At 60.6% G+C, this 54,974-nt stretch carries 58 protein-coding genes, 1 tRNA gene and 2 pseudogenes (2 of these 61 running past the window's edge); 30 read left to right on the forward strand and 31 right to left on the reverse strand.

The genetic code is table 11. The features are described 5' to 3' along the window. Positions 1–322, reverse strand: partial view of a tyrosine-type recombinase/integrase gene (locus MHH62_RS08775; protein ID WP_046784946.1) — the 5' portion only. It extends 1,121 nt beyond the left edge of the window; only the first 322 of its 1,443 coding nucleotides appear in the window; its start codon is at positions 320–322; its stop codon lies off the left edge, out of view. Between the two features lie 43 nt (positions 323–365). Here MHH62_RS08775 and MHH62_RS08780 point away from each other — a divergent pair. Continuing rightward, positions 366–557, forward strand: a pseudogene (locus tag MHH62_RS08780) (L-aspartate oxidase); the annotation flags it as partial. Here MHH62_RS08780 and MHH62_RS08785 read toward each other — a convergent pair. Then, the gene (locus MHH62_RS08785) at positions 526–972 is read right to left on the reverse strand and encodes a protein YgfX (RefSeq protein ID WP_003189446.1); all 447 of its coding nucleotides are present in this window, start codon (positions 970–972) and stop codon (positions 526–528) included. The pseudogene MHH62_RS08780 and the gene MHH62_RS08785 sit on opposite strands and share 32 nt — an antisense overlap. After that, on the reverse strand, positions 956–1,210 hold the full coding sequence (locus MHH62_RS08790) for a succinate dehydrogenase assembly factor 2 (RefSeq protein ID WP_014717362.1): 255 nt from the start codon (positions 1,208–1,210) through the stop codon (positions 956–958). Before MHH62_RS08790 ends, MHH62_RS08785 begins: the two co-directional genes overlap by 17 nt. 139 nt (positions 1,211–1,349) lie before the next feature. Here MHH62_RS08790 and MHH62_RS08795 point away from each other — a divergent pair, with 139 nt between their 5' ends. After that, a complete protein-coding gene (locus tag MHH62_RS08795) occupies positions 1,350–2,291 on the forward strand; it encodes a folate-binding protein YgfZ (RefSeq protein WP_014717361.1) in 942 nt (313 codons plus the stop codon). A 36-nt stretch (positions 2,292–2,327) separates the two neighbouring features. Further along, the gene (locus tag MHH62_RS08800) at positions 2,328–3,149 is read left to right on the forward strand and encodes an HDOD domain-containing protein (RefSeq protein ID WP_014717360.1); all 822 of its coding nucleotides are present in this window, start codon (positions 2,328–2,330) and stop codon (positions 3,147–3,149) included. Here the strand turns inward: MHH62_RS08800 and MHH62_RS08805 are convergent, their stop codons facing one another. Both MHH62_RS08805 and MHH62_RS08810 read right to left on the reverse strand, forming a co-directional pair. After that, positions 3,150–4,535, reverse strand: coding sequence for a sensor histidine kinase (locus tag MHH62_RS08805; RefSeq protein WP_014717359.1), 1,386 nt, complete (start codon positions 4,533–4,535; stop codon positions 3,150–3,152). It lies immediately after the preceding gene. Next, positions 4,528–5,199: a response regulator gene (locus MHH62_RS08810; RefSeq protein ID WP_014717358.1), complete on the reverse strand. Its 672-nt coding sequence runs from the start codon at positions 5,197–5,199 to the stop codon at positions 4,528–4,530. The genes MHH62_RS08805 and MHH62_RS08810 overlap by 8 nt, the downstream gene beginning before the upstream one ends. 235 nt (positions 5,200–5,434) lie before the next feature. Here MHH62_RS08810 and MHH62_RS08815 point away from each other — a divergent pair, with 235 nt between their 5' ends. The 5 genes from MHH62_RS08815 (at position 5,435) to MHH62_RS08835 (ending at position 10,820) form a co-directional block, all read left to right on the forward strand. Then, positions 5,435–6,727, forward strand: coding sequence for an OprD family porin (locus MHH62_RS08815; protein WP_014717357.1), 1,293 nt, complete (start codon positions 5,435–5,437; stop codon positions 6,725–6,727). 32 nt (positions 6,728–6,759) lie between these two features. Further along, positions 6,760–7,743, forward strand: a complete 984-nt coding sequence (locus MHH62_RS08820; RefSeq protein WP_014717356.1) for a tripartite tricarboxylate transporter substrate binding protein — start codon at positions 6,760–6,762, stop codon at positions 7,741–7,743. 72 nt (positions 7,744–7,815) lie between these two features. After that, positions 7,816–8,274, forward strand: coding sequence for a tripartite tricarboxylate transporter TctB family protein (locus MHH62_RS08825; RefSeq protein ID WP_019818488.1), 459 nt, complete (start codon positions 7,816–7,818; stop codon positions 8,272–8,274). Between the two features lies 1 nt (position 8,275). Continuing rightward, entirely contained in the window at positions 8,276–9,790 is a 1,515-nt protein-coding gene (locus MHH62_RS08830; RefSeq protein ID WP_014717355.1) for a tripartite tricarboxylate transporter permease, read from the forward strand. Beyond that, a complete protein-coding gene (locus MHH62_RS08835) occupies positions 9,783–10,820 on the forward strand; it encodes an AbrB family transcriptional regulator (protein WP_019818491.1) in 1,038 nt (345 codons plus the stop codon). Before MHH62_RS08830 ends, MHH62_RS08835 begins: the two co-directional genes overlap by 8 nt. A gap of 29 nt (positions 10,821–10,849) precedes the next feature. On the opposite strand, the gene ung is transcribed toward MHH62_RS08835, so the two are convergent. Then, the gene (gene ung, locus MHH62_RS08840; protein ID WP_020301023.1) at positions 10,850–11,542 is read right to left on the reverse strand and encodes a uracil-DNA glycosylase; all 693 of its coding nucleotides are present in this window, start codon (positions 11,540–11,542) and stop codon (positions 10,850–10,852) included. 136 nt (positions 11,543–11,678) lie between these two features. On the opposite strand from ung, the gene MHH62_RS08845 reads away from it, so the two are divergent. Continuing rightward, positions 11,679–12,791: an enoyl-CoA hydratase/isomerase family protein gene (locus tag MHH62_RS08845; protein ID WP_019818493.1), complete on the forward strand. Its 1,113-nt coding sequence runs from the start codon at positions 11,679–11,681 to the stop codon at positions 12,789–12,791. Here the strand turns inward: MHH62_RS08845 and MHH62_RS08850 are convergent. Together MHH62_RS08850 and MHH62_RS08855 are read right to left on the reverse strand one after the other, a co-directional pair. Then, positions 12,777–13,232: a DUF3757 domain-containing protein gene (locus tag MHH62_RS08850; RefSeq protein WP_339232832.1), complete on the reverse strand. Its 456-nt coding sequence runs from the start codon at positions 13,230–13,232 to the stop codon at positions 12,777–12,779. The two genes, MHH62_RS08845 and MHH62_RS08850, sit on opposite strands and share 15 nt — an antisense overlap. Positions 13,233–13,389: 157 nt before the next feature. After that, positions 13,390–13,749, reverse strand: coding sequence for a hypothetical protein (locus MHH62_RS08855; RefSeq protein ID WP_019818497.1), 360 nt, complete (start codon positions 13,747–13,749; stop codon positions 13,390–13,392). A gap of 244 nt (positions 13,750–13,993) precedes the next feature. Here MHH62_RS08855 and MHH62_RS08860 point away from each other — a divergent pair, with 244 nt between their 5' ends. From MHH62_RS08860 to MHH62_RS08885, 6 genes are all read left to right on the forward strand, one after another. Further along, positions 13,994–14,206, forward strand: coding sequence for a cysteine-rich CWC family protein (locus MHH62_RS08860; protein ID WP_019818502.1), 213 nt, complete (start codon positions 13,994–13,996; stop codon positions 14,204–14,206). Beyond that, on the forward strand, positions 14,196–14,888 hold the full coding sequence (locus MHH62_RS08865) for a pseudouridine synthase (protein WP_014717350.1): 693 nt from the start codon (positions 14,196–14,198) through the stop codon (positions 14,886–14,888). The genes MHH62_RS08860 and MHH62_RS08865 overlap by 11 nt, the downstream gene beginning before the upstream one ends. Positions 14,889–15,192: 304 nt before the next feature. Then, positions 15,193–16,077: an alpha/beta hydrolase gene (locus tag MHH62_RS08870; protein WP_032903200.1), complete on the forward strand. Its 885-nt coding sequence runs from the start codon at positions 15,193–15,195 to the stop codon at positions 16,075–16,077. Between the two features lie 113 nt (positions 16,078–16,190). Further along, a tRNA-Gly gene (locus tag MHH62_RS08875) sits at positions 16,191–16,264 on the forward strand. A gap of 315 nt (positions 16,265–16,579) precedes the next feature. After that, complete coding sequence (locus MHH62_RS08880; RefSeq protein WP_014717348.1) at positions 16,580–16,918, forward strand: hypothetical protein; 339 nt, start codon at positions 16,580–16,582, stop codon at positions 16,916–16,918. A 99-nt stretch (positions 16,919–17,017) separates the two neighbouring features. Beyond that, on the forward strand, positions 17,018–17,518 hold the full coding sequence (locus tag MHH62_RS08885; RefSeq protein ID WP_014717347.1) for a methylated-DNA--[protein]-cysteine S-methyltransferase: 501 nt from the start codon (positions 17,018–17,020) through the stop codon (positions 17,516–17,518). Here MHH62_RS08885 and MHH62_RS08890 read toward each other — a convergent pair whose 3' ends face one another. From MHH62_RS08890 to MHH62_RS08910, 5 genes are all read right to left on the reverse strand, one after another. Then, a complete protein-coding gene (locus MHH62_RS08890; protein WP_032903388.1) occupies positions 17,519–18,301 on the reverse strand; it encodes a GNAT family N-acetyltransferase in 783 nt (260 codons plus the stop codon). 157 nt (positions 18,302–18,458) lie between these two features. Further along, complete coding sequence (locus MHH62_RS08895) at positions 18,459–18,986, reverse strand: DUF4142 domain-containing protein (protein ID WP_014717345.1); 528 nt, start codon at positions 18,984–18,986, stop codon at positions 18,459–18,461. Between the two features lie 119 nt (positions 18,987–19,105). Next, positions 19,106–19,747, reverse strand: coding sequence for a LysE family translocator (locus MHH62_RS08900; RefSeq protein WP_014717344.1), 642 nt, complete (start codon positions 19,745–19,747; stop codon positions 19,106–19,108). Positions 19,748–19,794: 47 nt separating this feature from the next. Next, positions 19,795–20,211: a fosfomycin resistance glutathione transferase gene (gene fos, locus MHH62_RS08905; protein WP_019818507.1), complete on the reverse strand. Its 417-nt coding sequence runs from the start codon at positions 20,209–20,211 to the stop codon at positions 19,795–19,797. A gap of 15 nt (positions 20,212–20,226) precedes the next feature. Then, a complete protein-coding gene (locus MHH62_RS08910; RefSeq protein ID WP_014717342.1) occupies positions 20,227–21,153 on the reverse strand; it encodes a LysR family transcriptional regulator in 927 nt (308 codons plus the stop codon). Between the two features lie 68 nt (positions 21,154–21,221). Between MHH62_RS08910 and MHH62_RS08915 the strand changes: the two genes are divergently transcribed. Continuing rightward, positions 21,222–21,698 carry a DMT family transporter gene (locus MHH62_RS08915; RefSeq protein WP_014717341.1) on the forward strand — a complete coding sequence of 159 codons (477 nt, stop codon included), beginning with the start codon at positions 21,222–21,224 and terminating at the stop codon, positions 21,696–21,698. On the opposite strand, the gene MHH62_RS08920 is transcribed toward MHH62_RS08915, so the two are convergent. Then, on the reverse strand, positions 21,670–22,344 hold the full coding sequence (locus tag MHH62_RS08920) for an NAD(P)H-binding protein (protein WP_019818511.1): 675 nt from the start codon (positions 22,342–22,344) through the stop codon (positions 21,670–21,672). The genes MHH62_RS08915 and MHH62_RS08920 overlap by 29 nt on opposite strands. 327 nt (positions 22,345–22,671) lie before the next feature. Here MHH62_RS08920 and MHH62_RS08925 point away from each other — a divergent pair. Together MHH62_RS08925 and MHH62_RS08930 are read left to right on the forward strand one after the other, a co-directional pair. Continuing rightward, a pseudogene (locus MHH62_RS08925) lies at positions 22,672–23,584 on the forward strand (aminotransferase class I/II-fold pyridoxal phosphate-dependent enzyme). Positions 23,585–23,689: 105 nt separating this feature from the next. Beyond that, a complete protein-coding gene (locus MHH62_RS08930) occupies positions 23,690–24,874 on the forward strand; it encodes an MFS transporter (protein WP_020301016.1) in 1,185 nt (394 codons plus the stop codon). Here MHH62_RS08930 and yiaY read toward each other — a convergent pair. After that, complete coding sequence (yiaY, locus tag MHH62_RS08935) at positions 24,841–25,989, reverse strand: L-threonine dehydrogenase (RefSeq protein ID WP_339232834.1); 1,149 nt, start codon at positions 25,987–25,989, stop codon at positions 24,841–24,843. The two genes, MHH62_RS08930 and yiaY, sit on opposite strands and share 34 nt — an antisense overlap. 123 nt (positions 25,990–26,112) lie before the next feature. On the opposite strand from yiaY, the gene MHH62_RS08940 reads away from it, so the two are divergent. Then, on the forward strand, positions 26,113–27,129 hold the full coding sequence (locus MHH62_RS08940; RefSeq protein ID WP_014717337.1) for a DUF4917 family protein: 1,017 nt from the start codon (positions 26,113–26,115) through the stop codon (positions 27,127–27,129). A gap of 122 nt (positions 27,130–27,251) precedes the next feature. Here the strand turns inward: MHH62_RS08940 and MHH62_RS08945 are convergent, their stop codons facing one another. Next, entirely contained in the window at positions 27,252–27,779 is a 528-nt protein-coding gene (locus MHH62_RS08945; RefSeq protein ID WP_014717336.1) for an XRE family transcriptional regulator, read from the reverse strand. Between the two features lie 160 nt (positions 27,780–27,939). Here MHH62_RS08945 and MHH62_RS08950 point away from each other — a divergent pair, with 160 nt between their 5' ends. Further along, the gene (locus MHH62_RS08950) at positions 27,940–28,722 is read left to right on the forward strand and encodes an aldolase (RefSeq protein WP_014717335.1); all 783 of its coding nucleotides are present in this window, start codon (positions 27,940–27,942) and stop codon (positions 28,720–28,722) included. Positions 28,723–28,752: 30 nt separating this feature from the next. Next, on the forward strand, positions 28,753–29,631 hold the full coding sequence (locus MHH62_RS08955) for a dihydrodipicolinate synthase family protein (RefSeq protein ID WP_019817812.1): 879 nt from the start codon (positions 28,753–28,755) through the stop codon (positions 29,629–29,631). A 48-nt stretch (positions 29,632–29,679) separates the two neighbouring features. On the opposite strand, the gene MHH62_RS08960 is transcribed toward MHH62_RS08955, so the two are convergent. After that, positions 29,680–30,012 (reverse strand): YegP family protein, encoded by a 333-nt coding sequence (locus tag MHH62_RS08960; protein ID WP_014717333.1) that lies wholly within the window; start codon positions 30,010–30,012, stop codon positions 29,680–29,682. 168 nt (positions 30,013–30,180) lie between these two features. On the opposite strand from MHH62_RS08960, the gene MHH62_RS08965 reads away from it, so the two are divergent. From MHH62_RS08965 to MHH62_RS08975, 3 genes are all read left to right on the forward strand, one after another. Continuing rightward, a complete protein-coding gene (locus MHH62_RS08965) occupies positions 30,181–30,720 on the forward strand; it encodes an RNA polymerase sigma factor (RefSeq protein ID WP_014717332.1) in 540 nt (179 codons plus the stop codon). Continuing rightward, complete coding sequence (locus tag MHH62_RS08970; protein ID WP_038449400.1) at positions 30,717–31,685, forward strand: FecR domain-containing protein; 969 nt, start codon at positions 30,717–30,719, stop codon at positions 31,683–31,685. Before MHH62_RS08965 ends, MHH62_RS08970 begins: the two co-directional genes overlap by 4 nt. A 126-nt stretch (positions 31,686–31,811) precedes the next feature. Beyond that, entirely contained in the window at positions 31,812–34,373 is a 2,562-nt protein-coding gene (locus MHH62_RS08975) for a TonB-dependent receptor (RefSeq protein WP_032903205.1), read from the forward strand. Positions 34,374–34,994: 621 nt separating this feature from the next. Here the strand turns inward: MHH62_RS08975 and MHH62_RS08980 are convergent. The 4 genes from MHH62_RS08980 to MHH62_RS08995 all read right to left on the reverse strand — a co-directional run bounded on the left by MHH62_RS08980 (position 34,995) and on the right by MHH62_RS08995 (position 38,427). Further along, on the reverse strand, positions 34,995–36,212 hold the full coding sequence (locus tag MHH62_RS08980) for an SAM-dependent methyltransferase (RefSeq protein ID WP_339232835.1): 1,218 nt from the start codon (positions 36,210–36,212) through the stop codon (positions 34,995–34,997). A gap of 207 nt (positions 36,213–36,419) precedes the next feature. After that, complete coding sequence (locus MHH62_RS08985) at positions 36,420–37,037, reverse strand: TPM domain-containing protein (RefSeq protein ID WP_014717328.1); 618 nt, start codon at positions 37,035–37,037, stop codon at positions 36,420–36,422. A 31-nt stretch (positions 37,038–37,068) separates the two neighbouring features. Next, complete coding sequence (locus tag MHH62_RS08990; RefSeq protein WP_198833391.1) at positions 37,069–37,797, reverse strand: TPM domain-containing protein; 729 nt, start codon at positions 37,795–37,797, stop codon at positions 37,069–37,071. Positions 37,798–37,815: 18 nt separating this feature from the next. Next, positions 37,816–38,427 (reverse strand): LemA family protein, encoded by a 612-nt coding sequence (locus MHH62_RS08995; protein WP_014717327.1) that lies wholly within the window; start codon positions 38,425–38,427, stop codon positions 37,816–37,818. A gap of 241 nt (positions 38,428–38,668) precedes the next feature. On the opposite strand from MHH62_RS08995, the gene bglX reads away from it, so the two are divergent. Then, a complete protein-coding gene (gene bglX, locus MHH62_RS09000; RefSeq protein ID WP_339232837.1) occupies positions 38,669–40,960 on the forward strand; it encodes a beta-glucosidase BglX in 2,292 nt (763 codons plus the stop codon). 145 nt (positions 40,961–41,105) lie between these two features. Here the strand turns inward: bglX and MHH62_RS09005 are convergent, their stop codons facing one another. From MHH62_RS09005 to MHH62_RS09040, 8 genes are all read right to left on the reverse strand, one after another. Then, on the reverse strand, positions 41,106–42,263 hold the full coding sequence (locus MHH62_RS09005) for a phosphatidylserine/phosphatidylglycerophosphate/cardiolipin synthase family protein (protein ID WP_003189367.1): 1,158 nt from the start codon (positions 42,261–42,263) through the stop codon (positions 41,106–41,108). 1 nt (position 42,264) lies between these two features. After that, entirely contained in the window at positions 42,265–42,846 is a 582-nt protein-coding gene (locus tag MHH62_RS09010; RefSeq protein ID WP_003189365.1) for a YceI family protein, read from the reverse strand. Positions 42,847–43,056: 210 nt separating this feature from the next. Beyond that, positions 43,057–43,815, reverse strand: coding sequence for a helix-turn-helix domain-containing protein (locus MHH62_RS09015; RefSeq protein WP_014717323.1), 759 nt, complete (start codon positions 43,813–43,815; stop codon positions 43,057–43,059). A gap of 64 nt (positions 43,816–43,879) precedes the next feature. Further along, on the reverse strand, positions 43,880–45,322 hold the full coding sequence (locus tag MHH62_RS09020) for an amidase (RefSeq protein WP_339232839.1): 1,443 nt from the start codon (positions 45,320–45,322) through the stop codon (positions 43,880–43,882). Further along, positions 45,319–46,629 carry a citrate-proton symporter gene (locus MHH62_RS09025; RefSeq protein ID WP_014717321.1) on the reverse strand — a complete coding sequence of 437 codons (1,311 nt, stop codon included), beginning with the start codon at positions 46,627–46,629 and terminating at the stop codon, positions 45,319–45,321. Before MHH62_RS09025 ends, MHH62_RS09020 begins: the two co-directional genes overlap by 4 nt. 58 nt (positions 46,630–46,687) lie before the next feature. Beyond that, entirely contained in the window at positions 46,688–47,863 is a 1,176-nt protein-coding gene (locus tag MHH62_RS09030; RefSeq protein WP_020301004.1) for a M20 aminoacylase family protein, read from the reverse strand. A gap of 258 nt (positions 47,864–48,121) precedes the next feature. Beyond that, complete coding sequence (locus MHH62_RS09035; RefSeq protein ID WP_032903216.1) at positions 48,122–48,436, reverse strand: hypothetical protein; 315 nt, start codon at positions 48,434–48,436, stop codon at positions 48,122–48,124. Further along, a complete protein-coding gene (locus MHH62_RS09040; RefSeq protein ID WP_339232842.1) occupies positions 48,433–49,506 on the reverse strand; it encodes a serine hydrolase in 1,074 nt (357 codons plus the stop codon). The genes MHH62_RS09035 and MHH62_RS09040 overlap by 4 nt, the downstream gene beginning before the upstream one ends. Positions 49,507–49,690: 184 nt before the next feature. Here MHH62_RS09040 and olsB point away from each other — a divergent pair, with 184 nt between their 5' ends. Beyond that, positions 49,691–50,446 carry an L-ornithine N(alpha)-acyltransferase gene (olsB, locus tag MHH62_RS09045; RefSeq protein ID WP_003189352.1) on the forward strand — a complete coding sequence of 252 codons (756 nt, stop codon included), beginning with the start codon at positions 49,691–49,693 and terminating at the stop codon, positions 50,444–50,446. Then, positions 50,446–51,237 carry a lysophospholipid acyltransferase family protein gene (locus tag MHH62_RS09050; RefSeq protein WP_014717317.1) on the forward strand — a complete coding sequence of 264 codons (792 nt, stop codon included), beginning with the start codon at positions 50,446–50,448 and terminating at the stop codon, positions 51,235–51,237. Before olsB ends, MHH62_RS09050 begins: the two co-directional genes overlap by 1 nt. A 58-nt stretch (positions 51,238–51,295) precedes the next feature. On the opposite strand, the gene MHH62_RS09055 is transcribed toward MHH62_RS09050, so the two are convergent. Beyond that, a complete protein-coding gene (locus MHH62_RS09055; RefSeq protein ID WP_014717316.1) occupies positions 51,296–51,874 on the reverse strand; it encodes an ACP phosphodiesterase in 579 nt (192 codons plus the stop codon). 155 nt (positions 51,875–52,029) lie between these two features. Here MHH62_RS09055 and MHH62_RS09060 point away from each other — a divergent pair, with 155 nt between their 5' ends. From MHH62_RS09060 to MHH62_RS09070, 3 genes are read left to right on the forward strand one after another with little or no spacing between them, the layout of a single operon-like run. Next, on the forward strand, positions 52,030–52,341 hold the full coding sequence (locus MHH62_RS09060) for a helix-turn-helix transcriptional regulator (RefSeq protein WP_003189349.1): 312 nt from the start codon (positions 52,030–52,032) through the stop codon (positions 52,339–52,341). Positions 52,342–52,358: 17 nt separating this feature from the next. After that, positions 52,359–53,525, forward strand: coding sequence for an MFS transporter (locus MHH62_RS09065; RefSeq protein ID WP_020300999.1), 1,167 nt, complete (start codon positions 52,359–52,361; stop codon positions 53,523–53,525). A 28-nt stretch (positions 53,526–53,553) separates the two neighbouring features. After that, positions 53,554–54,609 carry an alkene reductase gene (locus MHH62_RS09070; RefSeq protein ID WP_014717314.1) on the forward strand — a complete coding sequence of 352 codons (1,056 nt, stop codon included), beginning with the start codon at positions 53,554–53,556 and terminating at the stop codon, positions 54,607–54,609. Positions 54,610–54,714: 105 nt separating this feature from the next. On the opposite strand, the gene MHH62_RS09075 is transcribed toward MHH62_RS09070, so the two are convergent. Beyond that, on the reverse strand, positions 54,715–54,974 hold the 3' end of the coding sequence (locus MHH62_RS09075) for an autoinducer binding domain-containing protein (protein ID WP_019817822.1). Its footprint extends 508 nt past the window's final position; only the last 260 of its 768 coding nucleotides appear in the window; its start codon lies off the right edge, out of view — the gene reads right to left on this strand; the stop codon is at positions 54,715–54,717.

Here is a 54,974-nt window from a genome sequence, read left to right on the forward strand (position 1 = left end):
TCTCGTAAGCGACCAGTGAGCTGTCACCGTGTGCCATCGTCAAGTTGTACTCAGCGAAGTCAGTCAGGCGCGCGCGCAGTTCATCCCATGACGCCTCTGGGTTGTCCAAGTGGTAGGCCTTGAGGGTCGAAAGGATGTCGTCTGAGATGGTCATTGCGGTGGCCTTGTCGGTGGTCCTGAGTGACAGCGTGAAGAAGCCCTTAACGGTTCCTTGCGGGCGAAGGCGAAGGTAATAGCGACCAGACCGGCGATAGTGGTATGGCTTGGCGAGCGCAGTTTGTAACAGGTTTGTCCCACTTTGGGAGCGGTGGTTGACGGTCATCGGCTGAAACCCCTGTATCCATTGGGTTTAGCCTCACAGGGTCGAGTTCTACAGCAACTACAAGGTCAGCCGCGACCTGATCGAATTGCGCAACCTGGCCCAAGTGGCCGAGCTGATGATCCGGTCGGCCATGGAGCGCAAGGAAAGCCGCGGCTTGCATTACACCCTCGACTATCCACAGATGCTGCCCGAAGCCCGGGACACTATCCTGGTGCCAACCACCTACGCCGGCTGAACTTCAGGCGTACCCGCAGGCGCCGGTGCACATCGGCGGCCTGTGCATCCCTTGGCACGCAGATGGACCGCACTCGCCGTTCACCCTGCGCCCGGTAACGCAACACCACGATCAGCGGCAACGCCAGGCTGTCGGGCCGCAGTTGCACAGGGTGCCACCCGCGTGCGGCGCTCCATAATTGCCAGCCATCGTCGTCACGGCGCAGGCCACGAATCGACGAACGGTGAGTGAGCAGAATTTGCCGCGGTAACACCCAGGCACAATGAGCCAGGCATAACAGGATGCCCAGGCTTGAGTAAGGCAGGTTTAGAACCAGCAGGCTGCCCAGCGCGATCAGTTGGGCAAGCACATAGGCCGCCAGCAACAGCCGCGAGGCCTGCCAGCGGCATTCGAAACGATTACTTGGGCTGGACACGGTCCAGGATCATCCGAACCATGCGCTGCAGCTCCGGGTCTTCGGATTCGGCGCGCTCCATGAACCAGCCAAACATGTCCTGGTCTTCGCACGTAAGCAACCTGACGTAGAGGTCGCGGTCCACCTGATTGAGCGTCGCGTACACCTCTTTGGTGAAAGGCACCAGCAACACATCCAGCTCCAGCATGCCGCGACGGCTGTGCCAGTAGAGGCGATTGATTTCTACATCTTCGACCATGGAGCCCTCCTAAAATAGAGCGCAAGTATACAGCCCAGGCGACACCGGAACAGTCGGCTTTGGTCGACCGCGACGAAACTATGCATTTGCCGGACGCCCCTCTATGATGCACCCATGACTTTTTGACCTGCGATGACCCATGGCTGACTCCGCTTTTTTCTGCTCCCTGTCCCACGAAGGCGTTCTCGCCGTCCGCGGCTCTGATGCTGCCAAGTTCCTGCAGGGCCAACTGACCTGCAACCTCAATTACCTGAGTGAAACCCAGGCCAGCCTGGGCGCGCGCTGCACGCAAAAAGGCCGGATGCAGTCGAGCTTCCGCATCCTGCTGCAGGGTGATGGCGTACTCCTGGCCATGGCCACCGAGTTGCTTGAACCGCAGCTGGCAGATTTGAAAAAGTACGCGGTGTTCTCCAAATCCAAGCTCACCGACGAAAGCGCTGCCTGGGCGCGCTTCGGCCTGGCGAACGCAGACGCGGCCCTGAGCGCCCTGGGCCTCGCGCTGCCGGTCGAGACCGATAGCGTGGCGCGCAACGAAGCATTGATCGCCGTCCGCGTTTCCCCGGGCCGTGCCGAACTCTGGGTACCTGCCGAACACGCCGACGCCGTGCGCAGCCAATTGGCCGCGCAGTTGCAACAAGCTCAATTGAATGCCTGGCTGCTTGGTCAGATCCGTGCCGGTATCGGCCAGGTGATGCCCCAGACGCGCGAGTTGTTCATCCCGCAGATGCTCAACCTGCAGGCCGTGGGTGGCGTCAGCTTCAAGAAAGGCTGCTACACCGGCCAGGAAATCGTCGCGCGCATGCAGTACCTGGGCAAACTCAAGCGGCGCCTGTATCGCCTGAGCCTGGAGGCCGACGAACTTCCCGAGCCAGGCACGCCGCTGTTTTCCCCCAGCCATAACAGCGCAATCGGCGAAGTGGTCATCGCGGCAAAAGCTGACCAGTCGATTGAACTTCTCGCTGTGCTGCAAGCCGAAGCTGCCGACAGTGGCGACGTGCGCTTGGGCACCTTGGAGGGCCCGGGCTTGCACCTGCTTGACCTGCCCTACCAACTGGACCGTGATCGCGAGATCCAGCGTTAATCGCCGTACTTTTTTGCAGCACCCTAGAGAGCATGAATGAACAAGCTGGCGGAAAAAGTCCAACAAGCGTTGGTAACGGCCATCGACAACGATGACCTGGTTCTGCCGACATTGCCGGAGGTGGCCCTGAAAATTCGCCAGGCCGCCGAAGACCCGGACATCAGCATCAGCCACCTGAGCAAAGTGATCAGTCGTGACACGGCCCTGTCGGCGCGCCTGATCAAAGTGGTCAACAGCCCGTTGCTACGGGCCAGCCAGGAAGTCACCGACCTGCACACCGCCATCACCCGGCTTGGTACCAACTACAGCAGCAACCTGGCCATCGGCCTGGTGATGGAGCAGATCTTTCACGCCCGCTCCGAGGTGGTCGAACAGAAAATGCGCGACGTATGGCGCCGCAGCCTGGAGGTGGCGGGCGTGAGCTACGCCTTGTGCCGTCGCCACAGCCACCTCAAGCCAGACCAGGCGGCCCTGGGTGGCCTGGTGCATCAGATCGGCGTGCTGCCGATCCTCACCTATGCCGAGGATCACTATGAGCTGCTGGCCGACCCCGTCAGCCTCAACCACGTCATCGACAGCATCCACCCGGTGCTGGGCGACAAGCTGCTGCGGGTCTGGGACTTTCCCGAGATGCTGGTGAACGTTCCAGGCCAATACCTGGACCTGACACGCGACTCTGCAAGCCTGGACTACGTCGACCTGGTGCAGGTCGCCGCGCTGTACTGCCACCGCGGCACCGACCATCCCCTGGGGACTGCGCCGATTGCCACATTGCCGGCCATCACGAAGTTACGCATAGACCTGCACAGCGACGCCCTGCGCAGCGAACTGGACGAAGCGCGCTCGATGTTTTACTGATCAACCCGCGATAAAACTCACGCGCACCTTAAGCCCCGCCAGCTCGCCATCATGCAGGCTGATCTGCGCCAGGTGCGCACGGCAAATCTCCCCGACAATCGCCAGCCCCAAGCCCGACCCCATGCCCTGCTGGCTGCGTCGATAAAAGCGCTCGAATACCCGGTCCCGCTCATCCAGCGGGATGCCGGGGCCGTCATCCTCCACCTCCAGCACCGCCGGGGCCGTCACGCGCAGAATCACATTGCCGCCAGGCGGGGTATGGGCCAAGGCGTTATCCACCAGGTTACTCAGCAGCTCATTCAACAGCGTCGGTTCGCCGCGCAGCCATACCGGCTCGTCGGCCTCCAGCGCCAGGGCCACGCCCCGCGCGTGGGCCAGCGGCGCCATGGCCATACCGAGCTCACGGGCCAATTGGCTCAAATCGAGCAGTTGCGCACCGCCTTCGGCAATGGCCCGGGCACCGTTTTCGATGCGGGCCAGGGACAACAATTGATTGGCCAGGTGCGTCAGCCGGTCGGTGCCCTGGGCGGCCGTTTCCAGGGTGTTGCGCCAGGTGGCGGGTTCTTCGGCACGCAAGCCCAGTTCCAGCCTGGCCTTGAGCGCCGCCAGGGGGGTGCGCAGCTCGTGGGCAGCGTCGGCAATAAACTGCGCCTGGCGCTCGAACTGCCCGCGCAGACGTTCGGTGAAATGGTTGAGTGAGCGTACCAGTGGGCCGAACTCGTCCTGAACTTCCACCAAGGGCAGGGGCCGCAGATCATCAGGCTGGCGCTCTTCCACCGCTGTACGCAGGCGTTCCAGCGGGCGCAGCGCGGCGCTCACCGCGAACCACACCAGCAATAACGCACCGATGGCGAGCATGCCCAGGCGCAACAAGGTGTCGGCCATCAGGCTGCGGGCCATGGCCACCCGGGCTTCGTCGGTCTCCGCAACACGAATTTCGGCCATGCCGTTCATGTTCGGCTCCGAGACGGCCTTGAGCAGGCTCACCACGCGCACAGGCTGGCCCAAATACATGGCGTTGTAGAACCGCGCCAAGGCCGGGTAATCGTCGGTGCGGGGCGTGCCGGGCGGCGGGCCGGGCAGGTTTTCGTAACCGGAAATCAGTTTCTGATCAATATCATTGACCTGGTAATAAATGCGCCCGGCACTGTCGTAGGCAAAGGTGTCCAGGGCCACATAGGGCACATTGGCGCTGAGGGTGCCGTCCACCTGGGTCAAACCGGCGGCAATGGTGCGTGCCGAGGCCAGCAGCGTGCGGTCATAAGCGGTGTCGGCGGCTTCGCGACCGTTCCAATAAGCGCTCATGCCGCTGGCGAGCATCAACAACACCAGCAATAACGCAAGGTTGCACAGCAAGCGCCAGCGCAGGCTGCTGGGCTTATGCATCACGGGCTTCCAGCAAATAGCCAAGGCCGCGGAAGGTGACGATGGCGATGGGTTGGCCATCGAGCTTCTTGCGCAGGCGATGCACGTAGATTTCGATGGCGTCGGGGCTGGCCTCCTCGTCCAGGCCGAATACCTGGGAAGCCAATTGTTCCTTGCTCATCACGCGCCCCGGCCGGGCGATCAAGGCTTCGAGCACCGCTTGTTCTCGGGAGGTCAAGGTCATCAGCTCGCCTGCGACCGTGAAGCGCCGAGTGTCGAGGTCGTACACAAGCACACCGCAGGTTTGCTGACGCTCGCCGCCCAACACGCTGCGCCGCAACAGTGCCTTGACCCGTGCTTCGAGTTCCGTGAGTTCAAACGGTTTAGCCAGGTAGTCATCGGCGCCCAGGTTCAGGCCGTGCACGCGGTCTTTTACATCACTGCGAGCAGTCAGCATCAGCACCGGCAGATTTTTTCCACGTGCCCGCAAACGCGCGAGCACCTCGAAACCATCCAGGCGCGGCAGCCCTACGTCCAGGATCACCGCGGCGTATTCCTCGCTGCTCAAGGCCAGGTCCGCCGCCACGCCGTCATGCAACACATCAACGGTCAAACCCATGCTCTTGAGCGCTTGGGCGACACTTTCGGCGAGCTGCAGATGGTCTTCAACCAGGAGGACACGCATGGATTTCTACCTCATTCAGGGGTGGTCGGCGCCACGCTTTGCCCGGCAGTTTACAGCCGCAACCTGGCCTGTGAAGCCCGAAAACATTGAAAGGCGATTGAAAGGTTAGTGAAAGCTTCGCCCTTTAGCATCCAACCACGGTGGTCTATGCCCGCCGAGTTGCCTGACCCGTAGCGCCCGAAAAACGCCTCGAAGCGTTTTCGCCAAAATAAGAACAATAACGGAGTACACCACGATGCTGTCGACCCAGCCACAGGCTTGCCCGCCTGTTCGCTCTTGCCGTCTGACCCACACCGCCCTCGCCAGTGCCGCTGCCCTTGCCGGCTTTGCGCCGCTCAGCCAGGCTGCCTTCTTCGAAGACAGTAGCGCGACCCTGGAAACCCGCAACATGTACTTCAATCGCGACTTTCGCGACGGTACCAGTGCGCAGCAATCCAAGCGCGACGAATGGGCCCAGGGCTTCATGCTCAACCTGCAATCAGGCTACACCGACGGCACCGTCGGCTTTGGCGTGGATGCGCTGGGCATGCTCGGCGTCAAGCTCGACTCCAGCCCCGACCGCACCGGCACCGGCCTGCTGCCGACCCACGATGACGGCCGCGCCGCCAACGAGTACGCCAAGCTGGGCCTGACCGGCAAAGTGAAAATCTCGGCGACTGAGCTGAAAATCGGCTCGCTGATCCCCGAACTGCCGATCCTCAAGCCCAACGACGGGCGCATCCTGCCGCAGACCTTCAACGGTGGCTTGATCACCTCCAAGGAATTCAAGAACCTGGTGTTCACCGGTGGCCGCCTGGACAAAGCCAAGGACCGCGACGACACCAACTACGAAGACATCGCGCTCAATAACAAGAACAGCCGCTTCCTCAGCGGTGCCACCGGCAAGCACTTCAACTTCGGTGGCGTCGACTACAAGTTCGCCGACAAGATCACCGGCAGCTACCACTTCGCCCAACTCGACGACGTGTATCGCCAACACTTCTTCGGCATGGTCGCCTCACGCCCGATGGGCCCTGGCACTTTCGCCGCCGACCTGCGGCTGGCCATCAGCGATGACACCGGCTCGGCCCGCGGCGGCAATATAGACAACAAGTCCCTCAACGGCCTGTTCAGCTATGCCCTCAATGGCCATAAGCTCAGCGCCGGCTACCAGCACATGTCCGGCGACAGCGCCTTCCCATATGTGGATGGCAGCGACCCATACCTGGTCAACTTCGTGCAGATCAACGATTTTGCCGGCGCCGAAGAACGCTCCTGGCAGGCACGTTACGACTACGACTTCGCCAAGCTGGGCATTCCTGGCTTGAGTTTCATGAGCCGTTACCTCTCGGGTGACAACATCAAGCTCAAGAACGGCGAGACCGGCAAGGAGTGGGAACGCAACAGCGAGATCAAGTACGTGGTGCAAAGCGGCACGTTCAAAGATGTGGCCGTGCGCCTGCGTAACGCCACCTATCGTTCCAACTACTCGGCCCGTGATGCGGATGAAATGCGCTTGCTGGTCAGCTATAGCGTCGCACTTTGGTAGTACCCCTCATAACAACAACGATGGAGATCGCCATGACCCCTTCACTGCGTAAATTTGCCCTCGCCGCCGGCTGCATGCTGTTCGCCGGCCAACTGCTGGCCGCCGACGAACCCAAGCGTCCGGAATGCATCGCCCCGGCCTCCCCTGGCGGCGGTTTTGACCTGACCTGCAAACTGGCGCAAAGCGCGCTGGTGAACCAGAAGCTGCTGACCAAGCCGATGCGTGTGACCTACATGCCAGGCGGCGTGGGCGCGGTGGCCTACAACGCGGTCGTCGCCCAGCGCCCTGCAGATGCCGGCACGTTGGTCGCCTGGTCGAGCGGTTCGTTGCTGAACCTGGCCCAGGGCAAGTTCGGCCGTTTTGATGAAAGCGCCGTGCGCTGGTTGGCGGCAGTGGGCACCAGCTATGGCGCCATCGCGGTGAAAAGCGACTCGCCCTACAAGACCCTCGATGACCTGGTTAAAGCCCTGAAGAAAGACCCAGGCAGCGTGGTGATCGGCTCCGGCGGCACCGTCGGCAGCCAGGACTGGATGCAAACCGCGCTGATCGCCAAGGCCGCCGGGATCAACCCGCGCGAACTGCGTTACGTCGCCCTTGAGGGTGGCGGTGAAATCGCTACGGCTCTGCTGGGGGGGCACATCCAGGTGGGCAGTACCGACATCTCCGACTCCATGCCGCATATCCAGAGCGGCGATATGCGCCTGCTGGCGGTGTTCTCCGAGCAACGCCTGGATGAGCCGGAAATGAAGGACATCCCGACCGCCAAAGAGCAAGGCTACGACATCGTCTGGCCGGTGGTGCGTGGCTTCTACCTGGGGCCAAAGGTCAGCGATGCCGACTACGCCTGGTGGAAAGACGCCTTCGACAAACTGCTGGCTTCCGAGGAGTTCGCCAAGCTGCGTGACCAGCGCGAGCTGTTCCCGTTCGCCATGACGGGCCAGGAGCTGGACACCTACGTGAAGAAACAGGTGGCTGACTACAAAGTGCTGGCCAAAGAGTTCGGCCTGATCCAGTAATCGCTCCTTTTTTTGTGTAATGCCCCTGTAGGAGCGAGCTTGCTCGCTCCTACAGGGGCCTTGGAGTTTTCTATGCTCTTACAACGCATTTTCGCTGCCGCGCTGTTACTGGCCTGTATCGGCCTGGCGCTCATGGCCTGGCCGTATCAGGCGGCCTTTTCCTACGAACCTGTAGGGCCCAGGGCCTTTCCCCTGCTGCTGCTCGGGCTGATGGGCCTGGCGCTCATCTACATGATGATTCGCCCGCAGGCGACCAAACACACCGACGATGAACCCGCGCTGGATCAACCCACGTTGATCAAGATCGGCATCTGTGTGGCCCTGCTGCTGGTGTTTGCCGGCACATTCGAATCCTTGGGTTTCATTCTCAGCAGCATGCTGATCGGTATTCCGATGGCACGGCTGTACGGCGGCCGCTGGTTGCCCAGCGTGGTGATCATCACCTTGATGAGCGTCGGTCTTTATCTGCTGTTCGATAAAACCATGGACGTACCGTTGCCCCTCGGCCTGCTCGACGTTCTGGAGAACTGACATGGATACTTTTGGCTATTTGGGCCAGGGTTTCGGCGTTGCGCTGAGCCCCTATAACCTGGTGACCGCGTTGTGCGGCACCCTGATTGGCACCGTGGTCGGCCTGTTGCCGGGCCTGGGCCCGATCAACGGCGTGGCACTGTTGATCCCCATCGCCTTTGCCCTGGGCTTGCCGCCCGAGTCGGCGCTGATCCTGCTGGCAGCCGTGTACCTGGGCTGCGAATACGGTGGCCGCATCAGTTCGATTTTGCTGAACATCCCGGGCGAAGCGTCCACCGTGATGACCACCCTCGACGGTTACCCGATGGCCCGCAAAGGCCTGGCCGGCGTGGCACTGTCGTTGTCGGCCTGGAGTTCGTTCATTGGGGCGTTTATCGCCACCTGCGGCATGGTGCTGTTCGCCCCGCTGCTGGCCAAGTGGGCAATTGCGTTCGGCCCGGCGGAATATTTTGTTTTAATGGTGTTTGCGATTGTCTGCCTGGGCGGCATGGCCGGTGACAAACCACTGAAGACTTTTGTTGCGGCGCTGATCGGCTTGTTCCTTTCCTGCGTGGGCATCGACGCCAACAGCGGTGTGTACCGCTTTACCGGCGACAATATTCACCTGACCGATGGCATCCAGTTCGTGGTGTTGGTACTCGGCCTGTTCTCCATCAGCGAGATTCTCCTGCTGCTGGAAAAAACCCACCGTGGCCAGGAAGCAGTGAAAGCCACCGGGCGCATGATGTTCAACGTCAAGGAAGCCTTGTCGGTACTGACCGTGAACCTTCGTTGCGGCGTATCGGGTTTTATCATCGGCGTATTGCCGGGTGCGGGTGCGACCATGGCCTCGGCCGTTGCCTACATGACCGAGAAACGCATCGCAGGCGCCAGCGGCAAGTTCGGCCAAGGCGACATGCGCGGCCTGGCCGCCCCTGAAACCGCCATTGGCGCATCGGTCTGCGGCGCCATGGTGCCGATGCTGACCCTCGGCGTTCCTGGCTCCGGCACCACAGCGGTGATGATCGGCGCCCTGTCGCTGTACAACATCACTCCCGGCCCACTGCTGTTCCAACAGCAACCGGACATTGTCTGGGGCCTGATCGCCTCGTTGTTCATCGCCAACATCATGCTGGTCGTGCTCAACATCCCGATGATCCGCATCTTCACCCGTATCCTCGCCGTGCCGAACTGGGCGCTGGTGCCGGTGATCGCCATCATCACCGCGATTGGCGTGTACGCCGTGCATGCCACCACCTTCGATCTGTTCCTGATGATCGCCATCGGCATCTTCGGCTACATCCTGCGCAAGCTGGACTTCCCGCTGTCGCCGCTGCTGCTGGGCTTTATCCTCGGCGGTTTGATGGAGCAGAACCTGCGCCGTGCGCTGTCGATCTCCAACGGTGCGCTGGAAATCCTGTGGTCGAGCCCGATCACCTTTGGCGTCTGGGTGCTGACCGCAATCATGCTGCTTGTACCGCTGCTGCGTATCTGGCGTAAACGCGTGCAACAGCGTCGTGCCCTGGCCGATGTCTGAGGTCACCTTTAAACATTGGTGGGGAACACCGCTGGTCGGCCTGGCCGGCGGTTACCTGGCCAGCCTGGTGGGCTGGCCGTTGCCGTACATGGTCGGCTCGTTGCTGGCGATTATCCTGGTGCGTTGCCTCACGCCCTGGCAGTTGGCGGAGATTCCCGGCGGACGCAAATGCGGCCAATGGGTGGTGGGCATCGGCATTGGCCTGCACTTCACCCCACTGGTGATCGAGCAGGTGATGAGCCACTTCGGCCTGATCTTCTTCGGTGCACTAGTCACCAGCTTGTCGAGTGTGGTCGGCGTGTGGTTGATGCGCCGCAGCGGGGAAGACCGCGCCACGGCGTTTTTCTCCAGCATGCCGGGCGGTTCCGGGGAGATGGTCAACCTGGGCGCTCGCAACGGTGCGGTGCTCAGCCGGGTTGCGGCCGGGCAGAGTTTGCGTGTGCTGGTGGTGGTGTTGTGTGTGCCGGCGATCTTCAAGTATTTGCTCGGAGGCGGCGCACCGCAGTTTCACCCGGCGCCGGTGGACTGGGCGTGGCTGGCCCTGCTGTTTCCGGTGGGTGCGCTGGTTGCCTGGGGCTGGCAACGCTTGCGCCAACCCAACCCTTGGCTGTTCGGGCCATTGTTGGTGAGTGCGATTGCCAGTGTGACCTGGGATTTACACATTGGCCTGCCCGACGGCGGCAGCCAGATCGGCCAATGGTTGATCGGCAGCGGGTTGGGCTGCCACTTCAATCGGCAGTTCTTCCGTCGCGCGCCCTCATTCATGGGTCGCACTTTGATTGGCACGGCATTGACCATGCTGCTGGCGACGTTAGCGGCGGTGGGCTTGAGCGCCCTCACTCACCTCGACCTGCGATCACTGACCCTGGGCATGATGCCAGGCGGTATCGCTGAGATGAGCCTGACAGCTGAAACCCTGCAGCTGTCGGTGCCCTTGGTGACGGCGATGCAGGTGATGCGCTTGTTGTTCGTGCTGTTCTTGGCCGAGCCGTTGTTTCGGCACTGGAACCGTCAGCCCGATCCCCTCTAAAACCTTCCACATGTTGAATGTGCCAGGCCTCAGACGGGTGGCAAACGCCACTCGATGGGGGCCTCGCCATTCTGCTCGAGAAACTTGTTGGCCCGGCTGAAATGCCCGCAGCCCAGAAACCCGCGATACGCCGACAACGGCGAAGGATGCACCGAGGTCAGCACCAGATGCTTGGTGGCGTCGATGAGCTTCTGCTTGCTTTGAGCATGGGCGCCCCACAGCAGGAACACCAGGTGCGGCTGATGCTCGCTGACTACCTCGATAATCCGATCGGTAAAGAACTGCCAACCCTTGCCCGCATGGGCGTTGGCGTTGGCGCGCTCCACGGTCATGGTGGTGTTGAGCATCAGCACGCCCTGGTCGGCCCAGCTTTGCAGGTAGCCGTGGTTGGGGATGTCGATGTTCAGGTCGCGCTTGAGCTCTTTATAGATATTGACCAGCGACGGCGGCGCCGGCACGCCCGGTTGCACCGAGAAACACAGGCCATGGGCCTGGCCAGGGCCGTGATAAGGGTCCTGGCCGAGGATCACGACCTTGACCTTGTCCAGCGGTGTTGAATTGAGTGCGTTGAAAATCAATGGGCCGGGCGGGTAGATCTCTTTGCCTGCGGCATGTTCCTGGCGCAGAAACTCGCGCAATTGCGCCATGTAAGGCTTCTCGAACTCTTCACGCAGAGCGTGTTTCCAGCTGGGTTCGAGTTTGATACGGTCGCCATCGGTCATAGTTGAATTGTCTTGTAAAAAAGAATGAGGCGAACCCTAGGAAAGCCGACCCCGCTTGTCAATTGATCTGACACAGCACCGGCACTTTCCCACGAAGGGATCATACTCATCCTTCACCTTCTCGATTGAGGTCACGATGAACCTGCATTTCGAAGAACTGACCGGCAGTGGCGGCGCTCGCATCGGTATCGCCAGCCTGGACGCGCCAAAGTCCCTTAACGCCCTCTCCCTGCCAATGATTCTGGCCCTGGATGAGCGCATGGAGGCCTGGGCCAAAGACCCGCAGATCGTCTGCGTGCTGCTACGCGGTAACGGTCCCAAAGCCTTTTGCGCCGGTGGCGAAGTGCGCAGCCTGGCTCAGGCTTGCCGTGAGCAGCCCGGCGAAGTTCCGGCTCTGGCCGCGCAGTTTTTTGCCGCTGAATATCGCCTTGACTACCGCCTGCACACCTACCCAAAGCCGTTGATCTGCTGGGGCCACGGTTATGTCTTGGGCGGTGGCATGGGCCTGTTGCAAAGCGCCGCCGTGCGTATCGTTACGCCAAGCAGTCGTTTGGCCATGCCCGAGATCAGCATTGGCTTGTACCCGGATGTGGGGGCCAGTTGGTTCTTGTCCCGCTTGCCGGGTAAGCTCGGCCTGTTCCTGGGCCTCACCGGCGCCCATATCAACGGTCGCGACGCGCTGGACTTGGGCCTGGCAGACCGTTTTCTGCGTGATGACCAGCAAGACGAATTGCTCGATGGCCTGCTGCAGCTGAACTGGCAGGAACAGAGCGCGATGCAACTCAACAGCTTGCTCAAGGCCCTGGCGCAGGAGGCGATCAGCGATCAACCCGACGCGCAATGGCTACCACGCCGCATACAGATCGACGAATGGCTGGATGTAGGAGATGTACGCTGTGCCTGGCGCGCCTTGAACCTGCTGCGCGACCACAGCGACCCGCTATTGAGCCGGGCCGGCAAAACCCTGAGTGAGGGCTGCCCACTGACGGCGCATCTGGTGTGGGAACAGCTCCAGCGCGCCCGCCACCTATCCCTGGCCCAGGTGTTCCAGATGGAATACACCCTGAGCCTCAACTGCTGCCGTCATCCGGAATTTGCCGAAGGGGTGCGGGCGCGCCTGATCGACAAAGACCAGGCGCCTCATTGGCACTGGCCGGATATCAACACACTCCCGGAAGCGGTGGTGCAGGCGCACTTTGACAAGGCCTGGGAAGGTAGAAATCCTCTGGCAGATTTATCTGACTACTGACAGGTCTGTACGTTTGTCGTTGACCTTGAACTTGCAATTGTCCGGTTGGCTGTCCACGCACGTATACACCGGCAACTCGAACGCATCGGGCTGCAGCTTCCAATACAAGGAGCTGGTCAACGACATGTTGATAATCTCATTGCCCCTGCTTGGCCTCAACGCTACTACTACCCCGCTCCAGTTGGTGCGGTAGATGCACTTGTCCATGTAGCCGTTTCCTCTCTCCTCGCCGTCGCCCGGCATGAAGACTGCGCCAATGAACCCGTCGACAACACCACGCGACGCGACCTTCGGACTTTGCCAGCGCAGGCCGTTGTCTTGGGCGCGATAATGGCCATCGGCGTACACGATCTGCGACGGATAAGGACAGCCTTGCTCCGCACTTGCCGATGCAATGAAGCAGTTCATCAGCAGGAGCACGCAAATCAAGTGTTTGAACATAGGGATTCCATCTGCTCAGTCTCACCACGCAAAAGCACAAGGCTTCTCGTTAGTGAAGTACAGCTAGCGCCTCAAAGATAGCTGTTAAATCTGACAGTACGGACATACGGTACCTATAAAAAACGGCGCATGATGCGCCGCTTGTTTTTCAAGATATTTAACGGTGACCGCCGCGACCACCTCCGTGGTCGGAACCGCGTCCACGCCCGCCATTACCCCAGCGGTCGCCCCACCCCTGGTTGGGGTAGGGTCGGTAGCCGGCGCGAGGGTAATAGCGCGGGGCTGGTTGGTAGTAGCGCGGCGCCGAATAGTAGCGAGGCTGTGGCGCATAGTAGCGAGGCGCTGGCGCGTAATAGCTGCGCCCAGAAGGGTAATAACGCGGGCCGCCGTAGTAATAGGCTGGCGCCGGCGCGGTGTAGACCTCGGAGCGATAGTAGGTGGCGCCTCCATCGTAATAGGGCACGCAGGCTGAAAGGGTCAGGCCGAGCAAAGCGATGAGCAGCAGTCGTCGATACATGGCGGCCTCCTGGACCGCGGAAGAGCTCCTCCAGCGACGCTGGCGAGCGGCATTCAGCTTTCACTGAATGACGAAACATCTGACATCAAAAACCGAATCTGGTGCGTTCGCGACACAAGTGGAAACATCTGTTTCAGACGAAGTGAAGGTCTGTCAAAAACCCATGATGATGGAATGCCGCCCAGCCGCGCTGTATCGTGCAACAACTACCGCTGTCCTACCCGATGCCTGCCTGAACCGACCCATGACCACACCGACCCTATGCCCCGCCTGCGGTGCCCGCAACGACTGCTCCCTGGCCGATCCGCGCACGGCCGATCAAGCCTGCTGGTGCTACAGCGTCATCATCGACCCGGCGGTGCTTGAAGCCCTGCCGGATGAGGTGCGCAATAAAGCCTGCCTGTGCCCACGCTGCGCCCAAGTGGACGAACAGTTGCGTAACCGCCATGCGCGTTGATCGCTTCCTAAGCAACCTGCCACAGTTCAATCGTAAACAAGTGCGCTTGTTGCTGGTGGAGCGCCGGGTGACCGTCGAGGGTGTTGCAGTCAGCGATCCGCACCATGACGTACGTGAGTTCAGCCAGGTCTGCGTTGACGGTGAAATTCTGCAAGCGGGCAAGCCGGCACGCTATTTCATGCTGCACAAACCCCAGGGCTGCGTCAGCGCCACGTCGGACCCGCAACACTCCACGGTCCTGGACCTGCTGCACGAACCGGACAAAGCCGACCTGCATATCGCCGGGCGCCTGGATTTCAACACCACCGGCCTGATGCTGATCACCAACGATGGCCAATGGTCACGGCGCCTCACGCAACCACAGACCAAGTTGCCCAAGGTGTACCACGTGCAAACCGAACAGGACATCGGCCCGCAGTATGCGATGACGTTCGCGGCAGGGGTGTATTTCGCCTTTGAAGATCTCACTACCCAACCTGCCAAACTTGAACGGCTGGGCCCAAGAACGGCCCGGTTGAGCATCGTCGAAGGCCGCTATCACCAGGTGAAGCGCATGTTCGGGCATTTTGATAACAAGGTAATCGGCCTGCACCGCGAGCGAATGGGCCCCTTGGTGCTGGATACCTCGCTTGCGCCGGGTCAGTATCGGCCACTGACTGACGACGAGATCCGACTAATCTGACGACCGTTCAGCCGGTGATGGCAAAAAACCAACCGCTTACCTTGCGACCTGCCTTCGGTGCTGCTTGAATCAAGGCTTCAGCCAGATGATGACTGATGAGTCGCCCTATAACCTCCAAGAAACACCTGCCGCGCCCGTGCTTGATCGTCGGGCCCTCCCGGCAAACCGCCCGCCATAACAACACCCGCCGGCCAGCCGTCATCGGACCGACGTGAGCCTTCATTTTCCAGGCGTATGCCTACCTGTCATAAAGCACGTGCAAAGTGATTTGCGCGCACTACCCGCTTGCCAGGAGTCTTACGACATGAGGCCAGAAATCGCTGTGCTGGATATACAGGGTCAGTATCGGGTTTACACGGAGTTCTATCGCGCGGACGCGGCGGCAAAGACCATCGTCCTGGTCAACGGCTCCATGGCGACCACGGCGTCCTTCGCTCAAACCGTCAAAAGCCTGTACCCGCAATTCAATGTGGTGTTGTACGACCAGCCCTACGCTGGCCGTTCCAAAATCCATAACCGTCATGAGCAGATGCTCACCAAGGAAGTCGAAGGCCAGATCCTCCTGGAACTGCTCGACCACTTCGCAGCTGAATATGTGCTGTCCTTCTCCTGGGGCGGCGCCGCCACGTTGGTCGCCCTTGCACACCGGCCCCGTAGGATAGAAAAAGCCGTGATCAGCTCCTTCTCGCCGGTAATCAATGCGCCGATGCGCGACTACCTCGAACGAGGCGTCGACTACCTGGGCAACCTCGACCGCGACCGTGTCGGCCACTTGGTCAACAGCACCATTGGCAAGCACCTGCCTTCGCTGTTCAAACGCTTCAATTACCGCCATGTCAGCAGCCTGGCCGCACACGAATACGGGCAAATGCACTTCCACATCAGCCACGTGCTCAACAGCGACCGGCAGTGCTACCTCAAGGCGGCCAGGCAAATCGACATTCCGGTGCTGTTCTTGAACGGCGAGTGGGACGAATACACCAGCGCAGACGACGCCAAGCTGTTTGGCCAGCATGTGGCCAAGAGCTGCTTCAGCACCATCCAGGCAACGGGGCATTTCCTGGACATGGAACATAAAGCCGCGTGCCGCGATAGCCGCGAGGCCGTGGTGGGCTTCTTGAAAGGGCAGCGGCCCGCCAGCCCGTTGCGGTATAGCCAGGGCCAGGCGCAACATGCGTGGGCGCTTTGAGATCAAGCCTGACACTGTGGCGAGCATGCTCCCTCGCCACACGCAACTCTCACATTTTTCAAAGAAAAACTTCAAATCCAGCCGAACATCTGGTACAAAGTCAGCCGCTCTGAGCGGGTATAGTTTAATGGTAGAACAGTAGCTTCCCAAGCTTCCGACGAGGGTTCGATTCCCTCTACCCGCTCCACTCAGATTTGCGCTGGCGTCAGGAAGGTTCTGACGCAGGATGCACAAAAAACCGGTCCTTGGTGACCGGTTTTTTTATGTCTGAAATTTGTTCTGCAGCGCCCGTCTGGTCCTCGACAGTCGAGCCTGAGGGTGTGAAGCACCTTGTGTTGAATCATCCACAGGAAAAAAGCTGCTCGGGATTTCTTTTCTGGCATCCGCAGCGCTCCAGGTATTGCAGCAGGAGCGGTAGGTACGCCTAAGCAAAGTCTTACGGCAAGGCCGGCAACACCGCGCGATAATGTAGGCTCATCGGCCCAGAGTTCGGAATATGGCAATGCTGGACACCCAAAAAACCACACCCAACATCATCCTGCGCCAAGTAGTCGGCTGGGTGTTGGTTTTGCCGCTGCTGATCTCGTTTGTACGGCTGCCCTTCCCCTTCCCCCTTAGATTTTTGCTGGAGTTAGGAGTGATTGCCGCGTCAGCGTATGGCGTGAGGTTTGCCTGGCGTCACGCAACCCCACGCGTGGCTGTGTTCGCTTTGTTTGTCACCCTGCTCAACGTCATTTCTATGTTCATGTTAGGTACCGCGTCAGTACTCAAGGCCCTTTACATTATCGCCTGGCTCTACGGGTACCCCTATTATTCGAACTGGGTTTACTGGAATTTCTAATGGGGCGAAGAATTTGACCGCAAGAAACGTAGTTCCCTAACCCCTTGGTGGAACTACAGTGGCGTCGTCCCCCCTCAACGCCCTTCAAGGAAACAGCTCATGACCTACCAGTACAAGCTCATGCCTTCCCCTGTCGGTGAACTCACCCTGGTGGCGCGCGATGGCAAACTCAGCGCCATCCTCTGGGAAGTAGAACGCGCCAATCGCGTACGCCTGGGTGAATTGATTGAGGCCAACGACAGCCCGGTGCTGCGAGAAACCGAACGCCAATTGAAGGAATACTTTGCCGGAACGCGTAACCAGTTCGAACTGGAGCTGGATTTCGCCGGCACTGACTTCCAGAAGCAGGTCTGGCAGGCACTGCTGACCATTCCCTTCGGCGAAACCCGCAGCTACAGCCAGATCGCCGAGCAGATCGGCAACCCCAAAGCCGTGCGCGCAGTCGGGGCCGCGAATGGGCGCAACCCGATCTCGATCATTGCGCCATGCCACCGAGTGGTGGGGGCTTCGGGCGGGCTGACCGGGTTTGCCGGAGGGCTTGAGGCCAAGCAGTATCTACTGACGCTTGAGGATCGCAGCCAGGCAAAAATGGCTTTTTGATTACCGGTCAGCGAGCGCTCCGCGAGTGAAAGCCTGATACTCGAACAAACGTGCAAAGCCCAACTGTTGATACAGCGAGATGGCCTCCGTCGAGGCCTCGAGAAAACATCGGTGAGCCCCCAGGCTCGAGGCGTGAAGCAGGGCAGCTTGAATCAGGCAAGTGGCATAGCCTCTTCCACGAAAGCCCTTGAGCGTGCCGACATCATTCAGACGGGCCTCGCCTTCACACAGTGACAACGTCAACGAACAGCTCACACGCCCCTCGGCGGACAGGGTGAAGTGGTAAAGGGCCTCACCCGCATCAAGCGCCCTCTGGTGCCGTGCCTGATAGTTCACAACGACCTCGGGAAGCATCGAATATGCGCTGCCAACTGGACCCGCCCATTCGTTCAAATCCCGCGTCAGGCAGACCTGTAGAGTCCCCTCGCTCATCCTTGGAATAAAACGCGACAGCTCGAGAACCATCGCGGTTGTCTGTTCAGCAGGCTGGAAACCGATTGCGCAGAGCGCCTCGCGTAGCTCAGCCACCTTTTCCTCATGAACCACAATGCGTATTGCAAGGACGGAACCATGGATCAAGCCCAACGGGGCAGCAAAAGCTTCGCCCAATGGAGCGCTGCCCACGCGAATAAATAACAAGTCATACAGGCCAGAACATACGTCAACGAAATAAGCGTTGATAGCCGCGCTATAACGGCGATGCAGGCCGCAGGTGGCAGAAAAATAGTGATCTTCGGTCAGGTGATAAAGTGTGCGCAGGTCGCAGGTGGCATATGCGGTCATAGGGGTTATCCAGGTAAAAACCCAGTCTTGCGCTCGCCGCCTTGAGATACCGTAGGCTCGCTCCTAAAAGCACGGCAGAAAAACCCACAGTCCTGTTGATATGAAAACGGCGGTTGGATCCTCTCCAACCGCCGTTTTTTCATTTCCAGTAGTCGCCTCAACCGTCGCCTTGATGGCCCTTACCGTAGGTCGAGGCCAGGGCCCTGGCTTTTTGCAGGCGCTCTTCAAGCTTGGGTAGCGTCTCATCCACCAGTGCCTTTATCTCTGGCACATCCGACGCAGCGCCTTCTTTCTTGAACAGGGCGATGGCGTCTTCGTTCTCCTTGACCTGCTGCGCGGTATAGGCAGCGTCAAACGAATCGCCGTCCTTGAGTTCAGGCATCAGGGTTTCGGCCTTATCAACGATCTTCTCCCGTGGGGCCACTGGCAAATCAAGCTTCTTGGCGATCGCCGCCAAGTGCTGGTTGGCCAGCGTGCGCTCGTTGATAACCTCAATGGTGTAGTCCTTGATTTCCTGGGACGAGGTCTTGGCGTGGGCCATGCGGCTGGTTTCGATATCGGCCATGCCTTTGGCCGAAGCCTGCTCGATGAATTCTGCAGGCGACTGGGCGAAAGCACTGCTGGCGCCGAGGCCCAGCAGCATCGCGAAACTGGCGGTGCGTAACCGGGTAGCCATGCGGCTCATGATGGGTTCCTCCAGGGCAAAAATAGGCGCGGGAGCATACAACCCGCCCTGAATTCGAATTTTCACGGCGGTAAAGGTTTAGAAAAAACTTACCTGTGCGACGAACGGTCGTCGTCGCCTCAGGCCGCTTTGCTGCCGAACAGGCCCGGCAATGCGTGCGCCAGGGCATTGAGGGCGAAGCCGATAAACATCACGCCGCAGAGCTTGGTGATCAGGATTTCATGGCGTTGATACAGCGTGCGCACCCGTTGGGCACCCACCACGCCGATCAGGATCGCGTAGGCCAGCAAGCCACCGATAAAGCTCAGCAGAATCAACGTCGGCAACATCGACCAAGTCAACAACTCGGCTCGGCTGGACAGTAACGCGGTGAACGTCGCCACGGCGACCGGGTAGGCCTTGGGGTTGGTCAAGCCAAACAGAATACCGTGCCAGAACGGATGGCGCGCCGCGCCCTGAGGGGCATCGCTATTGCGCCGCTGGGTGCGGATCGCACGCCAGCCGAGCCAGAACAAATACATTCCACTGAGTACACCGAGTACGTCAAAGGCACTGCTGCCGACTTCCCGCGCACCGACGATGGCAATCAGCGCCGTGCTGCACCACACCACATCGCCGAGCAAATGACCGCACAAGAATCCTGCCCCGGCACGCCGGCCACGAGCCGCACCGATGCCGAATACGGCCAGGACACCGGGGCCTGGGGTAATGCCGTAGATAAAACCCGAAGCCAGCACGGCGAGCAGCAAGGATGGGGTCATGGATAGACGCTCCGACAGACGCTAAAAGGTGATTGATTCTGCATGTTTCAGCGCGGTGGGTAAAACTTCATTCCAGCATAGGGCTGGGCGCGACAGGCTTGCAGCCGCGAGGCCAGATCGCCGACATGAACCTCCAGCTTATGGCCGTCGGGATCGAGAAAATAAAACGATGCGCCTTCGCTGCGGTTGTCTCGCCATTCCTGTACCCCGGCAGCACGCAGGTGTTCGACCAAGGGAGTGAAATCAGCAGCATCGACAGTGAAGGCATAGTGGGTGTAATCCACCGCCGGAGCAGTCGAGCGCAACGGGTCCAGCGACAGGCACAGCCAAAGCCCAGGCAGTGAGAGGTAGGCACCGTTGTCCCAGGTTGCGTCGAGCTGCAGGCGCAGCAGATCGTGATAGAAACTGACGCTGCGCGGCACATCGGTGACGGCCAGGGTCAGGTGGTTGAAACCGCTGAGCATCTAGGTGTTCTCGCGTTATCGTGGGTCTGCGGACAATACACCCACCACCCTGCCAATCAACCACTGCAACCCCACATCCCCACCCCGCCGCGTATGCCAGGCCAGCTCAAAGGCAAACGACGGAATATGAAACGGCGGTGGCACGGCCAGCAATTGCCGAGCGTCAATATTTATCAAACCCCGGGACGACACCGTCAGAATCAGGTCCGTACCCTGGATCAACTGCGGCGCCACACCCCAGTGCGGCAGGCTTATGGCTACATGGCGGCGTTCACGAATGGCCGTCAGCGCCCGTTCGATTTCCGGCGTGCCGCTGCCGCGCATCTCCAACAGTACATGGGGGCGCGACAGATAGGCCGGCAGGTCCAGCACCCCGGCGGGCGCCAGGCTATCGCGGTCGACCAGGCAGGTGTAATGCTCCTCGAACAGCGGCGTAGTCCGCATTTCGGCGGGCATGTCGGGGAATACGCCCGCAGCCAGGTCGAGATCGCCATTGAGCACACCCTCAACCATGCCTTCGCGGCTAGCCTGGATGACCTGCAAGTCGATACCGGGCGCTTCATGGCGTAGGAGGCGAACCAGGCCGGGCAGGAATATCGCCGCGCTGTAGTCCGACATCGCCACACGAAAGCGGCGCTTGGCAGAAGTGGGGTCAAAACGATTCGGCGCCAGTAAGGCCTGCACCTGGGCCAGGGCTTCGGTCAATGGCGCCGCCAATTCCATGGCTCGGGCGGTTGGCACCAATGTGCCGCCCTGACGCATCAGCAGCGGGTCGCCCAGCATATCGCGCAGCCGCGCCAACGCATGGCTGACCGCCGGCTGGCTCAGGTGCAGGCGCTCGGCGGCGCGGGTGACGTGTTGCTCGCTGAGCAAAGCGTCGAGGATCACCAGCAGGTTCAGGTCGATGCGACGCAGATCATTCATCAGCTGCATGCTCGGCATAATAATTCGGAATTTAAATTTGCGCGACGAATACCCTAGAGTCCAGCAAAACCTTTGGGAGCGTCGAGATGACTGTGTTGCATTGGGTAGGTTTGTTAGCGCTGGCGGTGTTCGCCGGCGCGGTGGTGCCGTTTCAGAGTGCGATCAACGCCAACCTCGGGCGCGGCCTCGGCCATCCCTTGTGGGCCACCCTGGCTTCGTTACTGGTGAGCATCATCGTGCTGCTGCCGGTGATTGTGGCGCTGCGTTTACCCCTGCCGAGCCTGGCCTTTATCAGCAAGGCACCGTTGTGGATGTGGGCCGGCGGTGCCTTTGGCGTGTGTTTTATTTCATTGGCGTTGATGCTGCTGCCCAAGCTCGGCGCATCGGGCTTCATTGCGCTGGCCATGGCCGGGCAGGTTCTCGCGTCATTGCTGCTGGACCATTTCGGCCTGTTCGGCCTGGTGGAACGTCAGTTGACAACCTCCCGGGTGTTGGGCGCGCTACTGCTGATCAGCGGCGTTGCGCTGATTCAGTTCAGCGGCGCTCAGCCGCAAGGCGATTGATCTGCGCCTGCTCCACCACGGGCTGCGGCGCGCCCTGGCTGGCCGCCTGCAACATCGCACGGCCGACGGTCTCGGTGCTCACCACCCAATCCGGTTTCAGTCGCCGCACAAACGAAAGCACCGGCCCGAGCACGCTATAGAAGGATTGGTACAACGGCGTCTTCGAACGCACACCGTGCAACGGCTGGATGATCCCCGGGCGGAACAGATACACCGCCTTGAACGGCAAGCGCAGCAAGGCATTTTCGGTCTTGCCCTTGACCCGCGCCCACATCGACTTGCCGGCTTCGGAACTGTCCGTGCCGGCGCCGGACACATAGATAAAGGTCATCTGCGGATTGAGCCGCGCCAGGGTGCTGGCCGCCACCAGGGTCAGGTCATAGGTGAGGTGGGTGTAGCGCGCCTCCTTCATGCCCGCCGACGAAACGCCGAGGCAAAAGAAACAGGCATCAAAACCCTGCAGCAGGTTTTCCAGGGGTTGGAAATCCAGCATGTCGTTGTGCAATACCTGATGCAGCTTGCCGTGCTCCTGAGTCAGGGGCGTGCGGCCGACGGCTACCACTTCCTGCACATCGGCCGCCAGCAGGCACTCGCGCAGCACACCCTGGCCCACCATGCCGGTGGCGCCGAATAACAGAACTCTCATCAAATATTCCTTCATCCCACTGACTTGGCGAGTCGATAGACGAGCCTCTTGAAGGCTACCGGCACATCCGCCCTGCACGCCGGCACCTTACCCAATTTACTGACGCACACGCCCATTAAATCGCATGATATCACCCCCCTTCAGGTCCCTTGGCACACCAGGACATTGTAGGCAGCTATTCGAATGACATTACTGTGCCATCCTAAAAGCAGGAATGTACCTACACGAAATACTCCATCCGGGCTATCGCACATGGGAATCGTCTGACTTATCGAATCAAAATTTTCCCGGTAGTGTTTTCCAGCCCCCCCAAAGGACGCTAGAGAAATGGAAAACTCATCGCACACACACAAATTCTCAAATTACAAAAAACTCATAGCATTGGCCGAAACGGACTGGCACTCGGCAAAGAGCGGGCGAATATGCGAGCTCAATGTCACCGTCAAAAGCAATAATTACCTGACAGATCAATATGGGCGCGACTTCCATCACTTCTGCACAACCTCATATCTTGGGCTCGATCACCACCCGGCCATAATAGAAGGTGCGATGCAGGGAATAAGGGAGGCCAAAACCCTGCGGCGTTGCGGACGTTGACGGTTTACTTTACTTAAAAGCTCGTTATGGGCTATTTCTCTATATGGACGACTCGCATGCGCTGTCGGTATTCGGAGAGGGAGGACGTGGTTACATCCGGCCATTTATGCATGCGCAAGACGATCAGACATTAATAGTCGCGTCCTTAGGAAAGTCTTTCGGTGCTAGCGGCGGGTTGATCATGTTTGGCAGCGAACGACAAAAAAGTCTGATGTACCGTTATGGTGGCCCGAGCAACTGGTCGCAAAGTCTGAACTCAGCGGCTATTGGCGCTGGGCTGGCGTCGCTAAAAATACACCAGACTGAAGAGCTATACGAGCTTCAAGAAAAACTTCAATTTAACATTCAACTATTTGACAAATTAATATATACAGAGCAGCACGGCACCCAGACTGCCATACGCTTAATTAACTGTGGAGAAGCTGAAAAAGCGAATGAGCTCGCCACCCGACTTTCGGACATTGGCTTTTTTACATCTGCTGTATTTTTTCCGGTAGTTCCAAAAGGAAAATCAGCCGTACGCATAACGCTCCGAGCAGATATGTCCCCTACAACGATAGAGTCGTTTTGCGCACAGCTAACCCAACTAACCACGGCCTCAAAAACCAGCACCAGCTTGCACTCCCAGTCAGAAGCTACCTAATGGGGACGTTCATTAATGGCCACGATTACTGAAACGGATTAAAAACTGTGTAAACGATGCCGAACTAGCAGTTTCTTCCTTACTTAGGATATAGGACGATTTTTATTGAAAAGCAATATCGCTCTCCTCCTCGCCTGTAGTGCTGCCTTCCTCGCTCAAGCTGGTATCAGCAGCTATCTGCCCGCAGTCCCAGCAATCGCGCAAGCTTTAGCCGTCGAAAAGCATGTTGCTCTGGCTCTAGCGGTGTATCTGGTGGGCATGGCCTTGCCAATGCTGCTGTGGGGTAGTCTGGCTGAGCGACTTGGCAGAAAACCGGTGTTACTTGCAGCCTTGGCGGTGTATGCCCTGGCGAGTGCGACGATCCCATCAGCGTTCAATGTTGAGTCATTTCTAGCCTTACGCCTGCTTCAAGGCTTGGGGGCTGGTGGGATGTCCGTCATGGCACGGGTATTAGTGCGCGACAACTTCAGCGGTGCACAGCTGGCCAAAGGACTATCGTGGCTGGGGATGACCTTCGTGGTCGCCTTGGGTATTGGCCAATTCGTGGGTTCGTTATTGCAAATGGCGTTTGGCTGGAAGGCAATTTTCTATACGTTGGCAATCGGGGCTGTCGCTTTGATAGGGGTGTTGCAGCGGGTGGTATTTGCGACGCAAGCAAAAGCTGGCTCCCCGGTCCGCGCTTGGCGTGTTTACAACGCGATTGCGCGACATCCTCCCTTTCTGCACGCCGCACTGGCCGGCGGTTTGGGCTATGGGGTGATCATTGCATTCAATACCTGCGCACCGTTGATTTTTCAGGGAGGTTTTCAGTGGAGCGCAATGGAATACGGCTGGCTGGGTTGGCCGATCAGTGGGGCTTACCTGGCAGGTGCGTTAATGGTCAATCGCTTCGTTGCACGCACAGGTCGCTTGAGAATGATGCGTGCAGGCGTTGCATTGGTACTGCTCGGTACGGCGACCATGTTGCTAGGCAGCGTGCTTGCCAGTGGGCTCGCGGTGCTGCTGTGGTTGCCCTATTGCGTGGCGGTGCTGGGGCAGTCGATCAGTTACCCTATCAGTTTATCTCTCGCCAATGATGAGGCCCCCATCAGCGGCCCCTACGCCATGGCCCTCGGCGGTTTTGTGCATCAGTTGATGGCAGCCATGATCGGCGGTGCGGCAAGCCTACTGGTGAGCCAGCAGGCGTGGCCGCTGGCGGTGTTGTGTGTGGCGTTGGCGGGCGGCACATGCGTATGCCTTGCCCGCTGCAGCTCGGATCAAAACGCGCTACGAAAGATCTCCTCAATCTGACGCTGGTCCGCCCGCCGTGGGTTGGTCAGCCCGCAGGCATCTTTCAACGCATTGCTGGCCAGCAATGGAATGTCCTGCAACTTAGCGCCAAGCTCACGCAAGCCCGCAGGGATTTCCACGTCCTGGGACAACCGACGAATCGCCGCGATGGCAGCCTGGGCGCCCTCCTCGGCGGTGATGCCCTTGATATCCGCACCAAGGGCGCGGCCCACGTCTCTCAGGCGTTTGGCGCAGACGCTGGCGTTGAAGCTTTGTACATGGGGCAATAGCACGGCGTTGCACACGCCGTGGGGCAGGTCGTACAAGCCGCCCAATTGGTGAGCCATGGCATGCACGAAACCCAAGGACGCATTGTTGAAGGCCATGCCGGCGAGGAATTGCGCGTAGGCCATGTTTTCCCGTGCGGCCTTGTCAGTGCCGTCGCGGACCGCCAGGCGCAGGTTGGCGCTGATCAACTCGATGGCCTTGATCGCGCAGGCGTCGGTGATCGGTATCGCGGCGGTGGACACGTAGGCTTCGATGGCGTGGGTCAGCGCATCCATGCCCGTGGCGGCGGTGAGGCCCTTGGGCATGCCGACCATCAGCGCCGGGTCGTTGACCGACAGCAACGGCGTGACATTGCGATCAACGATGGCCATTTTTACGTGGCGGCTTTCGTCGGTGATGATGCAAAAACGCGTCATCTCGCTGGCCGTGCCAGCGGTGGTATTGATGGCCACCAGCGGCAGTTGCGGCTTGCTCGATCGGTCGACGCCTTCATAGTCGCCGATGCGCCCGCCGTTGGTGGCGCACAGGGCAATGCCCTTGGCGCAGTCATGGGGCGAACCGCCACCCAGGGACACGACGAAATCGCAGGCGCTCTGTTGCAGCAACGCCAGGCCTTTTTCGACGTTTTCCACGCTGGGGTTGGGCTTGGCGCCGTCGTAGATCACCGAGTCGATATCCTGCATCGCCAGCTTCTCGGCGATCATGCCGGCCACACCGGCTTTGGCCAGGCCCACGTCGGTCACAATCAACGCCTTGTCAAAGCCGTAGTTGCGGATGGCGGTCATCGCTTCGTCGAGGCAATCGATACCCATGATGTTGACGGCGGGGATGAAGAACGTGCTGCTCATGATCAATCCTCAAAGGCTTTATGCCGACAGAATCAACCTGTACCGCGTGGCGCATCTTGATCAGGATCAATGCCGGCTCGTGATAAAGTCACCCCCCAGCCGATTTCGAGTAGACCCGCCGCAATGAAGGATTTCCAGGATATTGACGCCCACCTTGAAGACTGGAGTGCCCTGCGCGCTGCCGTCGACTTCAGCGGGATACTGATCGGTAACGGCGCCAGCCGTACGATTTGGGAAGACTTTGCCTACGACTCGCTGTTCGAAAACGCCCGTACCGTCGAAGAAAAACCCCTGAGCGCCTCCGAACTCAGCGTGTTCGACGCCTTGCAGACCCGCAGTTTCGAGCAAGCGCTGGGCGCCTTGAAAACCACCAGCCGGGTCAACAAGGCCCTGGCGGTCAGCTCGGCGGCGCCGCGTAACCGTTACTACGCGATCAAGGAAGCGCTGATCAACACCATTCATACCGTGCACATTCCCTGGCGCCTGGTGCAGCCGTCGACGCTGACGACGATCAACGCGGAGCTGACCACCTACGCCACCGTCTTCACCAGTAACTACGACTTGCTCAACTATTGGGCGACCCTGCACGCACCGGGCATTGACGACCTGTTTCGCAGCGCCGACTCAAGCTTCGACCTGCGCAATACGCACACCGACGCCACCCGCATCCTGTACCTGCACGGCGGCCTGCACCTGGTGCGCAACCTCGACGGCACGGCGCGCAAATTGCCGTCCACCGACAGCACCCTGCTCAGCAGTTTTGCCATCAACAACACGATCAAGACCCTCGACGATGTGCCGCTGTTTGTCAGTGAAGGCAAGGTGGAGGAGAAACTCAAAAGTATCCGCAGTTCGGATTATCTGTCGTTCTGTTATGAACAGCTGTTGAGCCATGAAGGCGCGCTGTGCATCTTCGGCCATGACTTGGGGCCGCAGGATAAACACCTGGTGGATGCTATCGGCCAGGCCAGCATCAACACCCTGGCGATCTCGGTGTCGGGGCGCAGCGATGGGTTTATTCGCCAGCAGAAGCGGCGGTATCTGGAGTTGTTCGAGGGCTCTGCTGTGGAACTGAGGTTCTTTACAGCGCGTACGCACCCACTGGGTAATCCGGCATTGTCCGTCCCTGTGGAACGCTGAGCAAAATGTGGGAGCTGGCTTGCCTGCGATGGCGGTGGGTCAGCGACAGATCGGGCACCGATAAACCGCTATCGCAGGCAAGCCAGCTCCCACATTGACTGCATTTCAAGTCGGGATCAGCCTCATTCCTCAGCGCTGTGCACCACCACTAGCAACTGCGCCTGCACCTCTCCCACCGAGCGAATCCGGTGGGGTTTCTGCGCGTTGAAATGCAGCGCATCGCCGCGCGCCAACAGCACGCGCTCACTCATGAAATCCACCTCAACCTGGCCTTCATGCACGAATAAAAACTCCTCTCCCAAGTGCTCCTTGAAGGTCTTGTCGGTGAACTCCGCTGGCGGATAAATGATGAACGGCAGCAGGCTGCGCTCGCTGACTTGGTGGGCAAGCACCGCATAACCCGGCGAGGTGTCGGGCCGCTCATGGCTGCGCACCAGGCTGTAGCTGTCGAGGCTGACGTTGTCTTCGCTGAACAGCTCTTCGACCTTCACGTTCAGAGCCTTGGCCAGTTTCAATGCCGCGGCGATGGAGGGCGTATTGAGCCCGCGCTCGACTTTCGACAGGTAACTCTTGGTCATCCCGGATTTTTCGGCCAGGGCCTCCAGGGTTACGCCAAGTTTTTTTCTTAATATTTTCAAGCGGATAGACATTTGCTGCGGTTAATCCATGCAGAAAGCGATGAGACAGGCTTGCCAATGACACAAAGTGTCATATAGCATCTTTAGTGTCATTTGCACTCACCCAACGACCTTGCGAGCAGCGGGCGACCAGCAAATCCGACGTCCATTGAACCATCCAAAGGACACCGATATGGCCAAGACATTAGCACTCCCAAAAGACCAACTGGTCAAGCAAGCACTGAGCCAGATGCAAAACAGCCTGGCAGATAATACGTGGACCGACCGGCAAAAGCTGGCGCTGACCTGCCGAATCCTGTTCGAGTACGGCCACGACTCCGGCCTGGCCGGGCAGATCACCGCACGTGGGCCGACGCCCGGCACCTACTACACCCAGCAACTGGGCCTGGGTTTTGACGAAATTACCGCCAGCAACCTGCTGCTGGTCAACGAAGACCTCGAAGTACTGGAAGGCCATGGCATTCCCAACCCCGCCAACCGTTTTCACACCTGGGTGTACCGCGGCCGCCCGGATGTAAACTGCATCATCCACACGCACCCTACGCACATTGCCGCGCTGTCGATGCTGGAAGTGCCGTTGCAGGTGTCGCACATGGACCTTTGCCCGCTGTACGAAGATTGCGCGTTTCTGGAGGCCTGGCCCGGCGTGCCGGTGGGCAACGAAGAAGGGGAAATCATCACCACGGCCCTGGGCGACAAGCGCGCCATCCTGCTCTCGCACCACGGGCAGTTGTCCACCGGGGCCAACATCGAAGAAGCCTGCGTGATTGCGCAACTGATCGAACGGGCTGCCAAGTTGCAGTTGCTGGCGATGTCTGCGGGCAGCGTCAAACCGATCCTGCCGGAGCTGGGGCGCGAGGCCCATGACTGGATCTCCAAGCCCAAACGCCACGGCGCCGCGTTCAACTACTACGCCCGGCAAAACCTGCGCAAGCACGCCGACTGCCTGAACTGATTGTCCCCCTTTTCGACCGGAGTTTTTCCCATGTCCAACCCAACCATTCACGGCATTATCGGCTACACCATCACCCCCTTCAGTGCCGACGGCCAACGCGTTGACCTCGACGCCCTCGGGCACTCCATCGACCGCTTGATCAACAGCGGCGTCCACGCCATTGCGCCCTTGGGCAGCACGGGCGAAGGCGCTTACCTGAGCGATGCCGAGTGGGATGAAGTCAGCGCCTACAGCATCAAGAAAGTCGCCAAGCGCGTGCCGACCATTGTCAGCGTGTCCGACCTGACCACCGCCAAAGCCGTACGCCGCGCCCGCTATGCCGAAGAGCACGGCGCCGATGTGGTCATGGTGCTGCCGGCCTCGTACTGGAAACTCAGTGACGCGGAAATCCTCGCTCACTACGCCGCCATCGGCGACAGCATCGGCGTGCCGATCATGCTCTACAACAACCCGGCCACCAGCGGCACCGACATGTCGGTGGAGCTGATCCTGCGCATCCTCAAGCAGGTCGAGAACGTGACGATGGTCAAGGAGAGCACTGGCGACATCCAGCGCATGCACCAGTTGAAACTGCAAAGTGACGTGCCGTTCTACAACGGTTGCAACCCGCTGGCGCTGGAAGCCTTCGCGGCTGGCGCCAAAGGCTGGTGCACCGCGGCGCCGAACCTGATCCCGCAACTGAACCTGAGCTTGTATCAGGCCGTACTGGCCGATGATTTGAACAAGGCGCGGGAGCTGTTCTACCGACAGTTGCCCTTGCTGCAATTCATCCTCAAAGGCGGGCTGCCGGCGACGATCAAGGCCGGGTTGCGCTTGACCGGGTTGGAGGTGGGTCATCCGCGCTTGCCGGTGTTCCCGTTGGGCGAAGCAGGGATCGGACAGCTCAAAGCGTTGCTGTCATCGGTATAAAAAACGCCCGGCTCTCGCGAGCCGGGCGTAGGCCTTCTTGCACAACCGTCAGGTCTTGTCCTTGATAGTGACACTGGAACCATTGGTCTTGACGCTGGCAATGCCATTGTCTCGTGCGGCTGTAGAGGTGTACTGCTCACTGCTGCCGATCACTTGATGATTGGCCGCCTTGAGGTTGAAGAACGGCTGGCCGTTGCTGGCCACTTTTTTCTCATAACGTTCATCATGTGGGCTGTTTGCCTGCACTGAAGCAATGCCGGCTTCAGTAGCACCGCGGGTGGTGTAAAGCTCGCTGGTCAATATGGTTTCTGCGTTCGCCGCCTTAAGCACGAAACGAAACTGCCCGTTACTGCTTTTACTCAACTCATACCATCCAGCCATGACTTTCTCCTTTGAGTGGGATATCGCTCCCAAACTTGTAGGATTAAAGGCCATGCCCCAATTTTTTCCAGCCAAACACGGGAGATCTATTTAGCTGGAGACAAATGACAATAATTCTCGATATCATTCGCGACTTTTCCACATCGTGCTTCGTCAAGAAGGGTATCCATGTCTCGTCCCCAGCCCGACCCGTCGGCGGCCGATGCCTGTCGCGGGTTTTATGCAGACATTCTGTATTTCCTGCGTAAACGCACGGACAACGCCAGCGACGCGGCGGACATGGCCCAGGATGTGTTTACCCAATGGCTGGGCTACCGCGACCGTGCCAAGGTCGAGCAGCCACGGGCGTTTCTGTTCCAGATGGCGCGCAACCTGCTGCGCGATCACTGGCGCAAACAGAAGGTACGGCAAACCGTCCACCCTGATCACGCCGAAATGGATGCCGAGCCGGTCACCGACGAGCACAACGACCCCATGGCCGCCGCCCTTCGCCTGCAACGCCTGGAACAGTTGAAAGAAGTCCTCGCCGAACTCTCGCCCCGCCGGCGAGAAGCCCTTATGCTGCACCGCTTCGAAGGCTTGAGCCAGGCGCAGATCGCAACGCGCATGGGCATCTCCACCAGCATGGTGGAAAAGCACATCGCCTTTGCCCTGCTGCACTGCAAGCGACGCCTTCAACCCGACACCGGCACGGAGCAGCCAGAATGAACCGCCCGAGCGACACAAACGCGCTGGACAGCCAAGCGAGCGATTCCATCGATGCCCAGGCCGCCAGTTGGTTTGCACGCAACCGCAACGAAGTAAGCCGCGCCGACCGTAAAGCCTTTGCCGCCTGGCAGGCGGTGCCCGACCATGCGCGCGCCTATGCCGAATTCGAACAGTTATGGGCCGACCTCGCCCAGTTGCAACAACTGAACAAACCGTTGGCACTGCCCAAGCGCAAGCCCGCCTTGTGGCGCCCTGCCCTGGCGGTGGCCGCTGCCTTGGTGTGCGCCGTGTTGGCGACCTCTATCGGCGCACCGCGCGAGCTGTATCACAGCCAGGTTGCCACCCAGGCCAAGGGCATGCGCACGTTGAATCTGCCGGATGGCAGTACCTTGTATGTGAATGCCAACACCCATATCCGCGTGGACTTCAGCGCCCATCTACGGGTGCTGCACCTGGACAAAGGTCAGCTGTACCTCGAAGTGGCCGCCGACAAGGAACGCCCCCTCTACGTGCAAGCCGGCGAGTCGAGCGTACGGGTGGTGGGCACTGCTTTCGATGTGCGCCGAGGGCAGCAGCAATTGGTGGTCAGCGTTGCCCATGGCCAGGTCGCTTTCGCGCCCAATGGCAAAAGCCCCGCCACCCTGCTCGGCGCCCAGCAACGGGCCTCATACAACTACGCCAAAGGCACCGTGCAACCGCAAAGCCTCAGCGCCGAAGAGGTCGCCGATTGGCGCAGCGGGCACTTGTCGTTTCGCAATCGAGAGCTGGCCAGCCTGATCGACGAACTGAGCCTGTACCGTCCACAGGCGTCGTTGCAGGTGAGCAAGGCCGTGGCGCAACTCAAGGTTTCGGGCAACCTGGATGTGAATGACCCGGACGCCCTGCTCAATGCCTTGCCCGCGCTGTTGCCGGTGAAAACCGTGCTCTCGGCGGACGGCATCATGAGAATCGAGCCAAGCAAATAGGCGGCAACACCACACATGAGAATATTTTGCATTCGCATGTGTGGTTTTTTTTGCCTGCCCCGTCTTCCTCCTGTCCGTGTTTGATACGCACACCTTTTTGGCTATTTAGCCGCTCCGGGGGATTTCATGTTTCGCGCGCCTTGTCACGCTTCGCACCTGTTTCTTCGACCGACACTCCTGGCTACGTGCCTGGCCTTGAGCCTCAGCGCCGAAGCCGAGTCGTTCAAGCTGCACCTGCCTGCCCAGTCGCTGGCCACGTCCCTGAGCCAGGTGGCCCAGCAGGCGAAAATCCAGCTGCTGTTCGATGAAACCCTGCTCAAGAATGTGCAGGCCCCGGCGCTTAACGGTGACTACACCCCGGAAGTGGCCATCCGCTCCCTGCTCAAAAACGGTGAACTCATCCTGCTCAAGGTCGGCAGTACCTACGTGGTGCGCCCCGATGAGGGTAAAACCACCACCACCGGTGGCGCAATCCAGTTGGACACCTTGAGCGTGATCGGTACCGGCAACGAGGTGAACGCCAGCACCGTCAACCGCTCCACCCTGACCCAGGCCGACATCGACCGTTACCAGTCCAATAACATTCCCAGCCTGTTGCAGACCTTGCCCGGTGTCAGCCAGGGCGGCTCGCTGAAACCCGGCGGCCAGACCATCAACATCCGCGGTTTCGGCGATGCCGAAGACGTGCCGCTGACCGTTGACGGTGCCACCAAGACGGGCTTTGAGCGTTACCAGCAAGGTACAGTGTTTATCGAGCCCGAGCTGATCAAGCGCATCGAAGTGGAAAAAGGTCCCAACTCGCCGTTCACCGGTAATGGCGGCTTCGGCGGCACGGTAAACATGGTCACCAAGGACGCCCCGGACCTGCTCAAGGACGGCCGCAACAGCGGTGCGATGCTCAAATATGGCTACTCCAGCAACGACCATGAGCAGGTCTACAGCAGTGCCGTGTATGGCCGTACCGACGACGGCCGTTTCGATGCGCTGGCCTACCTGACCCAACGCGACGGCGGCGATATGAAAGTGGCCGCCAAGTTGCCCAACGACAACAATGAGTACCCGATCAACCCTCAGCGCCTGCCCAACAGCGCCCAGGATGTGGACGGCAAGCTGTTCAAGGTCAACGCGCACTTTACCGATGAGCACAGTGTCGGGCTGTCATACTCGCGCTCCCACAGCAACCGCTGGACCCCGTTTTCCGCCGCCAGTTACCCCACGCCGCCAACCCAGTTCAACATCGATCGCTACGGCTACGAAGGCGCGTTGAAGCGTTTCCTCGCCCACCGTGACACGGTCGACACCACCTGGTCGGGCAAGTATGAATACCAGCCGCTGGACAACCCGCTGGTGGACTTGACCGTCAAGTACTCACAGTCCAACACCGAGCAGACCGATGAGCGTGACGCCACGGCGTTTTTCCAGTTGGCCACCGGCGGGCGCAAGATGGACACCGCCTACACCGACAAGCTCCTGGACATCCGCAACGTCAGCCTGTTTGACACCGGCCCCTTGCAGCATGCCGTGACGGTCGGCGGGCAAATCCGCAAGCACACCCGCGAAACCGAGATGTGGATGCCCGGCGCCACCTACAACACGCCGCGCTACAACTACGGGCACTTCCAGCCGGGCTTCATGCCCCACGGCAAAGTCGATACCAACAGCTTCTTTATCCAGGACGCGGTGACCTTGGGCGACGTGACGATCACGCCTTCGCTGCGCTACGACCATGTGCGCAACCGCGGCGAAGGCAACGATGCGCCCTACTACAACAACCCCAGCCCGGCAGTGGGTCACGACTACAGCGACCGCACCTACACAGGTTGGTCGCCACGCCTGGCGCTGTTCTGGACCGTGACGCCGAACGTGGGGCTGTTCGCCAACTGGAGCCAGACCTGGCGCGCCCCGGTGATCGACGAACAATACGAAGTGCAGGGCGTGGGCAGTCGCACCGCCACCAGCGTCGACCTGGACCCGGAGCGCATCACCTCGATCACCCTGGGCAACATCACCAGCTTCGACAACCTGATCGCCCAGGACGATAACCTGCAACTGCGCACCACCCTGTTTCACAACAAGGTCGAAGACGAGATCTTCAAGGCCACCGGCGTGGGCTGCCAGAACCAGGCAGTCAATGGCGGCAGCATCGCTTCAGCTTGCCCGCCTGGGCCGATGTCCAACTACCGCAATATCGGCAGCCTGACCATCAAGGGCGTTGAGCTCGAATCGATTTACAACTCCACCTACCTGTTTGGCTCGGTGTCGTTCGCCTATGCCAAGGGCCAGCACCAAGGCGCCTACACCAACCCTTGGGGCCCGGACGTAGCCGCACGAGACATCCCGCCGACCAAATGGGTGCTGGTACTGGGTACCCACATCCCGGCCTGGGATGCCCAGGTGGGCTGGATGGGCCAGTTCATCGGCGCCACCGACCGCCTGCCCAGCGACAAATACTCGGGCGGCCCGGGCTCCAGCGTCGGCGATCTGTTCTACGACCAGTACGGCAACAAGCGCTACAACACCCAGGGCCTGTTCGCCAAATGGACACCGCAGCAGGCGTACCTCAAAGGCACCGAGGTGAACTTCACGGTAGACAACCTGTTCAACAAAAACTTCCGCCCGGCCTTGAGCGGCGACCGGGCGTACACGAAAGGGCGTGATGCGAAGATCAGCGTGACGCGTTTCTTCTAAGCACGCACGTATTCCAACTGTGGGAGCTGGCTTGCCTGCGATAGCCAAAAGTATCTACACAACGCTGTAACGGTCGACGATAACCACGATGCGAAGCGAGCCGCTCTTGATCTTGATCTGCTTTTGATCTCAAGCGCCCCGTCAAACCACGCTGGCCGGAATTCGACAGGGATTTGGGGGGTAAACCGGCAGGGATGCCGGTTTAGCCGCCCCGCGCCATGGATGGCGCGTGGCGGCGGCCCCCCAAATCACTGGCGGATTACGGGCACACCGAGCCTAAGCGAGGTGCCGAGTGGTGGGGCAAGAGCGTTTTGCTTACTTTTGTCTGGGCCGGCATTCCGGCTTTTCAAAAGTGAGCCGCTGTCAGAGCGGAACCCTAGGTGGCCGTTACCGCAGGAATGAATATACACACAATCCAACGGTGTTGACTGCCAGGCCGCCTTCGCGAGCAAGCCCGCTCCCACAGTTGGATTGTGGGGTGTCAGGCAGATAGGCGTCGGCTGTCAGGCCGCTATCGCAGGCAAGCCAGCTCCCACATTTGGATCGTGGGGCGTCAGGTAGATATGCGCTGGCCGCCGGGGCCGTCACGGGAGCAAGCTCCCACAGGGAACCGCGCCCATTTCAAGCCAGGTAGCCATCCCCGCGCAGCAGGGTTTCCAGGCAGTGCTCGGTGATGTGATAGAACGCCTTGAGCTCCTGGATTTTTGCCAATAGCTGCGCGTTGTCCACAGGCTCGGCACGTTTGACCGCCAGGATCATCTTGTTCTTGTTGGTGTGTTCCAGCGAGATGAACTCGAACACCTTGGTCTCATAGCCACAGGCTTCAAGGAACAATGCGCGCAGGCTGTCGGTGACCATTTCCGCCTGCTGGCCCAGGTGCAGGCCGTATTGCAGCATCGGCTTGAGCAACGCCGGGCTCTGGATCTGCAGGCGGATCTGTTTGTGGCAGCACGGCGAGCACATGATGATCGACGCACCGGAACGGATGCCGGTGTGGATCGCGTAGTCGGTGGCGATGTCGCAGGCATGCAAGGCAATCATCACGTCCAGCTCACTGGGCGCCACGCTGCGTACATCGCCGCATTTGAACACCAGCCCCGGGTGTTCCAGGCGTGCGGCGGCGCTGTTGCACAGGGTGACCATGTCTTCACGCAACTCGACACCGGTGACCTCGCCCTCGGCCTTGAGGGTATTGCGCAGGTAATCGTGAATGGCGAAGGTCAGGTAGCCCTTGCCCGAGCCGAAATCGGCGACACGCACCGGGCGGTCGAGCTGCAACGGCGACGACGTCAGCGCATGGCTGAACACTTCGATGAACTTGTTGATCTGCTTCCACTTGCGCGACATCGAGGGGATCAGCGCCTGCTTGGCGTCGGTCACGCCCAGGTCGGCGAGGAACGGCCGGCTCAGGTCGAGGAAGCGATTTTTTTCGCGGTTATGCTCAGCCGAAGGCGCCTCGCGCAGTTGCTGCGGTTTACTTTTGAACAGCGAGCTTTTGTTCTTCTTGCTGTATTCCAACTGGGCTTCGTCGGTCAGCGCCAGCAAGTGCGCGTTCTTGAACGAGCTGGGCAACAGCTCGCCGATCGCCGCAACGCCGTCGTCCAAGGGGAAGTTCTTGGTGATATCGCGGGTCTTGTAGCGATAGACGAACGACAGGCATGGCCGGTCCTTGACGACTACCGGCTTGATGATCAGCCGCTGCAACTCGGCTTCCTCACCGACGTACTTGGCCAGCACCAGCTTGATAAAAGCGTTCTGGGCCAGGCTTGCGCTCAACAGTTCGATGAACTGGGCATGATGATCCGGCGCAGGGCGGGCAGGTTGAGCGGTGACGGACATGAACAAAAACGCCTCGGGTAAAGAATGCCGGGCATTTTAGGCGGGATGGGGGTTCAGGGCACGGGGTTATTTGATCAACGGTCAATCAACCCGAATAAGGATGCTGCCTTGTGTGAGAGCTGGCTTGCCTGCGATGCAGGCCACTCGGTTAATCAGGCAAACCGAGGCGATGCCATCGCGGGCAAGCCCGGCTCCCACAGAAAGCAGTTATTCGAGTACGACCAGGCGATTGGGCAGTTCGTTGCGGGTGTGAGTAACGGGCACATGCACCTTGAGCAACTCGCCACAGGCTTCAACGCAGGCGATGAACCCGGCCAGCGTCTGCCCCTGTTTAACTTGCTGGGTAAACGCCTGGACAATGGCGTCCCAATTGCTGTCATCCAGGCGCTTGGAAATCCCCTCATCCACCAGGATCTCCACATAACGCTCAGCCTCACTGACAAAAATCAGCACCCCGGTGCTGCCCACCGTGTGGTGCAGGTTCTGCTCCAGAAACTGCCGCCGCGCCAGGTTGGACGCACGCCAGTGGCGTACCGAACGCGGGATCAGCCGAGTAGTGACCTTGGGCAAGCGGAACACCAGGCACAGCACAATGAACGTCGCCCACTGCGCCACCAGCAAGGTGTACATGGTCAGGTAACCCGACAGGTAATGCACCACGCCCGGCACCACCAACGCGATCAAGCTCGCCCACAGCAACGGAATGTAGGCGTAGTCGTCGGCGCGCGCCGCCAGCACGGTGACCAACTCCGCGTCGGTGGTTTTCTCGACCCGGGCGATCGCTTCGGCGACTTGGCGCTGCTCGTGTTCAGTCAGTAATGCCATGGTTGTAGATGCTCTATTCTCGTTATTGTCATTACCAGCTGCCCGAAGCCCCGCCACCGCCAAAACCACCGCCGCCGCCGCGGAAACCACCGCTACCGCCGCCCCCACCACCGCCGCGCCCGCTGCTGTTGAGAATCGCCAGCAGGATAGCGCCCACCGGCAAGCCCATGCGATTGCACAGCCACAGCACGCCGATCAGCAGAATAAACAGGCCGATGGAAAAACCGGGATTATCCATGGCGAAGTTCGCATCCGCCACATGAGCCGGCACCGCCAAGGGCTCACCGCCCACCACCTGGATCATCGCGGCCACGCCGTCGCTGATGCCCTGGCTGAAATTGCCGGCCTTGAACTTGGGCAGGATCACCTGGTTGATGATCACCCAGGATTGCGCATCCGTCAGCACACCTTCCAGGCCATAGCCGACTTCGATGCGCAATTGGCGGTCATCACGGGCAACGATCAACAGCGCGCCGTTGTCCTTGCCCTTCTGGCCAATGCCCCACTGGCGACCCAATTGATAACCGTAGTCCTCAATGGGCACACCTTGCAGGTCGGGCACGGTGACCACCACCAGCTGGTCGCCCGAGGTCTGCTCCAGCGCCTGCAATTGCTGGGTCAGTTGCTCGCGCACCGCCGGGTCGATCATCTGCGCGCTGTCCACCACCCGCCCGGTCAGCGCCGGGAAGCTCAGTGCCGCCTGGGCCACGCCCACGCAGGCCAACAGCCACAGCGCCAGGCCTATCCGTAATAAACGCATCGACACCTCAGTGCAGCCTTATTTGAACTTCACTTGCGGCGCTTTATCGGCATCGGCGCTGGTGGCTTCAAACGTGGCGCGGATCGGCAAATCGCTGTACATCACGCTGTGCCACAGGCGGCCCGGGAAAGTACGGATCTCGGTGTTGTAAGCCTGTACGGCCTGGATAAAGTCACGGCGAGACACAGCGATACGGTTCTCGGTGCCTTCAAGTTGCGATTGCAAGGCCAGGAAGTTCTGGTTGGCCTTCAGGTCCGGGTAACGCTCGGACACCACCATCAAACGGCTGAGTGCGCCGCTCAGGCCATCCTGGGCTTGCTGGAACTGCTTGAGCTTCTCGGGGTTGTCCAGGGTGCTGGCATCCACCTGGATCGAGGTGGCCTTGGCCCGCGCTTCAATCACCGCGGTGAGGGTTTCCTGTTCGTGGGCGGCATACGCCTTCACCGTTTCCACCAGGTTGGGGATCAGGTCGGCACGGCGCTGGTACTGGTTCTGCACCTGGCCCCAGGCGGCCTTGGCCTGTTCGTCCAGGGTCGGGATGTTGTTGATGCCGCAACCGCTCAGCACGCTGCTGATCAGTAACAGCGCCGCAGCCTTGAAGCCCCAGCGATAAGTGTGTGCTGCTTGCATGGTGTTTCTCCTGCCCGATCTGATGGAATGTGACGACTAACCCTATAAACCACGCGCTTGGGGCATAATCCGCCACCACTGGAATGCTTCGAGCCAATCAGCTACAAAGATGCCCAGCGCGAAAAAGAGTTCAGAGTGTGCTGCATTTATCTGAACAACACCCGAACAACAATAGACGTTCCCCACATTTTGGCCGACAGCATCTCTCTGAATGCTGCGCAGTCGCCGAAAAAGGATATTCATGAAAAAGCTGTGTTTGCTCGGCCTTGTTGCCACTCTGGCCAGCCACCCCGTATGGGCAGAAACAAAGCCTGCTGCGCTTAACGACAAGGACGCCTTCGTCAGCGGCCTGCTCAAGCAAATGACCCTGGATGAGAAGATCGGCCAATTGCGCCTGATCAGCATCGGCCCGGAAATGCCCCGTGAGCTGATCCGCAAGGAAATCGCCGCCGGCCGCATCGGTGGCACGTTCAACTCCATCACCCGCCCGGAAAACCGTCCGATGCAGGACGCGGCCATGCGCAGCCGCTTGAAGATCCCGATGTTCTTCGCCTATGACGTGATCCACGGCCACCGCACCATTTTCCCGATCAGCCTGGCCTTGGCCTCCAGTTGGGACATGGACGCCATTGGCCGCTCCGGGCGCATCGCCGCCCAGGAAGCCGCCGCCGACAGCCTCGACATCACGTTTGCGCCGATGGTCGATATCTCCCGCGACCCGCGCTGGGGCCGCACTTCCGAAGGTTTCGGTGAAGACACCTACCTGGTGTCACGTATTGCCGAAGTCATGGTCAAGGCGTTCCAGGGCACCAGCCCCGCGAATGCCGACAGCCTCATGGCCAGCGTCAAGCACTTTGCCCTCTATGGCGCGGTGGAAGGCGGGCGCGACTACAACGTGGTCGACATGAGCCCGGTCAAGATGTACCAGGACTACCTGCCGCCCTACCACGCGGCGATCAAAGCCGGCTCCGGCGGCGTGATGGTGGCGCTCAACTCGATCAACGGCGTGCCTGCCACGGCCAACACCTGGCTGATGAACGACCTGCTGCGCAAGGACTGGGGCTTCAAGGGCCTGACCGTCAGCGACCACGGCGCGATCTTCGAGCTGATCAAGCACGGCGTGGCTAAAGACGGGCGTGAAGCCGCCAAGCTGGCGATCAAGGCCGGCATCGACATGAGCATGAACGACTCGCTGTACGGCAAGGAATTGCCGGGGCTGCTCAAGTCCGGCGAGATCCTGCAGAGCGACATCGACAACGCCGTGCGCGAAGTGCTCGGTGCCAAGTACGACATGGGCCTGTTCAAGGACCCATACCTGCGCATCGGCAAGGCCGAGGATGACCCGGTCGACACCTACGCCGACAGCCGCCTGCACCGCGCCGAGGCCCGCGACATTGCGCGCCGCAGCCTGGTGTTGCTCAAGAACCACAACGACACCCTGCCGCTGAAAAAATCCGCGACCATTGCCCTGGTCGGCCCGCTGGCCAAGGCACCCATCGACATGATGGGCAGTTGGGCTGCTGCCGGCCGGCCTGCGCAGTCGGTGACCCTGCTCGACGGCATGAACGCCGTGATCGGCGAAAAAGGCAAAGTGATCTATGCCCGTGGCGCCAACATCACCAGCGACAAAGCGGTGCTCGACTACCTCAACTTCCTCAACTTCGATGCCCCGGAAGTGGTGGATGACCCGCGCCCTGCCCAGGTGCTGATTGATGAAGCGGTGAAGGCGGCGAACGACGCCGACGTCATCGTTGCGGCGGTGGGCGAGTCCCGTGGCATGTCCCACGAATCGTCAAGCCGTACCGACCTGAACATCCCGCAAAGCCAGCGCGACTTGATCAAGGCCCTCAAAGCCACCGGCAAACCGCTGGTGCTGGTGTTGATGAACGGCCGTCCGCTGTCGATTCTTGAAGAGAACCAACAGGCCGATGCGATCCTGGAAACCTGGTTCGCAGGTACCGAAGGCGGCAACGCCATTGCCGACGTGCTGTTCGGCGACTACAACCCGTCGGGCAAACTGCCGATCACCTTCCCTCGCTCCGTTGGGCAGATTCCGACCTACTACAACCACCTGACCATCGGCCGGCCATTCACCCCAGGCAAGCCGGGCAACTACACCTCGCAGTACTTCGATGACACCACCGGCCCCCTGTTTCCGTTTGGCTATGGCCTGAGCTACACCACGTTCAGCCTGTCGGACATGGCACTGTCGTCCACCACCCTGAACAAGACCGGCAAGCTCGACGCCAGCGTCACCGTGAAGAACACCGGCAAGGTCGATGGCGAAACGGTTGTGCAGTTGTATATCCAGGACGTGGCCGGTTCGATGATCCGCCCGATCAAGGAGCTCAAGCACTTCCAGAAGGTCATGCTCAAGGCTGGCGAAGCGCGTACGCTGCACTTCACCCTCACCGAGGACGACCTGAAGTTCTATAACACCCAGCTCAAGTACGCAGCCGAACCGGGTGAGTTCAATGTACAGATCGGGTTGGACTCCCAGGACGTGCAGCAGCAAACCTTCGAACTGCTCTGATCTGAAGCTGTCAACCCGGTCGCTGTGGGAGCTGGCTTTTGTGGGAGCTGGCTTGCCTGCGATACAGGCACCTCGGTTTGTCAGGTGTACCGAGGTGATGCTATCGCAGGCAAGCCAGCTCCCACAGTTGATTGAGTTGGCCCGACTAGCCGCGCCGATCCAGCAGGTTGACCACCAACCGATCAATCCAGCCCCACACCCGCTGCTTTACCCGCCGCCACAATGGCCGCGCCTTCCATGCCTCCAGACTCACCGCCTGGCTCTGGGCAAAGTCCGCTTCGAAACTGCCCACCACCGCCGCCGTCAATCCCGGGTCCAGCGCTTCAAGATTGGCTTCCAGGTTAAAACGCAAATTCCAGTGGTCGAAATTGCATGAGCCAATGCTCACCCAATCGTCCACCAGCACCATCTTCAGGTGCAAAAAGCACGGCTGGTATTCAAAGATCTGCACCCCTGAACGCAGCAGACGCGGGTAATAACGGTGCCCGGCGTAACGCACCGACGGGTGATCGGTGCGCGGGCCGGTGAGCAACAGACGCACGTCCACACCGCGCCCTGCCGCCCGGCGCAAGGCGCGGCGCACGCTCCAGGTGGGCAGGAAGTATGGGGTCGCCAGCCAGATACGCGATTTGCTGCTGTTCAAGGCGCGAATCAACGATTGCAGAATGTCACGGTGCTGACGCGCATCGGCATACGCCACGCGACCCAGCCCCGGCCCGGTGGCGGGCACCTTGGGTAAGCGGGGCAAACCAAAATGGGTCGCCGGTTTCCATTCACGGCGCGCGGCGTTAGCGTGCCATTGCCGGTCGAACAGGGCCTGCCAGTCCAGCACCAGCGGGCCGCTGATCTGCACCATCACTTCATGCCAGTCGGCGGTGTCTTGCCCCGGCGTCCAGAACTCGTCGGTGACACCGGTGCCGCCGACCACCGCAATGCGCTGGTCGATCAGCAGCAGCTTGCGATGGTCGCGATACAGGTTGCGCATCCAGCGCCGCCAATTCAGGCGGTTGTAAAAGCGCAGCGTCACGCCGGCGTCGGTCAAGCGCTTGCGCAGCCCCAGGGTAAACGCCAGGCTGCCGTAATCGTCAAACAGGCAACGCACCTGCACGCCGCGTTCGGCAGCCAGCACCAGTGCCTGCACCATGGCCTCGGCGCAGGCACCGGCTTCGACCAGGTACAACTCAAGGTCAACCTGCTGCTCAGCCCGGGCGATGCCCACCAGCATCTGCGGGAAGAAATTCGGCCCGTCGATCAGCAATTCGAACTGATTGGCGCTGCGCCACGGGAACACCGCGCCGCTCATGTCAGCGCGCCGTGAAGATCAGCACCGCACCCACCGGCACCGACAAACTGATCGACTTGAGCCCCGCCGCCTTGCGCAAGGTAGCCACACCGGGCGCCAGGTCGAAATCTTCGGCATGCAGCACCACGGGCTCCAGGGTTACCACCTGGAAACGCCGCTCATCCAGGCGCGTGGCCAGCAGTTCGGCGCTGTAGGTCTGGGTCTTGCCGTGCAGCGTGACGCTCAAGGGCAGGCGCAATTCCAACTGCGCGCCGGATGCCAGGTCATTGATGGGCTGCAGATTGATTTGCGCGCTGATCTGCGCTTCGGGGAAGGTCTTGATCTCGAACAGCTCTTTACGCATGCGCTCGTCGCGCAGCGGGATGCCGCTGTTGATTGAGTCCAGCTCCACTTCCAGCCGAGCCGCACCTTTGGCGTCGACCTTGCCATGCAATACCAGGAAGCGCTGGACTTCAGCCACTTCGGTGTTTTTAGTGGTGACGAAGGACAGGCGTGAGGATTCGTTATCCAGGTACCAGTCGGCGTGGGCGGGCACGGCAGCACAGGTCAGCAGCGCGAAGACCAGAGGTTTGACATTGAACATAAAGACTCATGGGGCAAAAAACCTGGGCGAACCTTAAGCGCAATCTCACAACCGGCGCAAATTCAAATGTGGGAGCTGGCTTGCTGTGGCGAGGGAGCTTGCTCCCGTTCGACAGCGCAGCTGGAGCCGGCTCTTTGGGGGCGCTACGCACCCCAGCGGGAGCAAGCTCCCTCGCCACAAAGCCAGCTCCCACAGGGTTTTGCGGTGTTTTTAATCCAGCGTTCGCTGCACTTCGCACACCGCCTGTTCAAGGCTGCCCATATGCAAATTCAACACTCGCTCCACCGGCGCCTGATGCATTGGCCAATGCAGCGCCATGCTCCCCACCAGGCGGCCATTGGCGCGCACCGGCAGCGCCACCGCCCGGATCAGGAACGGCAAACGCACAGGATATTCCCAATAGCCCTCGGTACGCTGGCCAAAGCCCTGGTGCTGGGTTTGCTCGCATGCGCGATAGTGCTCGTCTGCCGCCACATGATTACGGCCTGCCAGGCGATGTACTTCTTCGGCCGGCAATTGCGTCAAGCAGGCTTTGCCCATCGCGGAATGGAACAGGCTGGCATACTGGCCGACGATCTGGCAGTTGTTCGGGTACAGCTTGCGCAACACACTGGGAATCGCACTCTCCATGACCTCCAGGCGCTCACCATCGAAGCACGACAAATCCACCACCAGCCCGGTGCGCTCGCTGAGCTCCAATAACCAGGGGGCGGCGCTCTCCACCACCTGGCGCTTGAAGCGTTGCTGGGTATCGCCGAACAAGCGCCGGGCACGCAGGCGGTAACGTCGATCACTCAGGCCCCGATAGACCCAACCCTGTTCCTGCAAGGTTAGCAACATGCGCGACACCGTGGCCTTGGGCAGGCGCGTGAGGTAGTGCAACTCTTCCAGCCCCAGGGCCTGGTGCTCGCCCAGCAACTCGACAATTGCCAGTGCGCGTTCAACCGAGCGTACGGTGCCTGTCTCCATGTTCGATCTCCCTGTTGCCGGTGGATGATCTTTTTTCACAGCAAGATACAGGCCCGGTCAGCGCTCAACGGGTCGTTGCAAGGCACGCCGGTGGCCGGCGTTGTACCCATTGGGTCAGTTGTTCATGGGCGTAGGCCAATTGCAGCACGGCCCTGTCGGCCTGGGCCGGGCCAATGATTTGCAGGCCCATGGGCAAGCCCTGGGGGTTGAAGCCCACCGGAATGCTCATGCTCGGCAAACCGGCGAGGGTCGGGCCGATCACCACCTCCATCCAACGGTGATAAGTGTCCATTTCACGCCCGCCGACGAGGCGTGGCCAAGGCTGTTGTGCATCGAAAGGGAACACCTGGGCGGTGGGCAACAGCAGGAAATCGTAACGTTCGAACAGCTTGCCCAAGGCGCGGTACCACTCACTGCGGTCCACCGACGCCTGGTAAACCTGCTGAGCACTCAAGCCCTGGCCGCCCTCCACTTCCCATTGCGCTTCGGGTTTGAGCAGTGCGCGTTTTTGCGGGTTGGCATAGGCCGCGCCGAGGTTGCCTTGCACCAGCCAATGGCGGTGTACCAACCAGCACCGCCACAGGCGCGCCATGGAAAAGTCCGGTTGGCAGCTGTGCACTTCACAGCCCAACCTGGCGAAATCATCCAACGCCGCCTCGCACAGGCTCATCACGCCATCGTCCATCGGCAGATAACCGTTGTAGTCCCCCAGCCAACCAAGGCGCGCACCCTTGAAGTCATGCAGCAACGGCTGGCCAAGCACCGTCGGATCGGCCTGGGATGACAGCGGCGTGCGGGGGTCGTAACCGGCCTGGATGCTCAGCAACCGAGCCACATCCGTCACGCTGCGCCCCATCGGGCCTTCGGTGCCCAGTTGCTGCACGAACAACTCCGGCATCGGCCCGTGGGGCACCCGCCCTTGGGAGGGGCGCAAGCCGAACACGTTGTTGAACGCCGCCGGGTTGCGCAGCGAGCCCATCATGTCGCTGCCGTCGGCCACCGGCAGCATGCGTAGCGCCAGGGCCACCGCCGCTCCGCCACTGCTGCCGCCGGCCGCCAGGCGCGGGTCATAGGCGTTGCCGGTGGTACCGAACAGCGTGTTGTAGGTGTGGGAGCCCAGGCCGAACTCCGGCACGTTGGTCTTGCCGATGATGATCGCGCCACTGGCCCGCACCCGCGCCACGCTGATGGCGTCCTCGCCCGGCACATGCTCGGCGAACAGCGGTGAGCCCAGGGTGGTGCGCAAGCCCCGGGTGGCCGCCAGGTCCTTGATGGCCTGGGGCATGCCATGCATCCAGCCACGGGAGTGGCCCTGGTCCAACTCACGATCGCACGCCCTCGCCTCGGCCAGCACGGCCTCGCTGTCGCGCAACGACACCAGCGCATTCACGCCAGGGTTAAAGCGCTGAATCTGTGCCAGGTACGCCTGCATCACCTCTTCGCACGACACCTGCCGCCCATGAATGGCCCGCGACAGTTCAGTGGCATCCCAATCAACAATAGTCAAGGCTTCACCTCTCTAGAAAACGGCAGCGGTTTGCTCGCCCGGGGTGCCTCGCGCATGCAGTAAGTGCCCAGCAGCGTCAGCACGCACGCAAACAATACATAAAACGAGGGCGCCACCGGCGTGCCCAGTACCTTGCTCAGCCAGGTCACGATCAACGGCGCGAAACCACCGAACACCATCACCGCCACGTTATAGGCCACCGACACACCGGTCGAGCGCACCTCGATAGGGAACTGCTCGGCCAATGCCGTCGGCGCTGGCCCGAAGAACCCGCCAATCGCCGTGCACAACATCACCTGCATCACCAGCAGGCGCTCGATAGACGGCGCGGCGGCCACCCACACATACAACGGGTAGACCATCACGAAGAACGCCAAGGTGAAGGCCATCAACACCGGCCGCCGTCCCCATCGATCCGAGAGCAGGCCGGACAACGGAATCACCACAGTCATCAGCGCTACCGCAAACATCTGCACCATCAGCACCTGGTCCAGCGGCAGGCCAAGGTTCTTGTGAGCGAAGGTCGGCATGTTCACCAGCACCACATAAAACGACACCGTCGCGCCGCAGGCCAGCCCCATCGACACCAGAATACTGCGCCGATGCTCACGCAGCACTTGCATGAGGCTCGGCGCAGGGCCAGTGGCTTGCTTGCGCGCTTCGATGAACTCTTCCGGGTCTTCCATGTGCCGACGAATCCACAACCCCACCGGCCCGATCAGCAAGCCCAGCACAAACGGCAGGCGCCAGCCCCACAAGTCGAGGGTTTCGGGCGAAAAGAAATGCGTGACCAGCGCCACCATCGCTGCCCCACCGAACACCGCCAGGCATTGCCCCACCAGTTGCCAGGAGCCATACAATCCCTTGCGATGGGCCGGTGCACTTTCCACCAGAAATGCCGTGGCACTCGCGTACTCACCGCCGGTAGCAAACCCCTGCAGCATCCGCGCCACCACAATCAGCAACGGCGCGCCCATGCCGATGGCAGCATAATTCGGCGCGAAGGCGATCAGCGCGATGGACACGGTCATCAACCGGATAATCAACTGCATCGCCGCCTTGCGGCCTTTGCGGTCGGCGTAGATACCCAAGAGGATGCCGCCCACCGGGCGCATGAAAAAGCCCACGCCGAAGGTGGCCAGAGCCATCAGCAGCGAGGCGTATTCGTCCTCCGAGGGGAAGAACTGCCGGGCGATGATACTGGCGAGAAAGCCGTAGACGATAAAGTCATACCATTCCAACGCGTTGCCAATCACCGCCGCCACCACTTGGCGGGTGCGCGAAACACCAGGTTTTGCAGTCTGCATGAGGAACACTCCGTTCAACCGATCAGGGAAAGGGTCCAGCGGCAGAAAAAAGAGGTCGTCAGGCCGGCTTGAGCCAGCTCTCGGCCAGCGCGCCCCAGTAGGCTGCGCCGGTCAGCAGGATGTCGTCGTTGAAGTCATAGGCGGGGTTGTGCACCATCGGCCGCGACACGCCGTTGCCGATAAACAGATAACTGCCTGGGCAGCGTTGCAGCATCCAGGCGAAGTCTTCGCTGCCCATCAGCGTGCGGGTGTTGCCGTCCACGGCGTCGGCACCGAGCAAGGCCACGCCGACCTGACGGGCGAATTCGGTTTCTTCGGCGTGGTTGACCAGCACCGGGTAGGCCGGGCGGTGTTCGACCTGCACGGTGCAGCCGAAGCTGGCGGCCTGGGTCTGGATGATCGCGTTGACCCGTTCCAGCATTTGTTCACGCACCTTGGGGTTGAGTGCGCGCAGGCTCAGGCGCAATAACGCTTGCTGGGGAATCACGTTGGCCGCCTGGCCGGCCTGCAAGGCGCCGACGGTGACCACGGCGGCTTCCTGGGTATCGATATTGCGCGCCACCACCGTTTGCAGAGCCATGACCATGCTGGCTGCCGCCACCAGTGGATCGATAGTGAGGTGTGGCATGGAGCCGTGGCCACCGACACCTTCGAGGGTCACGGTAAGCAAATCCTGGGACGCCATCATCGGGCCAACTCTCAAGCCCAGATGCCCCGCCGGCAAACCCGGCATATTGTGCATGCCGAACAACCCGTCGCAAGGAAAGCGCTCCAGCAAACCGTCCGCCAGCATCGCCTCGGCGCCGCCCTGGCCTTCTTCGGCGGGTTGGAAAATCAGGTTCAAAGTGCCGTCCAATTGCCGCGTCGCCGCCAAGTAACGCGCGGCACCGAGCAACATGGTGGTGTGGCCGTCATGGCCGCAGGCGTGCATGCAGCCGGCATGCTGGCTGGTATAGACCGCGCCGGTATTTTCGATGATGGGCAAGGCGTCCATGTCGGCGCGAATCCCCAACGTGCGCGAGCTGTTGCCGTTACGCAGCACGCCGACCACACCGGTCTTGCCGATGCCGGTATGCACCTCATACCCCCACTCCCGCAATGACTGCGCGACCAGTGCTGAGGTGCGGTTCTCTTCAAAGCCAAGCTCAGGATGAGCGTGGATATCGTGACGCACAGCGTGCAAGTCGCTGGCAACGTCACTGAGCCAATCCAGGATGTGCTGGTGCGGGCGCATGGTGATTCTCCTCACAGGCGGGTGGTCCCGTTCTTGTTGGCGACACATCGACAGCTAAGCGCGATGTGCGCGTGAGGACAATCAAAGGTGGTTCCACTCTGTGGAACCTCAGGGCCGGTTCTTTTTCCGAGAACCCACGCAGATAATCTAAATGTGGGAGCTGGCTTGCCTGCGATGACGGCGGCACAGGCACCCGTGATGTTGACTGACCTGGCGCTATCGCAGGCAAGCCAGCTCCCACAGGGGAATTTGGGTGTGTCAGGGGTTGAGGCGGCAGCCTTGACGGTCGCCCAACCACCGCGCCGTCTGCGTACGCCCTAAACCGCTTGCCGTGACTTCACTGCGTTCCGGCGAGTCAGTGAACGCACTGGTTGGCACGTACTGCTTCACATACCCCAGGCAATACTGCGCAGGGTTGTTGGCCACATACCGGCACGAGCAATACTCCTTGGCGGTGTACGCCGCGATGATGTCGGGGAAGGCTTGCAGGTTGACGCGCTCGTGCCAAACCCAGCCCAAGAGTGAGATAAACAACACCAGTAAAACGCTGATGAACGGATGACGACGCATCATGAGCGCACCGCCGCCAGCACTCGTTTGAGCAGTTCGTTATGCCGGTAACTACCATCCCGATCATCGCCGTAACGCACGATCACCAGGTGTTCATCGGGCAGCACAAACAGCGCCTGGCCCCAGTGCCCCAGCGCGGCAAAGGTGGCGGCCGGTGCGTCGGGCCAGGGTTGGGGGGCGCCGGTGTTGAGCCACCACTGGCCGCCCGGCACGGCTTCATCCTGGCCGGCTTTGTAGCGATCGAAGGGCCGGCGGTTGAAGGCGACCCAGTCCTTGGGCAGCAGTTGTCGCTCGCCCCAGCGCCCATCCCGCGCCATCAGTAGCCCTACTCGTGCCAGATCGCGGGCTGTGAGATAGGCATAGGACGACGCGACAAACGTTTCATCCGCATCGGTTTCCCAGGTTGCGTCGCGAATGCCCAGGGGCTGGAACAGCGCGTCCCACGGGTAGGTCATGTAGGCCTTGTGGCCGAGCATGCCCTTGAGCGCGGCGGACAGGATATTGCTGTCGCCACTGGAATAACGGAAAGCCTGGCCAGGGGCGGCGACCGCATCGGTATCCGCTGCGAATTGCGCCATGTCGGTGTGGCCACGGGTGTAGAGCATCGCCACCACCGAAGACTTCAGCGGGGCGTATTCGTAGTCTTCCTGCCAATCCAACCCGGAGGCCCAGTGCAGCAAGTCGGCCATGGTTACCTTAGGGTGCTGCTTCATCGGCGGGTAGAAACGTGCGACAGGGTCGCTGAGTTTGAAGCGGCCTTGCCCATAGGCCACGCCCAGCACGGTAGCCATCAGGCTTTTGCTGACGGACCAGGTCAGGTGCGGTGTGCTGGCAGTGGTGGGTGCGGCGTAGCGTTCATAGATGATTTCGCCATCCCGAATGACCAGCAACGCGTCGGTGCGAATACCGTTGCGGGTGGCATCGTCACGGGGTGGGAAAGCGTAGGCGTTCAGGGCATCGACAGCGGGACCAGTGGGGGCTGTGCCCACGGCCCACTCCTTTTCAGGCCAGATTTCAGCGCGAGCATTCACGGCGACAAACAATAGGGCAACGCACAACAGGCCTCGGACCATGGACGCAAACTCAAGGGGGCATTCAAGCCCGCGAGCCTAGCTCACGCCAGTGACAGATTTGCGACAAGGGGGCTGTCATCCAACCGTCACCGTAACTTCATGGAGCTGACACCGAGGCTACATAGCCTGACTTTGGACAACAAAGTCGACTGGCCGCAACCTGGCCGGCACCCGGAGACTCGCTATGACTCAGATCGCCCGCATCAGCGACAAAGGCAATGAACGCCGTCTGCAAGCCGAACGCCTGGTAGGCGCACAGGCATTGCAGGAAGCCCAGGCCCTGCGGTTCAACGTGTTCAGCGGCGAGTTCAACGCCAAGCTGAAAGGCGCGGAACTGGGTCTGGACATGGATGACTATGATGTTCACTGCAGCCATATCGGCGTGCGGGATTTGAACAGCGGTCGACTCGTCGCTACTACCCGTCTGCTCGACCACCAGGCCGCCAGCACCCTGGGCCGGTTCTACAGCGAAGAAGAATTCAGCCTGCATGGCCTGCTGCACTTGCAGGGCCCGATTCTGGAGATTGGCCGCACCTGCGTCGACCCGGCCTATCGCAATGGCGGCACCATCGCGGTGTTGTGGGGCGAGTTGGCCGAGGTACTCAACCAGGGTGGCTACAGCTACCTGATGGGCTGCGCAAGCATCCCGATGCACGATGGCGGCATCCAGGCCCACGCGATCATGCAGCGCTTGCGCGAGCGCTACCTGTGCAACGAACACCTGCGCGCCGAACCGAAAAAACCGCTGCCGGCCCTGGACTTGCCGTCCAACGTCATCGCCGAAATGCCGCCGCTGCTCAAGGCCTACATGCGCCTGGGCGCGAAGATCTGCGGCGAGCCGTGCTGGGATGAAGACTTCCAGGTAGCCGACGTGTTTATCCTGCTCAAGCGCGACGAGTTGTGCCCGCGTTACGCGCGCCACTTCAAGGCGGCCATGTGATGAACCGCCTGCGCATTTACGGGCGCATCGCCCGCGTGCTGTTGGTGGTGGGGCTGGGGTTGAGCATGGCCAGTGTGTTCGGCCTGTTCGAGCGCCTGGGGGTGGCTAACTCGATGGTGCGGCGCCAGCGTTGGTCGCGCTTCTTCATGGCACGGCTGACCAACGCCCTGCCCTTTCGCGTGACGGTGCATGGCGAGTTGCCGCAAACGCCGATGCTGTGGGTGAGCAATCATGTGTCCTGGACGGATATCCCGTTGCTGGGCATGGTGGCGCCGATGTCGTTTTTGTCCAAGGCCGAAGTACGTACCTGGCCGGTGGCGGGCTGGCTGGCGGCCAAGGCTGGCAGCCTGTTTATTCGTCGCGGTTCAGGTGACAGCCAACTGATTCGCAAGCAGATGACCCGTCATCTGGAACAACAGCACCCCTTGCTGATGTTCCCCGAAGGCACCACCACCGACGGTCGCGGCCTGCGCACGTTCCACGGGCGCTTGCTGGCCAGCGCGATCGATGCGGATGTGTCGCTGCAGCCGGTGGCGATTCGGTATCTGCGCGACGGCCAGGTCGACCCGCTGGCGCCCTTTATTGGCGATGATGATTTGCTCTCGCACCTGATGCGCTTGTTTTCCAATGACCAGGGCGATGTAGAGATTCATGTGCTCAAGCCGATTGCCTGCACTGGGCAGGAACGTGCGGCGTTGGCGTATCAGGCGCAGCAAGCGGTGCAGAAGGCGTTGTTTGGGCCAGTGCCGGAAGCAGAGCAAGTGGCTGCTCGACCTGCATTCGCAGCCTGAAGCAATGTGAACACAATCCAAATGTGGGAGCCGGCAAGCCAGCTCCCACATTCAGCTCTCATGTAGTCAGTTGAGATTGCGCAAATTTCTGCAACTCTGGGTAGAACAGTCGAAAGTCCTCACTCAGGGGCTCATATAAAACCCGCAACTCCTGCATCGCATATCCTAACTCCTCAGGCTGCGTCAGCCGCCGCGAAATCCCGCGCAGCACCTGGTCCATCACCGCAAACTCGCGGTACGAGCCCAACCAATCATCCGCGGCCATATACGGCGCAATCTGCGCCAGCCGCCCCGGTAACGCGGGTTCAGCCGCCAACACCTGATACACCTGGGACGTGAAACGCTCCAGAGGCTGGTCGGCATACAGCGCCCAATCCCGCGCCAGGCAATGGTCAAAAAACACATCGAGGACGATCCCGGCATAGCGCCGGCGGGTCAGACTGAAGCGCGACAAGGCCTCGCCCACCAGCGGATGGCTATCGGTAAAGCGGTCGATGGAGCGATGCAACTGGATCGCCGCTTCGATTTGCGGGCTGAACTGGCCCTGCAGGCGGCCTTTGACGAAGTCGCCATAAAGGCTACCCAGCAATTGCGCAGGAAGTTGGCCGCCCAGGTGCAGATGTGCGAGATAATTCATGCCGCGCAGTCTACCACTGCCACCAACATATCGTTATAACCCGATATACCGATTCGACCTGGCCTCAGATCAAAATCATATTGGTATATCGGGATATTACGATCTAAAGTTCGCCTTATCGCGATATAACGCTTTACGACACCGAGCACCCTGCCATGTCCATCGACCTCGACGAAATAATAAAAGCCCTGGCGCACCCAGTACGACGAGACATCCTCACCTGGCTCAAAGACCCGAAAGTGCAGTTCCCCGAGCAATTGCACAACCACGAATACGGCATCTGCGCCGGGCAGATCGACCAGCGCTGCGGCTTGTCCCAGTCGACGGTGTCGGCCCACCTGGCCACCTTGCAACGTGCGGGTCTGATCAGCAGCCAGAAGGCTGGACAGTGGCACTTTTTCAAGCGCAATGAGGAAGTGATCCAAGCCTTTCTGACTGCGCTCATTACCGAACTCAGCGCACCGTAATCACCAAGGACACGTACATGCCCCTCTCGCTACTCATACTGGCCCTGAGCGCCTTCGCCATCGGCACCACCGAGTTCGTCATCATGGGCTTGCTGCCCGATGTGGCGGCAGACCTGGGTGTGTCAATTCCCGGCGCCGGCTGGCTGGTCACCGGTTACGCCTTGGGCGTGGCCATCGGCGCACCGTTCATGGCACTGGCCACCGCCAGGCTGCCACGCAAGGCGGCGCTGGTAGCGTTGATGGGTATTTTCATTATCGGCAACCTGCTCTGCGCCCTGGCAAGCGACTACAACGTGCTGATGTTTGCCCGTGTGGTCACGGCGTTGTGCCACGGAGCCTTCTTCGGAATTGGTTCGGTGGTGGCGGCAAACCTGGTGCCGGCCAACAAACGTGCGTCGGCGGTGGCGCTGATGTTCACCGGGTTGACCCTGGCCAACGTGCTGGGCGTGCCCCTGGGTACGGCGCTGGGCCAGGAAGCCGGCTGGCGCTCGACCTTCTGGGCCGTGACCGTGATTGGCGTGATCGCCTTGATCGGCCTTATTCGCTTCCTGCCCGCCAAGCGTGACGAAGAAAAACTCGACATGCGTGCCGAACTGGCCGCCCTCAAGGGCGCCGGTATCTGGTTGTCACTGAGCATGACTGCGCTGTTTGCCGCGTCCATGTTTACCCTCTTTACCTACGTCGCGCCGCTGCTGGGCGATGTCACTGGCGTGTCGCCCAAAGGCGTGACCTGGACCCTGCTGCTGATCGGCCTGGGCCTCACCGTGGGCAACATCATCGGCGGCAAACTGGCGGACAAGCGCCTGGCGGCCACCTTGATCGGCGTGTTCATCAGCATGGCGGTGGTTTGCACGGTGCTGAGCTGGACCAGCGTTGCGGTGATACCGACTGAAATCACCCTGTTCCTGTGGGCCACCGCTTCGTTCGCCGCCGTGCCGGCGCTGCAAATCAACGTGGTGACCTTCGGCAAGGCCGCGCCGAACCTGGTGTCCACCCTGAACATCGGGGCCTTCAACATTGGCAACGCCCTCGGCGCCTGGGTCGGCGGCAGCGTGATTGCCCACGGCTTCGGCCTGACCAGCGTGCCGCTGGCGGCCGCCGCACTGGCGATTCTCGCGCTGCTGGTGACCCTGATCACTTTCCGTCAGGGCGCCAATGCCGACCTGGCCCCCGCGACCCACTGATCAACTTGAAAGAGAAGGTGTTTTTCCCATGACGACTATTTTCGATCCGATCACACTGGGCGACCTGCAACTGTCGAACCGCATCATCATGGCGCCGCTGACCCGCTGCCGCGCGGATGCCGGCCGCGTGCCCAATGCGCTGATGGCCGAGTACTACGTGCAACGCGCCTCCGCCGGGCTGATCCTCAGCGAAGCCACTTCCGTGACACCGATGGGCGTGGGCTACCCGGACACCCCCGGCATCTGGTCCAACGACCAGGTGCGCGGCTGGGCCAACATCACCAAGGCCGTGCATGGCGCGGGCGGCAAGATCTTCCTGCAGTTGTGGCATGTGGGCCGCATCTCCCACGCGTCCTACCTGAACGGCGAAACCCCGGTGGCTCCGAGTGCGGTTCAGGCTAAAGGCCACGTCAGCCTGGTTCGCCCATTGGCCGACTACCCGACCCCGCGCGCCCTGGAAACCGCTGAAATCGCCGACATCGTCGACGCTTACCGCACCGGCGCCGAGAACGCCAAGGCCGCAGGCTTCGACGGCGTGGAAATCCACGGCGCCAACGGCTACCTGCTCGACCAGTTCCTGCAAAGCAGCACCAACCAGCGCACCGACCAGTACGGCGGCTCTTTGGAAAACCGTGCGCGCCTGTTGCTGGAAGTCACCGACGCCGCCATCGAAGTCTGGGGCGCCGGCCGCGTGGGCGTGCACCTGGCACCGCGTGCTGACGCGCATGACATGGGCGACGACAACCTCGCCGAGACCTTCACCTACGTCGCCAGCGAACTGGGCAAGCGCGGTATCGCCTTTATCTGCTCCCGTGAAAAAGAAGGCGCAGACAGCCTTGGCCCGCAGCTGAAAAAAGCCTTCGGCGGCGCGTACATCGCCAACGAACGTTTCACCAAAGACAGCGCCAATGCCTGGCTGGCGGCGGGCAAGGCGGATGCAGTGGCCTTCGGTATTCCTTTCATCGCCAACCCGGACCTGCCGGCGCGACTGAAGGCTGATGCGCCGTTGAACGAGCCGCATCCGGAGACCTTCTACGGTAAAGGCCCGGTGGGTTATATCGACTACCCGACGCTGGCACTCTGATCGACTGGAACAAAAAACCCCGGCTTGCGACAGCCGGGGCTTTTTATGGACGGCGAGAAACGCTTGGCATGATTTGAAATGACCGGCCTCTTCTTGAATCATTTTCTATAGAGAGATCAGTCCCTGCGCCAACGCCACGCCGACGGCTTGCCGCCGGCTGAAAGAGCCCAACTTTCGACTCGCATTTGCAATGTGAAAATTGATGGTTCTCTCTGAACATCCCAAGATGCAGCTCATTTCCCAAGTCGTTTTGCCCACACCAGACCATTTCAGCACTTCTGACTCCCTTAATGTCAGATTGCAGAGTTGCTCACCCACTGCGTTCAAATGTTTTTGGGAGCCCTCCAGAAGGAAGGGAATCAGCA

Source organism: Pseudomonas sp. FSL L8-0168 (genome assembly GCF_037976155.1).
In the GTDB taxonomy this organism is placed as follows: Bacteria; Pseudomonadota; Gammaproteobacteria; order Pseudomonadales; family Pseudomonadaceae; genus Aquipseudomonas; species Aquipseudomonas paracarnis.

Excerpts from the sequence above, each read along its gene's own strand:
- MHH62_RS08950 (WP_014717335.1), top strand. The coding sequence starts at position 27,940 with ATGGCCAAGACATTAGCACTCCCAAAAGACCAACTGGTCAAGCAAGCA.
- MHH62_RS08825 (WP_019818488.1), top strand. The coding sequence starts at position 7,816 with ATGCTCTTACAACGCATTTTCGCTGCCGCGCTGTTACTGGCCTGTATC.
- MHH62_RS09005 (WP_003189367.1), bottom strand. The coding sequence starts at position 42,263 with ATGAGCGGCGCGGTGTTCCCGTGGCGCAGCGCCAATCAGTTCGAATTG.
- MHH62_RS08910 (WP_014717342.1), bottom strand. The coding sequence starts at position 21,153 with ATGCCGAGCATGCAGCTGATGAATGATCTGCGTCGCATCGACCTGAAC.
- bglX (WP_339232837.1), top strand. The coding sequence starts at position 38,669 with ATGAAAAAGCTGTGTTTGCTCGGCCTTGTTGCCACTCTGGCCAGCCAC.
- MHH62_RS08865 (WP_014717350.1), top strand. The coding sequence starts at position 14,196 with ATGCGCGTTGATCGCTTCCTAAGCAACCTGCCACAGTTCAATCGTAAA.
- MHH62_RS09030 (WP_020301004.1), bottom strand. The coding sequence starts at position 47,863 with ATGCGCCCGCACCAGCACATCCTGGATTGGCTCAGTGACGTTGCCAGC.
- MHH62_RS09065 (WP_020300999.1), top strand. The coding sequence starts at position 52,359 with ATGCCCCTCTCGCTACTCATACTGGCCCTGAGCGCCTTCGCCATCGGC.
- MHH62_RS08955 (WP_019817812.1), top strand. The coding sequence starts at position 28,753 with ATGTCCAACCCAACCATTCACGGCATTATCGGCTACACCATCACCCCC.
- MHH62_RS08830 (WP_014717355.1), top strand. The coding sequence starts at position 8,276 with ATGGATACTTTTGGCTATTTGGGCCAGGGTTTCGGCGTTGCGCTGAGC.
- MHH62_RS09010 (WP_003189365.1), bottom strand. The coding sequence starts at position 42,846 with ATGTTCAATGTCAAACCTCTGGTCTTCGCGCTGCTGACCTGTGCTGCC.
- MHH62_RS09055 (WP_014717316.1), bottom strand. The coding sequence starts at position 51,874 with ATGAATTATCTCGCACATCTGCACCTGGGCGGCCAACTTCCTGCGCAA.
- MHH62_RS08880 (WP_014717348.1), top strand. The coding sequence starts at position 16,580 with ATGCTGGACACCCAAAAAACCACACCCAACATCATCCTGCGCCAAGTA.
- MHH62_RS08965 (WP_014717332.1), top strand. The coding sequence starts at position 30,181 with ATGTCTCGTCCCCAGCCCGACCCGTCGGCGGCCGATGCCTGTCGCGGG.
- MHH62_RS09040 (WP_339232842.1), bottom strand. The coding sequence starts at position 49,506 with ATGGTCCGAGGCCTGTTGTGCGTTGCCCTATTGTTTGTCGCCGTGAAT.
- MHH62_RS08820 (WP_014717356.1), top strand. The coding sequence starts at position 6,760 with ATGACCCCTTCACTGCGTAAATTTGCCCTCGCCGCCGGCTGCATGCTG.
- MHH62_RS08915 (WP_014717341.1), top strand. The coding sequence starts at position 21,222 with ATGACTGTGTTGCATTGGGTAGGTTTGTTAGCGCTGGCGGTGTTCGCC.
- MHH62_RS09025 (WP_014717321.1), bottom strand. The coding sequence starts at position 46,629 with ATGCAGACTGCAAAACCTGGTGTTTCGCGCACCCGCCAAGTGGTGGCG.
- MHH62_RS08800 (WP_014717360.1), top strand. The coding sequence starts at position 2,328 with ATGAACAAGCTGGCGGAAAAAGTCCAACAAGCGTTGGTAACGGCCATC.
- MHH62_RS09070 (WP_014717314.1), top strand. The coding sequence starts at position 53,554 with ATGACGACTATTTTCGATCCGATCACACTGGGCGACCTGCAACTGTCG.
- MHH62_RS08960 (WP_014717333.1), bottom strand. The coding sequence starts at position 30,012 with ATGGCTGGATGGTATGAGTTGAGTAAAAGCAGTAACGGGCAGTTTCGT.
- MHH62_RS09015 (WP_014717323.1), bottom strand. The coding sequence starts at position 43,815 with ATGGAGACAGGCACCGTACGCTCGGTTGAACGCGCACTGGCAATTGTC.
- MHH62_RS08810 (WP_014717358.1), bottom strand. The coding sequence starts at position 5,199 with ATGCGTGTCCTCCTGGTTGAAGACCATCTGCAGCTCGCCGAAAGTGTC.
- MHH62_RS08855 (WP_019818497.1), bottom strand. The coding sequence starts at position 13,749 with ATGTATCGACGACTGCTGCTCATCGCTTTGCTCGGCCTGACCCTTTCA.
- MHH62_RS08795 (WP_014717361.1), top strand. The coding sequence starts at position 1,350 with ATGGCTGACTCCGCTTTTTTCTGCTCCCTGTCCCACGAAGGCGTTCTC.
- MHH62_RS08995 (WP_014717327.1), bottom strand. The coding sequence starts at position 38,427 with ATGCAAGCAGCACACACTTATCGCTGGGGCTTCAAGGCTGCGGCGCTG.
- MHH62_RS08835 (WP_019818491.1), top strand. The coding sequence starts at position 9,783 with ATGTCTGAGGTCACCTTTAAACATTGGTGGGGAACACCGCTGGTCGGC.
- MHH62_RS08940 (WP_014717337.1), top strand. The coding sequence starts at position 26,113 with ATGAAGGATTTCCAGGATATTGACGCCCACCTTGAAGACTGGAGTGCC.
- fos (WP_019818507.1), bottom strand. The coding sequence starts at position 20,211 with ATGCTCAGCGGTTTCAACCACCTGACCCTGGCCGTCACCGATGTGCCG.
- MHH62_RS08885 (WP_014717347.1), top strand. The coding sequence starts at position 17,018 with ATGACCTACCAGTACAAGCTCATGCCTTCCCCTGTCGGTGAACTCACC.
- MHH62_RS08985 (WP_014717328.1), bottom strand. The coding sequence starts at position 37,037 with ATGGCATTACTGACTGAACACGAGCAGCGCCAAGTCGCCGAAGCGATC.
- MHH62_RS09060 (WP_003189349.1), top strand. The coding sequence starts at position 52,030 with ATGTCCATCGACCTCGACGAAATAATAAAAGCCCTGGCGCACCCAGTA.
- MHH62_RS08945 (WP_014717336.1), bottom strand. The coding sequence starts at position 27,779 with ATGTCTATCCGCTTGAAAATATTAAGAAAAAAACTTGGCGTAACCCTG.
- MHH62_RS08920 (WP_019818511.1), bottom strand. The coding sequence starts at position 22,344 with ATGAGAGTTCTGTTATTCGGCGCCACCGGCATGGTGGGCCAGGGTGTG.
- MHH62_RS08895 (WP_014717345.1), bottom strand. The coding sequence starts at position 18,986 with ATGAGCCGCATGGCTACCCGGTTACGCACCGCCAGTTTCGCGATGCTG.
- MHH62_RS08845 (WP_019818493.1), top strand. The coding sequence starts at position 11,679 with ATGAACCTGCATTTCGAAGAACTGACCGGCAGTGGCGGCGCTCGCATC.
- olsB (WP_003189352.1), top strand. The coding sequence starts at position 49,691 with ATGACTCAGATCGCCCGCATCAGCGACAAAGGCAATGAACGCCGTCTG.
- MHH62_RS08860 (WP_019818502.1), top strand. The coding sequence starts at position 13,994 with ATGACCACACCGACCCTATGCCCCGCCTGCGGTGCCCGCAACGACTGC.
- MHH62_RS08790 (WP_014717362.1), bottom strand. The coding sequence starts at position 1,210 with ATGGTCGAAGATGTAGAAATCAATCGCCTCTACTGGCACAGCCGTCGC.
- MHH62_RS08975 (WP_032903205.1), top strand. The coding sequence starts at position 31,812 with ATGTTTCGCGCGCCTTGTCACGCTTCGCACCTGTTTCTTCGACCGACA.
- MHH62_RS08890 (WP_032903388.1), bottom strand. The coding sequence starts at position 18,301 with ATGACCGCATATGCCACCTGCGACCTGCGCACACTTTATCACCTGACC.
- MHH62_RS08870 (WP_032903200.1), top strand. The coding sequence starts at position 15,193 with ATGAGGCCAGAAATCGCTGTGCTGGATATACAGGGTCAGTATCGGGTT.
- ung (WP_020301023.1), bottom strand. The coding sequence starts at position 11,542 with ATGACCGATGGCGACCGTATCAAACTCGAACCCAGCTGGAAACACGCT.
- MHH62_RS08990 (WP_198833391.1), bottom strand. The coding sequence starts at position 37,797 with ATGCGTTTATTACGGATAGGCCTGGCGCTGTGGCTGTTGGCCTGCGTG.
- MHH62_RS09050 (WP_014717317.1), top strand. The coding sequence starts at position 50,446 with ATGAACCGCCTGCGCATTTACGGGCGCATCGCCCGCGTGCTGTTGGTG.
- MHH62_RS08980 (WP_339232835.1), bottom strand. The coding sequence starts at position 36,212 with ATGTCCGTCACCGCTCAACCTGCCCGCCCTGCGCCGGATCATCATGCC.
- MHH62_RS08970 (WP_038449400.1), top strand. The coding sequence starts at position 30,717 with ATGAACCGCCCGAGCGACACAAACGCGCTGGACAGCCAAGCGAGCGAT.
- MHH62_RS08850 (WP_339232832.1), bottom strand. The coding sequence starts at position 13,232 with ATGTTCAAACACTTGATTTGCGTGCTCCTGCTGATGAACTGCTTCATT.
- MHH62_RS08815 (WP_014717357.1), top strand. The coding sequence starts at position 5,435 with ATGCTGTCGACCCAGCCACAGGCTTGCCCGCCTGTTCGCTCTTGCCGT.
- MHH62_RS09035 (WP_032903216.1), bottom strand. The coding sequence starts at position 48,436 with ATGATGCGTCGTCATCCGTTCATCAGCGTTTTACTGGTGTTGTTTATC.
- yiaY (WP_339232834.1), bottom strand. The coding sequence starts at position 25,989 with ATGAGCAGCACGTTCTTCATCCCCGCCGTCAACATCATGGGTATCGAT.
- MHH62_RS08900 (WP_014717344.1), bottom strand. The coding sequence starts at position 19,747 with ATGACCCCATCCTTGCTGCTCGCCGTGCTGGCTTCGGGTTTTATCTAC.
- MHH62_RS08805 (WP_014717359.1), bottom strand. The coding sequence starts at position 4,535 with ATGCATAAGCCCAGCAGCCTGCGCTGGCGCTTGCTGTGCAACCTTGCG.